We start from the raw sequence: 57,671 nt of genomic DNA, 5'->3' as shown, positions 1-57,671 counted from the left end.
GCAACACTGGTGAATAACCGGGAAGAAAAGGAAAAAATACATAATATTACAATCATCGGCGGCAGAAATAAACAAGGGGAAGCGGAGAATGTGACCCTTACGATAGCAGCCGGTGAGGTCGTTAGTATCGTTGGCCCTACGGGTTCAGGGAAAAGCCGTCTGCTGGGGGATATCGAATGTTTAGCTCAGTGCGATACACCGACCAAACGACAGATATTGATTAATGACCACGCGTTGACCGATGAGGAACGATTTGATATGGGTAACAAAATGGTGGCGCAGTTGTCGCAAAACATGAATTTCGTTATGGATCTGAATGTCGCGGAATTTCTGGCAATGCATGCAAAAAGCCGTCTTTGCGAGAGTGCCGAGCAGGTGATACAACAATGTTTTGTTTGTGCTAACGAGCTGGCCGGTGAAAAATTCACCATGGATACCAAAGTAACCCAGCTCTCTGGAGGACAATCCCGTGCACTGATGATTGCCGACACGGCGTATATGAGTTCTTCGCCTATTGTCCTGATTGACGAAATAGAAAATGCCGGCATTGACCGGAAACAGGCTATCAGCCTATTAACGGAAAACGAAAAGATTGTATTGATTTCAACCCATGATCCGCTGTTGGCTTTGAGTGCTGATAAGCGTATTGTGATTAAAAACGGTGGTATCCATAAAATCATGGAAACTTCAGACGAAGAAATCGAAAGCCTGAGTGACATTGAAAAACTTGATGCTGTCATGTTGGCCGTTCGGCAGCAGTTGAGGCATGGAGAAAGAGTCTCATCTCTGAAGTTGGATTTATCCGATGACTAACCCGCTCTAAGACTCCCACTTCTGCAAGTGGGAGTTAAGAGCGGCTAAGTCCCTGGATAAGGGCGACTAACCTTCAGGTGGGGTTAAAACCCCATCTGAAGCTAAGTCTACTTTATAGTGAGTGGGCCGGATATAATGGTTAAATTCCTTAAAGCAGGATAAGGAGAAGAGTGAAAAATGTGGGAATTATATGATGCTTTGATCGAAGGAATACCGGAAGAGTGCCTTGTTGATGAATTCATTTGCGGAACCTATGCTGTGTTAATCCGAAGTGGCAATGGGTGCGGCTTTAGTCATGTTTTGCCGGGAGATAGCCTGCCGGAAACGATGAAAAAATCACTGCATATGCCGCTGAAAAAATTGGCAGAATGCATTAAATCCTGGAATTTCATTGAAGCCTCTGTTGGCATGGCAGCAATAAATGCCTGGTATAATTCACCGGCGACGGCGGTTGGTAACGGAATTGCGCTTTCAAACAGTCTGTATAGTGAGGATCGCCTTAATGATCCTTTTATCGCCTATCAAAACGTAATAAAAAATAAAAAAGTTGCCGTTTTCGGTCATTTTCCTTATATTGAGCAATTGTTTCAGCCAGTATGCGATCTTACTATTATTGAACGTGAACCGAAGGACGGTGATTACCCTGAAGCAGCTGCTGAATACATCCTACCGGAAAGTGATTTTGTTATTCTCAGTTGTAGTAGCCTGATTTACAAAACATTACCGCGCATGCTGGAACTGGCCCAAAACGCTTATGTTGTAGTTGTCGGACCCTTCACTCCTTTGGCACCAAAGCTATTTTCTTTCGGTATTAACGACTTGTCAGGTTTTGTGGTTAAAGACAATGCTGATGCGGCACGTATCGTTTCAGGATTAGAACGAAGAGCGATCTACATAACAGGACAAAAAGTAGCTATAAAACCATAATATCTTCCATTAAGAATATAGGAATTTCAACAGGATGTTATTTAGAGAAAATATTAAGGAAAGAGGGATTTATCGTATGCGAAAAAGTTTTAAAAAAATGGCCATCCCACCAGCGGTTTGCGTTTTTCTGTTATGTACACTCAATCCTGCCATGGCGGAAGAGTCCAATGCGATTCCTGTTGAAGAAGTGGAAGTCCGTTCAACGGCGTTGGCAGACTATCTGGTGACAACAGAGGTCATTACGGCGGAAAAAATTAAAGAGATGGGCGCAACCAATCTGGCTGAGGCAATTAGTAGGGTACCAGGGATATATGTCGCTTATACCGATAAAAATGCCCGCTTGGCCCGCATCCGTGGTGCCGCCTCTGATCAGACGAAAGTCTACATCGACGGCATGCCGGCCTTCCCTTTGTCTGGTATTGCTTCAAATTCTGCATCAAATTTGGAAACCATACCTGCTGATAACATTGAGAAGATCGAAATCATCAAAGGGCCTGGTCCTGTACAATACGGGACAGACTACAAAGGCGGCATTATTTTAATTACTACAAAAACGGGAAAAGGCCCTGGTCAATTCAATCTTAATCTGTCGGCCGGTTCACATAATAGTTATGATAACTATATCTCATACAGCGGCAGTGACAGCGATGCTAGCTACTACGTAACCGCCGGCAAAAAACAAGGCAATAGGCACTTGAATAATTCTGAATTTGATACAGATTATTTTAATGGTAAAATCAAATGGAACCTCGGCCATGATTCAGCTCTGACACTGAGTGGCTACTATATGAATACCGACCGTGAAATATCTAATGGCATTGATCAAATCACTGGTCAGGAAACCACTGCTAATGTTAGCTGGTCCGGTGACCGGGGAGTTGGAACCGGGGTGTTCAAAAATGGCAAAGAAGTAAGATTATACTCCGTAAAAGACTGGAAATATACTGACTTTAAACAGACTAATATTGCCTTGCTGTTTGAACAGAAAACTAGTAACAAGTTTAAATATGATGTAAAATTATACCATGTAACGGATGGAAATGACCTATGGGCATATAATAAGACTAATGCTAGCAACCCTGCTCTTGTTGACTATGCACACCCGATCTGGTACCGTAGCGGCTGGTATTCAAAAGGAAACGGTTTGGAGTTTACCGGTGATTTACAGACTTCCTGGAATAATACTGTTACCTTTGGCACCAAATACACCCAAATCGACTGGAATACAGATGAGAACAACTCTAATCTCGATGAAAACGGTACCGATAAACGCAGCGGTTACTATATTCAGGATAATCTGAAGCTTGATGATAAAACTAACCTTACACTGGGAGTGCGTCATGACCGGGCAAAACAGTCATACTCGTATTACAAAACTGGCTCCACCAGCGTCCAGAACAGCAGCACGGAAGATGTTACTGATCCGGTCTTTAATATTACTCATCAACTGGATGAACAAAATACCTTGCGCTTTTCCGCCGGTAAGTCGCATATATTTGTTACAGCCAAACAAGTTTCTACCAATCTTACAAGTGGTGTGTCGATCCCTGACACTGAAAAGGCAACCAACTACGAAATAGGCTGGAAACACGATTTTGATGATAAGTCCTCGCTGGATGTTGCAGCCTTTAATAATAAAATAGATAATCGTATCGACAGAATTACTGATACTACCAGTCCGTTATATAAAACGTATCATAATATTTTTAAAACGGAGATACAAGGCGTGGAATTGGAATACAGCCGGTACTTTACCAAACGTCTGAAGGGCTTTGTCAACTATACATATCTGGATGCCAAAGATACCAATGAAGCAGGAGTTAAAACAAGAGCAATCGATTTGCCGGACAACATGGTTAATTACGGCTTAACCTATACTGTAGACAAGTTCCAGACGAGCGTTCTTGGTCATTACTTCGGCAACATTCTAACCAGCAACAATACCTATAAACAACTTGACAACTATCACACCGTAGATCTTAATTTTGACTACCAAGAAAATAAAAATATCGGATATTTTCTGCATGTAAATAATATTTTCGATACCAAGTATTGGGAGAAATATGACTACCCTGGTGATGGAATTAATTTTATGGCTGGTGTCAACATTAAAATGTAAATAAATATAAAAACTGTTATCAGTTAGAGCAAAAAAATGAACAGGCAATGGCACGTAAGTGCTGTTGCTTGTTCATTTTCTTGGGGACTTATTGAACCATTCCCAGTCGCGCTGGCGCTGATTTATCCAGGCGCCATTCGTCAATTAACTCCCCGTCTTGCTTCCAAGCCTTTACAGTCAGCGTAGCTCCATTCACCTGTACTGTTAGATAATTTGGCTGTCTACGGGGTTGTAAAAAAGAATCTTCGTTCTAGCACTGCTTTTTTCTCCCTTAAAAATATAAAAACGACACGGATATAACCGGTCGGCACTTCTTTGTGACTTGAAAGAATTATTTTTGCGTTATGTTATTTAAGTGCCCTCGCGGAATTTCAGAATTTCTGTTTGACCAATATGCTGATGTCCTGGCCGCAACGGGGGCAACGCGTTTCCAGGCAATGATAGCCGGTCAGACAGTTGCCGCCGATTCGTTCAATGACTAGCTGCTCGCAGCAGGGGCACTGAGTGTTAACCCAGTCTGAGTCAATAAAATTATGAAAATAAACATAGGGCAAGACTTTACGGTATTTGGTTAAGATAGCATGAGTGGAATCAATGCTGGAGGAAGCGATTTCTTTCGTCTTGTGCTCCGGCAGTAAACTGAAGACATGCCAGGGAATGTACCTATCGGTCGCTAATAGGAAAGCGGCTATTTCGTCTAGTTCGTGGTCGTTGACAGACTGGATAACAGGGGTGCTTACCTCTAGGTGGCAAAGATTAGCCAGGGCAGCAACGTTGCGCAAAATGGGAAGGGAATCGGGGATGCCCAGGGAGTTTCGGCAAAAACAAGAGGATAACCCTAATAGATTGATGTTTATGAAGGAGAACATAGAGGCAAAAAGTACAGTTGCTTCTTCCGTCATATAGGCATTGGTTAGGCAACCTAGAGGAATGCCAGCTTTTTTAGCGTAATGAGATACCTCAAGTAGTGAGGGTAGCGATACTGTCGGCTCGTTGACATTGAATACTATGTTATGGCAGCCAAGTTTTTGTGCCATATGGATCAGTTCTGCAGGAGTGAAGTTATACATCCGTATCCGGCCCTGTAAAGAGGCGGGGTCTTCTTTAGTTATATAAGTATTGGTGTAGTAACTGCAGCCGATGTTACTACCTACAGTGCCTAGGGTCATTGATCGGCTTCCCGGATATGCATGGTAGAACGGCAAAGATTCAATTTGAGCAATATCATAGGTGCGCCACTTGTGAGGGAAACGTTCCTTTATGGCGCCCTCTGAAAGATGATACATTCGACATACGCCGAGGGTTTGCGGGCCAAGGTCGCAGCGCCATTCACAATAATTGCATTTCATATATAATGCTCCTTTGGTTGTTTTTGCATAGCATTTTGGGGGAAGAAGAGCTGCTTAGGCACAATGACAGACATACCCTGGCTGGTAGTATCGGTTTGGATGTTATCACCAAATGCAGTTTGCAGGTTGGTGTCGCATAAAGTTGTTCCTACCTGTCCGGAAGCGATCAGACGCCCTTCTTTCATTAAGACGGCTGAATCGCAGTAATTCAAGACAAGATTGGGATCATGGAGGGTGATAAGGGCGGTTGCGTTCTTGCGTTTTATCACATCGCGAACCAAGTTCATCATTTTGTGTTGATTGCAAAAATCCAAGTTTGATGTGGGTTCATCCAGAAGAAGGACAGGAGTTTCCTGAAATAGGGCTCGCGCCAGCATGACGAGTTGCTTCTGACCACCTGATAGTTGCTGAAAGGAATGAGTCGTTAGGTGATCGATGCCGATTTCCTCGCAGATTAAGTGGGCTTTCTGCTTATCCTGCTGGGTGGGCGCCGACCAAGCTTTGATGCGGGTTGCTCCACCCATCAGAACCATTTCTATCACAGTAAAAGCGAAGACGCTTTGAGTGCTCTGAGGAACAAAGCCGATGAGTCTGGCTGTCTGGCTTCTGGAAAGACGGGATACATCCTGATTATCGATCAGGATCTGCCCTTGGAAAGGGGTAAGAATAGCGTTGATGCAGCGCATTAGGGTTGTTTTGCCAGAGCCATTAGGGCCAACAAGGGCGCAAAATTGGCCGCTGGGTAATTCTACGCTAATATCTTTGAGTATAGGAACCTTCCCATAACCTGCTGTAATGTTATTAATTCGCACGGTCACTGCCGAGTTCACCTCCCTTGCGGCATTGAATCAGGTAGCCCAGAAAGGGTGCGCCGAATACTGATGTAACGATACTGATAGGGATTTCTGCTACCAGCAGGGAACGGGCCAGGGTATCCATTAATAACACAAAAATTCCACCCAGAAAACCTGTAACCGGGATCAATTGCCGGTGTTCTGTGCCGATCAGGTAGCGGGCGATATGGGGAACAATCAGACTGACCCAAAGAATGGCTCCTACAGTGGCTGTAGACGCAGCTGCAATTAATGTGCTTAAGAGAATGTAGAGCATTCGCCACCGGACAACGGGGATTCCTAAAGAAAGGGCTTCTTCATCGGTTAAGGTCATAACATTCAAACGCCAGCTGAAGAGGTAGATGAGCAGGGAGGAAACTGTGATTATGGGTAAAATGGTATTTACTTTGAGCCACGAAGCGGTATGAAAACTACCCATAAGCCAAAAGGTAATTTGGGATAATTGATCATAAGGGTCTGCCAAATAAATCAGAACCGATAAGGCGGCCTGGAATAAGGAAGAAACGACGATGCCTGCAATCACGAGGACAGATGCCGAGGGATCCTGGCTGCGCAGTGCCAGCAAGTAGGCTGAGAGTACAGCAGTCAGTCCAAAAGCAAAAGCAAAGCTGTAGACACCAAAGGGTATCTGAGTGAAAAAGATAATTGCCAGAGCTGCACCGAAAGCAGCCCCGAATTTCACTCCCAGAATGTCGGGGGCGGCCAGCGGGTTGCGGAAAACTCCCTGGAAAACAGCGCCTGCAATGGAAATGCCGCCGCCAATAATGAAACTCATAATAATTCTTGGCAAGCGGATATTCGTGAAAATCAGGTATGTTTCCGGCGTCACCGCCGGCAGCAGCCCATTTAAGCCTATAGCAGTCAGAAGAATACTGGCGATATCAACAGGGTAAATGGCATAGCGCCCCACGCCTAAAGCAACTGCCAAAGCACCAATAAATAATACAATCAATATCAACAAAATTTTTTTGTTCATAGTTTTCTACAACTTTCCACCTAATTCGGTAAATGAATGCCCGAGAAATTCAAAATAGAATTCATCAGCGACTTTTATCATATCAATATCGGAAAAATTTTCTGGATACAAAGTTTTTGCAGCCCATATTGTTCCCAGGATATGACGGGGCGCAGGGTAGTCCCACCAGCCAATAGTAGAAGGAAAAGAATAAACCCGCTTATCCTGTACAGCTTTGACAGTGGCAAAATGAGGATTGGTATACAATGCATCAGGGCTATAAGTATCGAGTGATGACCCGAGAAAAATTACATCAGGATTCCAGGTAGAGATTTGTTCTGGCGATACCGTAATCCAGTAGCCTTTTATTTCACTGGCTGCATTTTTTCCGCCTGCTGTTTCGATGATGGACGACTGCAGCATGTCTTTGGTAGCAACCGAAAAAACATCTCTTGGCCCTGTAAACAAGACGTTAAGTCGTTTGTCGACTGGAATACCGCTTGTCCGATCTTTAACAAGCTGCAGCAGTTTGTCACAGGCTGCAATATATTTTTCTCCTCTGTCTTCGCATCCGAGTACTTTGGCCATTAATCTCACAGCTTCATAACTGTCCGCTAAGGTTTCGCCTTTGAGGGCAATTACCTTCATGCCTGCGCTCTCGAATTGCAGTAATTGCGTTTTATCAAAGGAGGAGTTGATAAAGATGACTTGCGGATTTAGCGCTGCCAACGATTCGGTCGTAATCGTCTTTTGTTCTTGGCGTATTTGAGGTTTGGCTCGGAAGTTGGCATCTACTTTTATCATGGCCTGAGCGAGCTTCCCGTAAAGAGCCTGATGTACCAATTTGTCCTGTTGTCCTAGCGCAAAAGCGATATGGCCCTCGAAATGATCGAGTGCCGCAATTCTTTGAATATGGCGGGGAATTTCTACTTGCCGTCCTAACTGGTCGGTAAGTAGAACTGTTGCACTCTCGGCTGCTTTCTCTTTACCTTCGACTGCAACAGGAGATTTGCTGCAAGCAGTAAGTATGATCAATAAGAATAGCACGCTAAAAAACAGGATTAATTTTTTCATCGTAAACCTCCAACGGCTGATAGCGGACGGGTTGCTGTCAGCACCGCAACGATATCGGTTATGTTGGCAGTCTGTACATCTTGGAAGCCGTGCTCGGTTATCCAGTTTTTCCATTCAGCCAACTCATACATTTTCCGGTGGCCATTGAGGGCGCAAAACAGGCGGTTAATGCTGCCCGAAAGGGTGGGATGCGTGCCGCTGATATGGACACGCACAATCAGTGTTCCGCCTGGTATTAATGCGGAGCGTACTTTATTCAGCACCGTTTCCAGGGTAGGAGGGGACAAGATAAGTGAGCATAGAATGACATCGTAACCAGACCCGATGTCCTCCTCTAAAAAATTACCTGACAGGGTATGCATGCGAGAACTTAAGCCGTAATCGTGGATGGATGCTGAGGCAAGAGCAGCGATGGCGGGAACATCAAATAACGTGACAGTCAGATTAGGATATCTTTGAGCAAAAGCAATGCTGTAAAAACCATGGCCCCCGCCTAAATCCAATAAGTGTTCCTTCTGGTCAAGGTTTACTGACTGGACAGTGGTCTGGACAAATTCGCTGGCCACGGCGCGAGCGCCAATGCCACGCAGACGCTCTGTGTGGGTTGGGGCTTCTTCATGACAACAGGGGGTAAAGGCATTGTTGTTAAGAGCTTGAAGCGCTCTGTGGGCAAAAGAGCCGATGGGAAACTCGGGCAGCAGGGAATCGGCAAGAAACCATGGGCTGCCTTTGTGCAGATATTGTCCCACTGCTTCGATAGCCAAATAGTACCCTTTGGAGCAAACCAAATATCCTGATTGGACAAGCACCTCTAGCACAAGCTCAGTTATTGTTTCATCCCAAGTCAATTCACTGGCCAGCCTGGACGCCGTCTTTTCAACAGTCAGAGCGGTAAACACACCTTCTTTAGCGGCAAGGGCAGCTAATTCGTAAACGATTCCCTGAGTGATCAGGTTTTGGACGGGTGAAGGATCGACAGGCAGTTTTTCACATAAATTGACGTTAATCATGATAGGAGCCTCCTATGTAGTTTCTAATGAGATGCTGAATTTCAGCAAGAACGATCAAAACAAACATAAACTAATAAAACTGAACTTAATAGTATGATAAACCGATAATATTAAAAGTGCAATAAGTTTTTGTTAGTTTTTAGTAATTTTGGATAATACTTAAGCCCAAACCTTTAACTATTAAGGCTTGGGCTCTTCAACCATTTTCTTTAGCAAATTACCATTTTGTATGCCAGGATATGATAAAAATGCTGCCGCCCCGTACATTGTTTTAAAAACATGTAAAAATAGGGCCTAAGCATTGACTTTGCTAACTTATCAGTATAATATAAGTCCCGTCGATAACAAATGGTTTTTAAATAATGGACATATGAATGAGGGGTAGTATTACTAATGAGTAGAGAAAAAATGCTAAATAGAGAAAAAATTGTTTCTACTACTAAAAGGTTCTGTTCTGAAAATTATAAAGAATTTACCGTTTCAGACTTGATTCATAAAGGTGGACACCGCCATAGAGTAGAAATAGAAGCCGATGGTTCAGGCTTTTTTGTGGATTTCCATTTCAGGGCAAATGGAAGCACTTCGATTGATATATCTAGTGGACACCACATTGATAAAAAGAAGCAAATTAAGGATGCTATACTAAGTGATTCCACATGCTTGATCGTAGATAGCGAAAAGAAGGTGCCCCATTAAGCGGCAAAACATCAAGCCGGACAAAGAAAAAAGCACCGAGTGCATTAACGGTGCTGTGGCACGTATTAGGCATTGAGGCAGGCAAGTAGGAAAGAGGCCCGGAGCCGATCATCACTTTTTATCATATTGCATTTAAAAGGTTGATTACAGATTTTCCGGTAGTTAAGTCGATGGTAACCGTGTTATCAGCCAGATAGCTGTCAGCGCCAAGCGACAGTAAGAACTCGCCAAGTACTTGACAGTTTGGATCGGTAGAAGAAGCTAGGGTTTGATAAATGGCTCGTGTCGGCGCGTCCGGTTTTTCATCGCCTTGATAATGAGCTAGCATAGCATTGACAAACAAATCACTGACAGTAATTTTGTTAATTTGTTGTGCTGCCAGTGAAGCGGCAAATTCCAAAGCTTGTGCTAATGTAAGATCAGGTTGTGCTTGCATCAGGATTACAGCGAATTGCTGAACAAATTGTTCCTTGATCTTTTGCGCGGTGAATTCGCTTGCATAAGTTTGAAAATCTAGGACACCTGTATTGCAATTAGCGTTAAGTATCTTTGCGGATGTAATTTCTAACTTCTTAAAGTCAGAAGTCATTTCAACCATTCGGTAAGGAACAGGATAAGTAACTAAGGAGCCTGTTTCAATATCGATCAGGTAATTGTTGTTGACACTGATTATTTTCTCAGCAATATTTTGTGCGTGGAAGTGACCAGTGAATACCACTTTCATTCCCAAACTACTGAGCTCTTTCGCTGCTTGCTCATAGTTAGTCAAAAGGTATTCAGAGAAGTAAGTTGGTTTTAATGAAAAGTGAGGTACAATACCATGATGCATTATGCCCAAAACCGTCTTTCCTTTGGAAGCGGCATCTTTAAGCTGTTTTTTTATCCAATGTAGCCGATCTGCTATGAGAGTGCCTTCTGTTAAGGGAACAGTGTTGTTGCTGTCATAGATACAGGAATCCATGGCGATGATGCGGAGACCTTCGACTGGCTCCACAACGTAACTCAAGGAATTTGGATCTACTGCAATTGCCTGACCATAGCCATATGGCCGGTAGATACTTTTAAAATCGCTGGGTGAAGTATTTTGTATTCGGGTTTGGGTAGAGCCACTGTAGCTATAAGCGTACGGATTATAAATATCATGATTACCGTTAATTACATATACCTTTTTCCCTATACTGGTTAATTCACTCATGTAATTGGCAAAGCGTTGATGGCAAATGTATTCCCCGTCTTTAGTGAGATCGCCGCAAACCAATACAAATTGGGCATCACTTCTCTTGAGCGCTTCCAAAGTACTGATTAATATGGCTTCACTTTCTATCAGCATTTTCCTGTCACTGGCAAGGTGAGCTTGAAATGCCTCACCAGTTGTACCGAGTTGCGGATAATAATAGTGCGTATCTGATAAAACAGCAAATTTAATATTCTTGATAGGCTTACTCACCAGAAGAGCTGTCAAATTAGTCACAAAATCACCTCTAATCAAATTAAATTTGAAACATTTAAGAATGATACTCAAGAATAATTTTAATATAAATTAATAACTAATAGATTAAGGGCTGGTTAATTTTGTATTAATTCGCCAAAATTCTCTCCGGAGCAAAAGACTAAGAAACCCACTGCAAAAGCCTTGAAATAGGCCTGAGGCAGTGGGTTTCTTTTTTACTCCAAAAGAGTGGTCTTGAACCATCTATCTGTTTCGCTTCTAATGCTCCATAAAAACCTCATCCTCTGCCCTGGATTCATAGCAGGCAGCAGCTCCTTGTTTATGTCCCTCTTTTGCGGCACACATTTTTCCTATTCGGTATACTGCTGGGATTCCGAGTGCGTGAATGAGCAAGAAGGCTCCCCAGCCAATGGCGGGACGCATGAGCAACCAATGCATAGTAGTCACCTCCATGGTTGCAGTTTCTCAAAATGAAAAAGTACTTGTTTTAGAATTACCACAGCCAGAGTTCTACATACCTGGAAAATTCATGATAATATTTATTGGTTTTAGCATTGGATAGAAGCCGAGTGAATGGGAAAATTAAAAAAAACGATGGGAGGGCTAAACATGGCGAAGAAAGATACAAGCCCTAACGGTCTCAATATTCTCGGCAGAGCCTGGAATGAATTGAAGAGAATCAATTGGCATGAGATAAATAGACTCTGTCAACAAAACTTACATATTGGCCTTATCGGTTCTGAAAGGGATGTAGCGGCAATGAAAAAATGGCTGAGTTCCTTTCCGGGCCAGGCGAGTTCAGATCAATCTCCGATGCAAGTAAAATGCAATACCCGGCTGTTGACAAGATATATAACGTCTATTTATATTGGGAATCTGAATGAAAAGCTTGATGAGAAACTCATCAAATCGACGACGTTTTGTATTGTGAGCCCAGAATACGTCAATCAAGTCCGGCGTTTTAAAACAGAGGTATATATATTTGACAATAGCGGCAATAAGCATTTACCAACCCAAGTATTAGCTGCTCATAACGACCTGCGCTTTGCACTTGCCTATCACTTCGCAGTATTTCGGCGGGAGCATGCAACCATTGTTATTCAGGATACAGCGTTCCAGAATACAGCCTGGGCGGTCATTACTTCAGTGCCAAATACAGTTCCAGGTCCACATCAGATGGTTTCTATACCCTTTGAAGGCATTTCAGATTTCATCATTCTTTCTCTTAATGAAATGAAGATGCTATTTGAATTAGTAGGCCTATCGGGGTACACTGTCGTACCATATCGTCAACTACCTGAAATTGGAATACTGACTGGCATGGCTTTATTGGCTCAAAGTACAGCTACCAGTATTATTGGGAAGCTGCCCGCGCGGGCAGGGATGGTGGCCAAAGGGGCGCTGGCCTATGCTTTTACATATGCCATCGGCGAGGCAATTTTTACGTCTATTAGTTATCGGCAAAAAGTAAATGGGTGCTTCTTCCGTGACAGTATTCGTGAGCATTACGCGGAAGGGGTAAAAGTAGTAAACAATATGATAAATCAGAGAACGGAAGGTTTTCATGAGCACCCTTAACTAAGGTGCTTCTTTTATTGTTGGTACATGGTTTCTTAGTTTTCAAAAGTCGCCGGTATATACCTGGTACATTTTGGACAATATAACGAATGCAATTGAAATTTGGGGGGAAGGGACACAATGCAAAACATGGACGGACAGCCGAAAGCTGAACGCCAGGAACAACCACCGTCAAGCAGAAGCAAACGGCTAAAAGAGAGAGTCGTCCAGTCTTCAAACGAAGAGACGATTGCCGGTTTGGAACAGGTATTTGAGGCCAAATTGGCAGCTGTACAGAGCTATGAGCGGCGGATGTCTACGATAACTGACCCATACGCCCTCAAGGCCTTGCGGCAGATGATAGAGCAAGAGCGAAGAGAATTGATGAGTTTGGCGGAACTTATTGAATTGGTAGAGGTCAGCCCCGATATGGGTGGGGTCGGACGTCTAAACCGGCAATTTAATCATCGCGTCAAGTCAAGTACTGGACGAACCCCCGGTTTCTGGCTGGCGGCAGCGTTGGTAGGAGCTGTGCTGGTTCCGAGTGTCCGAGAGACTCTGCGACCATTAGTGTTAAAGACTGTCCAGGGCGTAATGGAACTAGGAGAACAAGCCCAAGGACTGTTTAGCGGCGTCAAAGAGGATCTGGAAGACTTGATGGCAGAGGCCCAATTTGATAAGTTCAAACAGTCCATCGAAGCTTCCTTTGATGAGTTGCCGGTTGACGGTGGCATTGATAATCCGGATTTAACTCAATGAGGTGAGATAGAATGTCAATAGGGAGCGAGCAGCAACTTCGAATTGAACGTTTAGCCGAAAAATTGAGCGGACTCAGTCGTGAGTTGAAAGAGGCTGTAGACTTAAGTATCCAGTTGAGGGCGCAGTCGGCGCAGAATAAGAATGAGGTTGCGCGGCTGTGGGAGGACTTTCTGGGCCAGTTATTCGGATACATCAAACAGCGAAGTAAAGAATCGCGTGATAATCTTTTAGCTGGTATTTCATGGACAAGAATGAAATTGTTCTAGAACAACCAGAATATATAACAGCAAGGGTTCATGCCGTGCTGTTATTTTTTTTTTTCAAAAAGAAGGGGGGCGACCAATGCAGTGTCTGGCAATCAAGCTGGATGAGTATCATTTGTTACCAGGGAGACTGCGCATAATGGTACCTGGCATGAGGAACAATAAGCAAATGGCAGACTATCTGGCCGATTACCTACGGCGACAAGTTGGGGTCACTAGTGTTGAGGCCAATCCGCTATCAGGTCGTGTATTGATTGGATTTGATTCGACACGTATTAATCTGGCCGAAATACAAACCTTCATTAGAAGAGGTGTGGGCAAACGTTATGAGGCCCCTAGCTATAAGAGCATAAAACCGGTAGTTGCAACTCACGCTAGGGATAAGTTGTCTTCGTATTTACGCTCCGGGCCGGTGATATACACCATTGCAACAGGTGTGGCTCTCTCTGGTTTGATCATCAAACGTGTGTTAGTAGGACGATCCCCGTTCGCATCTTCCCGGTATATATGTAATCTTGGTGCGCTTGTAACCATTGTTGCAGGTTACCCCCTGCTGCGTAGTGGTGTGAAGGCACTGGCGGAAAAAAGACGGCTAAATAGCGATTTACTATTGTTTAGTGCTACTTTGCTATTACTTACGTTACGTGAGAGTCTTACCGGTTTAACAGTTCTATGGATGGTGTATCTCAGCAATCTATTTCAATTTGTTATGCAGGCCCGCTCGCGCCGCGCGATTAGGGAGGTTTTCCGTAAGATACCCCAGTCGGAAATAATGGACGCAACTCCGGTCTGCAAGCCGGAGGTGGTACACCTGCCTAACAGGAGGCTGATGCCACGATCTGAGTTATATGAACGACGTTTACTGATCGGTACAGCCGCGATTAGTACAGCATTGTTACTTGTGACCCGTGATATTCACCGGAGCATCGCAGTACTCCTAGCAGGTTGCCCGGTTGCAGTTGCGCTAGCCCGTAATACTGCCCAGGGAGCTGCCGTTGCAGCTAGTCTGCGGCAAGGGATTTTAGTAAAGGATGCACGCTATTTGGAAATGGCGGCGCAGATCGATACGGTAATCTTTGATAAAACGGCCGCTATTATTGAAACGGCCCGCAATGACAATCATAAGATTCTGCTCGTGGCAGGTAGGGAAACCGATGTGTCGTCATTAGCTGCAAGCCATCTTGGTGTAGTGCTGGGGGGCCAAGGTTCATCAGCAACGCTGGCGGCAGCCGATGTAATTATAACCGAAAATGACCCAAGTAAGGTTGACCACCTAATCCAGTTAGGCCGAGCAACAGAGCAAGTATCCCGTCAAAACTTACTCTTGGCGACAGGCCTGAATCTGCTTGGTGTTGCCTTGGCCTCATCGAGCATCATCACCCCTCTAAGCGCCGGTTTGTTACTCAATGTCAGTACCGCAGCAGTGGTACTTAACTCGGCGAGGCTATTGTCACCATTGTGCCCAGGTGAACTGCACTATACTGATGCAAGAAACCACAAGGAGGAAACGGCTTGTTCTTATCTGTAGATCAACGACAAACTTACCGCTTATTACCCGGGCGCTTACGTGTCAGTGTACCGGGATTATGCCACAACAAACAATTTGCAAGATTTTTAACAGAACAGCTGGCATCTGATCACAACATTATCTCAATCAGTGCAAATTACCTCACTGGTCGGGCCTTAATTCATTTCGACCAGAATAGACTTGGTGTAAAGGAGATACAACAAGTCTTAACACAGGCATGGGGGCGATTTTGTCGGGGAGGCAACAGTCTGGAGATAAACCTACAGCAGTTTGCCGACGGCAGCCCTAGCCTGGTAGCTTTACCGGTATCTAACCCCCAGATAGAAGGCATTTCATACACCGGTTCCAGTAAGCTGTGGCATTCTGAAAGCACACAAAGTGTCTGTGATTTTCTTAAAACCTCAGATAACTTTGGTTTGAGTGACCGCGAGGCTGCCGTCCGCCTTAAGGAATGGGGTTCTAATAAGCTGGTCGAAGGCAAGCGGGCATCTTTTTGGGAACTATTGGGCAATCAATTCAAAGATTTTATGGTGCAAGTGCTGCTTGGGACTGCCGGTATTTCTTTTGTCTTGGGGAAACGTAGTAACGCCCTCCTGACGGGATCTATTGTAGTGGCTAATGCCGTATTAGGCGTTATTCAAGAACGCAAAGCCGAACAGTCCATCGAAAGCTTGCAGAAACTGGCAGCACCACAGGCGCGTGTGATTCGGGCGGGGCGGGTCCAGAAGGTGACGGCTGAGAACTTGATTCCGGGCGACTTGATCATCCTTGAAGCAGGTGATCGGGTACCTGCTGATGCCCGGCTGATAACTGCAGTTCAATTTGCTACCGAGGAAGCGTCACTCACCGGTGAGACAGTACCGGCGAAAAAAGATCCGAGATATCGAGGCAATGAAGCCACTACCCTCGGAGATCGTAAGAACATGGTGTTTATGGGCACCGGTGTAACGCGGGGACGAGCTACGGCGATCGTAGTTGCGACCGGTATGAAAACAGAGATGGGAAGAATTGCTTCACTTATCCAGCATCAAACTGAAGCGGCTACGCCGCTGCAGTGCAAGCTAGAGCAACTTGGAAAATCCCTTGTCTACGGTTGTTTGGCGGTATCTGGATTTGTCATGGTATCGGGAATAATACGGGGTCAAGGATTCGTGAATATGCTGCAAACTGCGGCCAGTCTTGCTGTAGCAGCCATACCGGAGGGCTTAACGGCCATTGTTATCATTGCCTTAGCCATGGGCGTACAACGTATGAGTAAGCGCAATATAATCATCCGCCAATTGTCATCGGTTGAAACTCTGGGCTGTGCTACTGTAATTTGTTCAGACAAAACAGGAACTCTTACAAAAAACGAGATGACGGCTCGCATGGTATATACACACGGACGAAAATGGCAGGTGGCCGGTGAGGGGTATACGCCTGTAGGGGACTTCTTTATCGATGGAGGAGCCCCTGTTAACGTCTATGAGAATGCCGAACTATATCAAACGCTGCTCACTGGTGCATTATGTAATAATGCACGATTGAATCAAAGTAGGGCGTCTAAAGAAGGCAAGGTTTTGTCGATGAGTGAACATCGTAATGGACTTTGGACGGTGGAGGGTGATCCTACCGAAGGTGCCATCCTGGTAGCAGCCGCCAAAGCTGGTTTATGGCGGGACGAGCTAGAAAAATCATTTATAAGAGTCTACGAGTATCCATTTGAATCAGAACGCCGCATCATGTCAACTGTGTATAAAACCCAAGTGGGCGATATGCTCCTGAATGTTAAAGGCGCAGCAGATCGCGTATTAGCCGCATGTACCCACTATCTTCGCGACGGTGAGGTGCGCCAGTTGAACGATGCGGTTCGTGCTGAAATCATGTGCGCTAATGATGAGATGGCCAATAAGGCTCTTCGCGTTTTGGCTTGTGCATATCGGCTGATCGAGGAGTTTGACGAAAATAGCGAGGAAGAACCAGAACAAGAATTAATCTTCTGCGGTCTGCTGGGTATGATTGACCCGCCCCGTCCGGAAGTTCCTCCGGCCATTGCTAAATGCCGGCAGGCAGGGGTGAAAGTTCTCATGATTACTGGCGATCACCAAAGAACTGCCAGTGCTGTCGCAAGAGAAATCGGCCTGTTACAAGCCGGGGACGGAGTTTTACTGGGTAGCGAAATCGATCGTATGTCTGATAAACAGCTAACCGATGCAGTTGAAACCAACACGGTGTTTGCCCGCACTTCGCCGCATCATAAACTACGGATAGTAAAAGCGTTAAAGCAGCGAGGTTACGTGGTGGCGATGACCGGCGATGGCGTCAATGATGCACCGGCGGTAAAAGCGGCCGATATCGGGATCGCTATGGGAATTATGGGAACAGACGTGACCAAAGAAGCTGCTAGTATGACACTGGCAGATGATAATTTTGCTACTATAGTACACGCCATGGAGGAGGGGCGGTCTATTTATGCTAACATTCGCAAGGCCATTCGCTATCTGCTAGCGACCAATATTGGCGAGGTCGTATTGATGCTGTTGGCTGCGCTGATGGGGTTACCGCTTCCACTCATCCCGATTCAACTCTTGTGGATCAACTTGGTCGGAGACGGGCTTCCGGCCGTGGCGCTAGTGAATGATCCGCCTGCCCAGGATATTATGCGCCAGCCGCCAAGAACGGCTAGCGATAGTGTGTTCGCCGGTGGTCTGGGGACGAAAGTACTCGCCAGGGGCTTCATTATCGGCCTTACTAGTCTGTTGTTGTATATGTGGAAATTGCGGTCAACCGGTAACCTGGTTTTGGCCCGGACCCTCGTATTGGTTCAACTTGCAATCAGCCAATTTGTGCATATATTTGATTGCCGCGGCGAAAAACAGACAGGAAGCGTTGGTTTGTTCAGCAATCTGTGGCTTGTTGCGGCAGTAGCCCTGTCGCTGGGTATGGTTGCTGCCAGTGTACATCTTCCCTTACTTCAGTCAATTTTTGGTACGGTTCCTTTATCTGCCGGCGACTGGGGTGTAGCCACTGCTATGGCAGTTGCAACTGGGATAATAGATGCCGGAATTTCGCGTGTACGCGCTATTTCGAGCTTAGAAGATACTACTTGTAGTGCCAAAATATAGAAAATAGTTAATAAAGAGTAAGTAAATTAAAAAACAAGAAACGCACTGGCATTGTGCGCTTCTTGTTTTTTTTACGTCCTGATAGAAAGTATAACTTTCTCCTGGATAAGGGCAACATCGGCTTCCGCTTTCGCCAAAGGTCGGCGCAAGCCGTGTTTTCTTTATTGCAGGTGGAGTGATCTTATTGGCTTCTGAGGGTCAATTAAACTGGATCGGTTACTAAGGAATCTATTTCATGTTGTTGTGTCCCATGGGTATGTGATGAGTGATCACCTTGGGGTCGCTTACTCTTGACTTCGTCAATTGCGTCGCGCAACTCGTGTTTAAGTTCCTTAGCTTTATCCGATATAGCTACAACACCGGTAGCGGTAGCAGCCATAAGGCGACGGCGATGTCTCCGTGCATGATGCCTTACTTGATCCAATTCTTCAGCGATTTCACTGGCTGTATTCTGCTGCGTCGTGCGTGCTTCAGCCATAAAATCCTCGGCATCTTCCTTGAATCTGGCGATAACACCTTTTGTCTGGTCTGTTATCGCCAGAACTCCTTTAGTAGCCAGAAGCGCTGTAGAACGTAGTCCCCGGCGTACTATTGGCAATGCTATGGCAAGTGTTGCCCCAGTTAGAATAAGGCCTGTGGGCGTAGTCCGCGCCAGCATCTGCGATCCCCAACGCAAAACGTTCATAGATAAACCCTCCTTATTGCAATTATTAATACAAGCATTCCCTGTTACTGATTGCCTTATGTAATACTCTGCTGGTTGATGTAGGAGCTCACTTTATCTACTTAGATTGTTTAATTTTACAAAGGTTTAACAGGCTTTTAACTTCTAGGTAACAAAAATAGCATATGCTATATGTAGAAAATTGCCGCGAATAGGGAGTAATACTTATGCCAATGTCAGTCGCCGTAGGCACTAAGAATCGCTTACCGTCTACTACGTACCCATTACCCGCTAACCGCCTATTTCTGCGAGTTCAACTGCACAGTCGTCTGGACGTAAAATCTTTTATTCTGCAGAATAGCTTATATCGTCGCGAAGTTGAGGTATGTCAGCTAGTCGAAGAATGTCAGAATACTATTCGTCAGTATATAGCGGTTTACTTTAAACAATGTACCTTACGAGTAGCACCGTTTATTGATCAAGTTTTTTTAGGTAGAAAAAAGCTTGATCTAGAGTCTTTTGATGCTAACATCTTCTCGCCATATGACATGACTGTATTAGAGAAAAAATTAAGTGAGATAATTGAAAAATCAGCAGAACAATGTTTCCGGATAAAACCGTTTACACATCTACAACAGGTAGAACCGATCAACCTGGCAGATTTTGTCTATATTACTTGCCTATTTAGAGAGTACCGCCGCACAATGACAGTAACTGAGGTTGCTGCCATGGCAGGTAATAAGCTTTTTAGAGAGTGTGTTTCCTGTTTAAATGTGCCGATGGTGATTAGTCAGGTTGCTGAACAAATTCAATTAGGAGATGTAATTCTCCGTATCGTAGGCTGCAGTCCACCTGCAAGGCGGGAGAGTTACCAACAGATTATGATAAACCAGGTTGCCGGGTTGCTTGAATCAACACGGCGTAAGCTAGTGACAGACACCTGCTTGACGGCTGCGAAAAGAATCTATGAGTTATACGACTTAGTTGGGAAATTAAACCATGAGAAGAACGTGCTACAATTGAAAAACAAGTTGCACGCCACTGGTTCTAACCATGCACCATCACATCGTAAGGTGGTTTGATCAATGTATCTCATCATGGCTAATCATACTATTACCCACAAGACTCAAAATTATTTGCGACATTAAATAACAACATGCTTAGTTGTAGGAGGAATCGGGTGGTGGCTTCAACAATTACAGCAAAGGCCTGTTTGCAATTTCCGGGGAGGTTGCGTATCTCTGTTGAGGGACTTTTAAGAAACCGTAGCTATGCCCAATACCTTTCAATGCGTTTAAGCGAGAGAAATGGAATAAGGAGTGCGACAGCCAATCACTTGACTGGAAAACTATTGGTTTTTTTCAAGCCAAATCGTATCATGGTATCGGAAATTTTGCAGGAGATTTGCTTATGCCGAACGCAGTATAGTAAGCTCTTGGATAGGACTGCAGAATCACCTAATACGTTGGCTTCTAGCAAGACTGAGACTAATAAGAAGGTTACTTCTACTACCGAACTAGCTCTCTGGAGCATTGGTATTGCTGCTCTGACCTTCTTGTTGACAAGGGACGTTAGGCGGAGTATGGCGGTATTGATTGCAGGCTGCCCTGTCGCTGTGGCTCTTTCACGTCATGCAGCGTTAGGCTTGGCAGTAGTTGTTGCAAGACGCGGTGGTGTGTTTGTTAAAGATGCGAATATGATTGAAATAATAGGGAAGGCCGATACCGTGGTGTTCGATGAAAGCAGCATCATAGCAGGCGCAACTGCTGAACTCCATGATATCGTGGGTATCGATAAGAACCACACTGCAGCGGAAGTTTTGCGATTAGCTGCATCAACGGTAGCGGGAACAACGCACCCGCTAACAGGCATGCTATTGGGACATGTGAAAAGTGATGGTAGAGAATTATCTTCAGCTAGTGATGTCGAAGTTCGTGCCTTTGGCGTAATGGCTGTAGTCGATTCTGACCGAATTATTGTAGGTAATGTCAAATTTTTGGCACAGGAAAACATAATGGTTGAACGAGCTTTTCCGAGAATACGGCGTATGGAGCATCTTGGACTTAGTTTGCTTTGCATTGCCATTAATGGGAAGTTGGCTGGGATTGTTGGCTATAGCTACCAACTTCGGCCGGAAAGCCATGAAGCTGTTGGCAGGTTACGGGCACTGGGTGTAAACTATATTGGTTTGGTTATAGGAGAAACTTCGAATTCGATACAGGATATAATCGATAGGTTGGGTGTGCCGGAATACTGGACTGCTGATTCGTCAGAGAGCAAGAAGGCTATAATCGATCAGCTGCAACAGAACGGTAGGCGAGTAATTATGGTGGGCAACGGGGGCAATGACGCCCAGGCTCTGAAAGCTGCAACTGTTGGAATGGCGATAGACTGCAACATCGCAGAGGGTACGGCGCAATCGGCAGATGTGATAATCAAGGGAGACGACATAAGGGAAATTCCTAATCTTATCCATCTCGGTAAGTTTACCGATGAGGTCATCTGGCAAAATCGAGCTTTGTCGGCTGGCTTGAGCGCAGTAGGTGTTTCGCTTGCTGCGGTACAGAGTATTTCACCAATGGCTATTATGTGGATACTAGGTATCATTACAGTTTTAGCTAATTCAGCACGCATCCTTACATGTGTGAATCGAAGCAATGATACCTCAGTTAAGGGATGGTAGCATATAAGCGACTACCTCTTGATGTTTAAAGTTCTTTAAAGGTGTTAAAAAAGCTAACCTCCATTTTTAACAAATACTTAACATTTGTAATCTTGTATTTTCGACTAAGCAGATATATCATATAGATGAATATAAATATATAAATATATAAATATATTTATATGGGCCTAGGGGATTCCCGCTCATATACAAGGGGGTATAGCGATGGAAACGAAAAAGAAAAAGGTTCTTTTTTTGTGTACTCATAACTCGGCGCGTTCCCAAATCGCAGAAGGGCTGCTAAGGACTCTATACGGAGACAGATATGAGGCTTTTAGCGCAGGCGCAGAACCAACAACGCTTAACCCTTATGTAGTGAAAGTTATGTTAGAAATCGGTATAGACCTCTCTGGTCATCATTCAAAATCAATTAATGAGTTCAGGAAAATATCTTTTGATTATGTTGTAACAGTATGTGATAAGGCAAAGGACCTTGAATGCCCTTTCTATTATGGACTGAAAGTTGATGATGTGAGTTTTCCTGACCCGTCAGATTTTAAAGGTTCAGATGAAGATATACTCTGCAAAGTAAGAGACGTAAGGGATGAAATCAAGAATTATATTATAAAGACCTTTGGCGAGCAGAAATGAGGATGTTTTGTGGAAAACTTGGTGACTATATTCAAGGTTTTAGGTGATGAATCGCGGCTTAAAATAGTGAAGATGCTTCTAGGCAAGGAACTGTGTGTATGCGATATTCTTGACGCATTTGAAACTGAAAAAACCCAACCTGTAATCTCCCATCATCTAAAAACGTTAAAAAATGCAGGATTAGTTAGCGATTCACGGGATGGAAAGTGGATATATTACAGCCTTACCCCGAAAGCCTTTGAGGTTGTTGGCAACTTTATTAGTGAGATTAAACCTGAATTGTACTCGAAGGAGCGGGTGGCTCCTTGCTCGTCAAACCGTATAGTTGGAGGAGAGTTTAAATGATAAAAATGAAGGTGCTATTTCTATGCACACACAATTCCGCTCGTTCTCAAATCGCTGAAGGTCTTTTGAGGGCAATGTATGGTGACAGGTTTGAGTCACTTAGTGCAGGAACTGAAGTCACTAAGGTAAACCCTTATGTTACTAAGTCGATGGCAGAAATCGGTATAGACCTAAGTTCCCATCGTTCTAAGCACTTGAATGAATTCATAAATGAACACTTTGACTATGTAGTAACTGTTTGTGATAACGCTAAAGAAGCCTGCCCCTATTTCCCGAATGCTAAAAAGCGGCTTCACCATAGCTTCTCAGACCCATCCAAATTTACTGGTACGGAAGAAGAAATCCTTTTGGGAGTAGCCAAGGTCCGGGAAGAAATTAAACTCTGGATTGAAGAAAACTTTGGCGACAAGCCATAAAGTATAGCAGTATTTAAAATCTTGTCCGTGAATGAAAATATTCTTGATTCTGATATGGCAAAAGTGCTTGAAGCTACTCTCCGTTAGTAGCGGACAATTTAAAGGAGTGTAAGTTCACATCAAAAGCGCCGTTAGAAAATTTGCTAACGGCGCTTTGTGATCTAGGTCTGTCAATGGAGAAAAAATGTTTATAAAAAGTAGAAATTTGTCAGTTTTTACAGATACTTAACATAAAGATAATATTCATAGCAAGCTGATAGAGTAAGATTATTATACAAGGCTATATTTACCCAGAGAGCATAGCGATGACAGCTTTAGACATTATTCTTGAAACTACTATGACGGAGGTAAGCGGGGAAGATGAAAATTACCTTTGTTGATAGGCTTGGCTTCAAGAAGGGGGTGATTTTTTGGATTTAAATGCGATTAACCCAATATTGACAGCCTTCGCGAGTGTGCTTCCTAAGATAGGATTTCAAACAGTTGGAAAGAAATCAGTTAGTTTGGAAGGCTCACTTTTACTGAACAATGGACTTATGATAAACATCGGCGTTATGGGTCCTCTAACAGGGGGCATAGTAATTGGAATGGATGTGGATTCTGCTAAACGATTTGCTTCCACGATGATGATGGGTATGGATGTGGCAGAATTGGACGCATTAGCGCAAAGTGCCATTTCTGAAATGGGTAACATGGTTTGTGCAAATGCCTGTACGAATTTTGCTCAAGCGGGTGTTGATGGACTTGATATATCGCCTCCCACCTTGTTACTTGGAAAAGATGGGCAGGTAAGGCTGTCTGTGCCGCAAACAATAGCAGTTAAATTTTCGGTTGATGATATTGACGTAGACGTATATGTGGGATTGGGCAGGCACTAAAGCAAATCAGGAGCAATAATCAAGTGCAGGAGGATTGTAAATGATACACTTGCGAAGTATAAGGACTATTTTTATTGCGGGCATGCTGTTAGTCATTGCTTTTGTCATGAGTATTCAGGCGGGACTTAGTCTATACTCTTTCAAAAACACTATGGAAACAAAGGTTTACGAAAGCCTAAACAATCAGGCAGGACAAATACAAAATAAACTGAATGGGCGCTTTGAGCAGATTGGCAAATATAGCGAACTTATGGCGTACAATATTGGAGCAATGCCTCGTTATGACTCTGATATGCTTTTAGGAGTTATAGAAAAGTACATAGAATCTGACTCTTTAATTATTGGGGCTGGTTTTTGGTTTGAGCCGAATGCTTACCAGCCTAACCTTAAATATTATGGGCCATATAAGTACAAGGATGACAAAGGTAAGATTGTTATGACCTGGGATTATAGTAATGCAGAATACGACTATTTTAAATACGACTGGTATAAAGATGGCCTTGCGACCAAAGAGAAAATTGTATGGAGTGCCCCTTACGAAGACGCTGTTACTAAAATGGCTATGATTACTTCAAGTAGTCCGATTACGAAAGCAGGTAAAATAGTTGGCGTTACTACGACTGACATTGGCCTTAACGAGTTTTCAGATTATATAAAGGAGATTAAGATTGGTCAGGCAGGCTATGCCTTTATCGTCAGTCAGGATGGAACTTACCTTGCTCACAAACAACAAGAAAAGAACCTGAAAGAAAAAATAACCGATGATAAGGATGTAAAAGTCAAGCAACTAGGCACTGAAATTATCAATAACAAAAATAAAGAAATCAAAGTATCCAGAGACCAACTATTTGGTGCAGAGAACTTTGTCGCTTATGTGCCAGTTGGTTCTACTGGCTTACATCTCGTTGTTGTCTATCCGGCAGAGGAAGCCTATCGAGATTTAAATAAGGTAATTATGCTGAATATAGGCACCTTTGTAGCTGCTGTCGTTATCTTGGTACTTGTATTGGCGTGGTTGTTTAATGCGAAAATTAGCCGTCCAATTGAAGCCTTGATGTTGGGAACAGAAAAAATTGCGACAGGCGATTTGTCGGTGAATTTTGCTGTGAACTCAAAAGATGAAATGGGTCGATTGGCAGATAGCTTAAATAAAATGATAGATAACATACAGGAAATTATATCTAGGGTATCGCAATCGGCAGAACAGCTTGCTGCTTCAGGTGAACAACTCAGTGCTAGTGCTGAGCAGTCATCGCAGGCGGCGAATCAGGTTGCAGGTTCTATTACAGAAATTGCGCAAGGTGCGGAAAAACAAATGAATTATGTTAATGAGACAGCCGGTGTGGTTGAGGAACTTGCCACAAGTCTGCAGCAAGTAGCCTCAAATAGTGCACATGTGGCTGAACAATCAGCCCAAGCTGCTGAAACGGCAAAAGAGGGTGGCAAGACTGTCAGTAAGGCTGTTAGCCAAATGACTAAGATTGAAAATACAGTCAACAATTCTGCTCAAGTTGTGGCCAGACTGGGTGAGCGGTCCAAGGAAATCGGACAGATTGTAGAAACTATATCAGGAATAGCCGGGCAGACAAATCTCTTAGCGCTCAATGCCGCGATTGAGGCTGCAAGAGCTGGCGAACAAGGGCGCGGATTTGCCGTTGTAGCGGATGAAGTCCGCAAGCTAGCCGAACAATCCCAAGATGCGGCAAAACAAATAGCAGTGTTAATCAGCGGAATTCAAAAAGATACAGAAGAGGCCGTGGGCGCAATGAATGATGGCACGAGGGAGGTTAAGGTTGGAGCAGAAGCTGTAAATACGGCAGGATTGGCCTTCGAGGATATATCTAATCTGGTAATGCAGGTATCCGACCAGGTGAAAGAGATTTCAGTCACAATTCGTCAGATGGAGTATGGAAGCCAGAGAATTGTAGCATCAGTGAAGGATATTGATAAACTGAGCAAAAATGCCACAGGAGAAGCGCAGACGGTGTCGGCGGCCACAGAAGAGCAATCAGCATCCATGGAAGAAATAGCCTCATCCAGTCATAGCCTTGCACAAATGGCCGAGGAGCTTCAGGGCTTGATTCGCAAGTTTCGCGTTTAGGGAATCAGGGGTGTAAACTGTTGTAAAATCAAACAACCCAGGTGTGCTTAGTAAAATAGCCACTTGGGTTGTTTGATTTATTATTTACACTGAATTAATATAGCGTTAACAAAACATCCTTTATGCTGGCCTATAATGAACATAACAATGAAAACCTGTGGCAGTCTGATTGGAGATAGTATATTGATAAAAATGCTGATGAAATTTGCAGTGGTCGGGTTGTCGGGTGTTGGTGTCAACATGGCAGTCTATACATTTCTTACTTCTTTTGGGACGAATTTTTTGATTGCCGCAGGATTCGCGTTTGGCGTGGCTGTTACAAATAATTTCGTATGGAATGTATTGTGGACTTTTAAGGGCCGTGCAAAGGATAGAAATGTAAAGATAAAATTCGTGAGTTTTTTGGCGATCAGTGTGATAAATTTAGGCGTGAATCTCATGATCCTTCGTTCGCTGGTTGAATTCATGCAGGTCAACGAGATACTGGCTCAGCTAACGGCTATTGCTGTGGCAAGCAGTTTGAATTTTGGCTTGAACTTCCTGATTACTTTTAGAGAAAAACGACAAAAGCAAAGAAAAGAAGAAACGGGGACAGCGGTACATTATGAAGATTATTATCCTGCCGACTTACAATGAACGAAATAATCTGGCGGAATTGCTGGCACTGATTTATAACCAAGTGGAGGATATCCATGTCCTGGTTGTTGATGACAATTCGCCAGATGGCACAGGAGAATTGGTTCGCGAACTTATGCAGCAATATAATGATCGCCTATTCTTGCTGGCACGGCCAGGAAAATTAGGGCTTGGAACAGCCTACATTGCTGGTTTTAAATGGGCGCTTGCGCGTGATTACCAATACATCTTTGAAATGGATGCTGACTTTTCCCATAACCCCAGGTATTTAACCACATTTATGACTGAAGCCGAAACCGCTGATCTGGTGCTAGGCAGTCGATATATTGCCGGCGGGGGTGTAACAAACTGGAATATGTTCCGCCGCCTGATTAGCCGAGGGGGCAATGTATATGCCCGCCTTATCTTGGGGCTTCCGTTTAAAGATGTGACTGGTGGTTATAAATGTTTTCGGCGTGAAGTATTGGAGCAAATTGAACTGGAAGATGTTAAATCAAATGGGTATTCTTTTCAAATTGAGTTGACATATCGTGCTTTTCTCAAAGCTTATTCGATAAAAGAAGTGCCCATCATTTTCGAAGAGCGGGCTGCGGGACAGTCAAAAATGTCAAAGGAAATCTTCAGGGAAGCAATCATAATGGTGTGGAAGCTGCGAGCAGCTAAAAACCGTCTGAAGGCTGCACCTTTCAAAGAGATTCATAGCGCTGGAACGTCATTGGCTCAGCCATAATCTACATTGCTGGAAGGAGTCAAGGGATGTATTTAAGCACTCATCAATGGAATGTAATGATAATTATCATCAGCGGTATGCTGCTAAGGATAACCTTGGCAGGCATGATTGGTCTTGGAGTCGACGAGTCTTATGTAGTATCAGTTGCACGATCGTTCAGTTTAAGTTATTTTGATCATCCGCCACTGCACTTTTGGATAATTTGGCTGACCACACATCTAACTGGCAGTGAGAGCAGCATGGTGTTACGTTTACCCTTTATTGCGATGTTTGCTGCCACTACCTGGCTGATGTATTGCTTTGCTGCCAGGATGTTTGGTGAACGAGCCGGGGTTTACTCTGCCTTGATCTTAAATATTTCTCCTGTTTTTAGCCTAAGCAGCGGTAGCTGGATTCTGCCTGACGGACCCCTAATGTTGTTGATGATGGCAAGTGTGATGGTATTACATAAAATATTCTTTGATCCTGCAGCAAAATTGTCTTGGCTATGGTGGATGGCAGCAGGTTTGCTGGTCGGACTGGGAATGCTGGCAAAATATCATGCTCTCTTTTTAGTTATCGGCAGTTTGATCTTTATTCTTACTGCCAGAGAACGCCGCACCTTGCTATTTACTGCAGGCCCTTATCTTGCTGTCGGCGTTCTTTGTGTGGTTTTTTTGCCTGTGGTGATCTGGAATATGGAACATAATTGGATCTCATTTCTGTTTCAAGGCGGCAGAGGTTCGGCTACTGGGATCTATCCGCTAAAAATGCTGGGCAATATCGCTGGTCAGGCATTCTGGGTATTGCCATGGATCTGGGTACCTTTGACCTGGGTGCTGGCCAAAGGTGTGTTGGCTGGTCCTGGCGCTGGCCTAAAGAGCCCCTGTCAGGATAAACAGTGGTTTTTATGTTGTATGGCTGTAGGGCCTATTTTCCTGTTTACAATCGCTACTTTGTGGGGCGCTCAGGGACTTTTTCATTGGCAAGCCCCTGGCTATCTTATGGCTATCCCCTTACTTGGCCTGGCCATTGACGGCTGGATGCAACGCGATATGCGCATAACCCGGGTTTGGCTTACATTTTCAGTGACAACCTTTCTATTGATTGTCATGTTACTTGGAACTCATACGGCAAATGGCTGGCTGCGGCAGGTTGAGCCACAGTGGTTTAAACAAGGCGATCCGTCAACAGAGGCACTTGACTGGCGAGATCTGCCACAGTATCTTGAAAAACAGGGACTGCCTGGTTCTCAAGCCGGTTTTGTTGTTACGGCAGATTGGATTGATGCCGGGAAAACTGATTATATCCTAGGCGGTAAGCTGCCAGTACTTTGCTTAAATAACGAGCCTCATCATTTTGTCTTTATGCACAATCTGGCTGATTTTCAGGGTGAAAATGCTTTAATTATCGGGCGCGAAAGAATAATAACAGAGGCACTGCCGATGTACCAAATGTATTTCACTACTATAGAGCCAGTAGGGAAAGTACCGATCAAACGGGCTGGAATCCCGGAATTCGACGTGGTTGTATTTTATGCCAAGGATTTCACAGGGTCATTTCCGTTACCATATAAATGATAAAGTCGGGAGGATGACTGATGAAGGCAGGGTACCCAGCGTTAAATCATAAGGGCAGCTTCAGTAAAGCCTTGGAAATAGCAATAGTTGTAGGCGTAATTACAAGTATCGTGGTTCTTACCATGCAACGTTCCCAAAATGATACTATCTGGTTGGTGGGAGAATTTTTGAGCAGCACGGGGAATGACTTGTTTTTAGTATTCTCCAATTTATTAATTATCGGCTGGGCTTGGCGTAAAAAGCTCATGAGTGTGATTAAACTAACCTTGCTGCTGGATCTATCTGTCTGGATTTTCGTCCAGGGAATAAAGCTAATTCAGATAGATCCGTGGTATCTTAGACCTAACGGGGGAACTGGCGGTTTCCCCAGTGGGCATGCTACGCATGCGTTTGCGATGGCATTTCTGTTGACACTGTATTTCCCACGTCTTGCCTGGTTGTGGTATGCCTGCGCTGCCGGGATTTCCTGGTCTAGAGTTGAGACAGAATGGCATACCGGTTTTCAAGTCATTGCGGGCATTGCACTGGGAACCGGTCTTGTCTGGGTGCTTGTCACTAGATGGCTGACCCATCCTGACGCTGCAATGATCAAACTGCACAGCCCTGAGATTCAGCAAAGCCGGAAAATCCAGGGGCAGCAAGCTTATGTAGCCGAATAAACAAAAGACTAAAACACAACAAAAATAGTCTGCGATTTTTGCAGGCTATTTTTGTTTAACCAAATCACGCACTCGGCATGAGGCTTGTATTTAATCTTCAGCTAGTATGAGCGTGGTATTTGTTTTCTTAAAATTGTTAACGATAGTTCGGCTTAGTTGTGAGTCGGTAATAATATAATCGATTTTGCCAAGGGTTGCGATATTGATGGTAACATCTCTGTGGAATTTACTGCTATCTGCGGCCACGAACACTTCTTTTGAGCGTTCAATGATAATTTTTCTTGTCACTGCTTCTTGCATATTAAAATCCGAAACACCATTCTCTACGGTAATACCACTGGCACAAATAAAGCTCTTTTGAATGTTTAACTCGGAAAAATTAAAAATGTAGTCATAGGTAACCACCGACCGCTCGTTGTGCCTGATCCGGCCGCCAATAATAATGATCTCAAAATCAGTACTGATTAACTCATTCACAACCGGAATTGAGTTAGTAATGATGGTGAGATTTTTTTTATTTGTAAGCTGTTTGGCAATATGAAACGTAGTAGAGCCACTGTCAATAAAAATGCAATCACCATCATTAATAAACTCACTACATTTTTTTCCAATGGCTTCTTTTTGTGAGAGTCTGTCCATTAATCTATTTTCCAACGTGGGCTCACCAAAGCTGATATCTTTAAGTTTTGCTCCGCCATATACCTTTTGAATACTACCTTGCTTTTCGAGCAGGGTTAAATCCCGGCGCACCGTTTCTATTGAAATATCAAAGATTGTCATCAACTCTGAAATAGTTAGTATATCTTTTGTTGCTAACAGGTCTACTATCTTCTTTTGCCGTTCGCTTGGTAACATCAAATCATCCTATCAATTATATATTTTTTACTATATACAAAGAGTTTATCTTAAAAGATGACAATGTTCAAGGAAATGCAAAGAAAATGTCTTAAAATATGCAATTAAAATAGCAATATTGTCATTGTGATGTCAACATATTATAAAAATATTGTAAAGAGAGATTCATTCACGACAATGTCTTAACCGAATCTTAACTATTTCATAACAAAACTGTGTTTGCGGAAATGTATACTGGAAGAGTAATAAAGAGTAGTTCAAAACCTTGTGGGGAGGTGATTGTTTTGCTGGAATTAAAAAATATCAGTAAGAAGTTTGATGGGAAAGTTGTGCTTGATGGAATCAATCTTGAAATTCATAATGGTGAGATTGTTTCGATGTTAGGAACGAGTGGCAGCGGTAAAACGACATTGCTTAATATTATTTTAGGGCTGACGGCAATGGACAGTGGGTCCATTATTTTTGAGGGAACTGACATAAGTAAGGTTTCGATGAAAGATCGCGGTTTTAATATTGTTTTTCAGGATTATGCGCTTTTCCCTAATCTTAATGCGTATAAAAATATCGTCTATGGTTTGAAAAATAAGCCAGATGTAGTGAGTGCAGGAGAGCTTGACGAGTTGATCGACTTCTTAGAATTAAGGCTACATTTGACAAAAAGGATTGATCAGTTATCAGGCGGACAAAAGCAGCGAGTGGCACTTGCCCGAACGCTGGCAACCAAACCCAAGATTCTCCTCCTGGATGAGCCGTTAAGTGCTCTTGATGGTGTAATCAAAGAGACAATCAAGGAGCGAATCAAAGCCATTACAAAAAAATATAAGCTGACCACTATTATTGTAACTCATGATCCGGAGGAAGCCCTGACAATGTCAGACAAGGTGTTAATTATTGATAAAGGTACTATCTCGCAATATGGCACTCCCAAACAGGTCATTCATGAACCGAATAATAATTTTGTTGAGGAGTTTATCTTACGCCAACTGCAAATTAAAAGGGATAATATTTACCAGTTATTCAAAGAGTGTCATGCATAAAAACAGGCCGGAAGCACAAATGATTTTTTTGGTAGTTGCCATATTTTTTATTGCTTTTCTTGCAGCTCCTTTGCTTATTTTGCTGGCTAACTCCTTTGTAACTGGGCAGGGAAGCGGATTGTCTAATTATATTGAGGTACTTGGTGATAAGAGTGTTGCTGCAGCAATCAGCAATAGCATCCAAGTGTCCGCAACTGCTGCTGTGATCACTACACTGTTAGCCTTTATGCTGGCATATGCGGTGAATTGCACCAAAATGTGTAATGGTTTAAAAATGCTGATAAAAATTGGAATTTCCATCCCAATGCTGCTGCCTACTATAACTTACGGTTTTGCGATTATCTACTCGTTTGGTAAACAGGGGTTATTGACAAAGTTCTTTGGGATGGAGTTATTTCAAATCTATGGATTTAATGGACTCCTAATGGGTTATGTGATTTATACCTTGCCGTCAGCGTTTTTGCTGTTAAACAATTCTTTTGGCTATATTGATAAAAAATTTATCATTGTTTCAACGCTGATGGGTGATGACTTTTTTCGAAGTTTTATCAATACCATTCTTCGGCCCTTGATCGGTACCATAGGAGGAGCCTTAGTCCTGTCATTTATTCTGAGCTTTACTGATTTTGGCATACCTGCTTCTGTGGGTGGGACATATAATGTGATCGCAACTCAGTTATATCAGGTTATGTTAGGTTCAATCCCCAACTTTCAGAGTGGCTCAGTGATTGCTGTCCTAATGCTGTTACCTGCGATCCTTGGCGTCTTATTCTTGAATTATCTTGAGAGATTTAACTTCCATTATGATGGATTTTCGGTAACCGAATTACCGGACAACAAGCTGCGTGATTTGGCATTTGCCTTTGTATCTGTTGTTACAGTAACTGGAATTATCTCGGTTTTTTTGGTCATGTTTATCGCACCGCTGGTTAAAAATTATCCCTATGATCTGACATTTACTACCCAGTTCATTCAGCAGGCCCTTTTCTCCAGCGCGCTGTTAGACGTATATGAGAACTCAGTTTTTGTGGCCATTATTTCGGCAGTGCTGGGAACCCTGATTGCCTATAGTGCCGCAATCATCAATGTTCGCACCCTGATGAGTAAAAGGGCGAAAATAAGCATTGATCTCTTCTCGATGATAACCAATAGTGTGCCAGGCATGGTGTTAGGGCTAGCCTATCTGCTGCTCTTCAATGCAAGTGATTTAAAGGGAACATTTATGATTATCATCCTCTGCAACATTGTTCATTTTTTTACAACGCCGTATCTGATGGCGAAAAATTCTCTTTCCAAGTTAAACCCAGCCTGGGAAACAACCGGAGAGTTAATGGGGGATACGTGGATCAAAACAATTATTCGGGTAATTATCCCCAATTCTGTCGCGACGATCGTAGAGATGTTTGGCTACTATTTTATCAATACCATGGTGACCATCAGTGCTATTATTTTTCTTGTCACGGCCAGAACTTCAGTAGTAACAAGCAAGATAAAAGAGCTTCAGCATTTTGCGAATTTTAATGAGATTTTTGTCTTATCCATATTGATTTTTGTTACAAATATCAGTATAAAAATCTGCTGTGATCTTGTTAATCAAAAATTGACATCTGATTACAGATGAGAACATAAAAATATGATCAATAAAGGGAGCGATATTGTTGTGAAAAAAATAGTAAGAAATCTAATGCTTTGTTTTTTATTATTGTCCATGCTAGTTGCAGCAGCGGGCTGCTCTGAAAAAAGTGCCCAGAAGGTAGTTATTTATACCAATGCCGATAAGGAAGCGGTAGAGGCCATGCAAAATAGCCTGAATACTGCAGGGTTTGAGGGGAAATACGTGCTGCAAACAATGGGTACCTCCGAACTAGGCGGCAAGCTAATGGCTGAAGGTGACAAAATTGAGGCGAATTTAGTTACAATGAGTTCTTACTTTATTGACAGTGCGCAAAAGAAAAACAATATGTTTGCAGATTTGAATTTTGAAACCAAGGCACTGGCTCAGTATCCGGCTTATTATGCACCGATATTGGCCAATACCGGGGCAATATTTGTGAATACCCAGGTGATCAAAGAAAAGAATCTGCCAATGCCTAAATCAGTAAAAGATTTAACTAAAGATGAATATAAGGGGTTAGTTTCTATACCCAATATCATGAATTCATCAACCGCTTGGCTGCTTGTGCAGTCCATCATCAGCGAATACGGCGAGACTGAAGGTAAGGTTGTCCTGAATAAACTGATTCAAAATTGTGGGCCACATATTGAAAAATCAGGTTCAGGACCGATAAAAAAAGTGAGAGCAGGCGAAGTGGCGGTTGGGTTTGGCCTTCGTCATCAAGCTGTGGCAGATAAAGCGGCTGGCAAGTTAATTGATTATATTGATCCAGTTGAAGGCAATTATTCGCTTACCGAAGCCATTGCTGTGGTAAAAAAATCCGACGCAGCTACCACCAAGCTTGCCAGGGATATGGCAAAAGTGATCATTACCAAAGCAAGGCCTGAGTTAATCAAGTTTTATCCTGTAGCACTTTATCAAGGCGAGACAATTGGTGACGCAAACAAGCCGGGTAACCCTAAGGTATTTGCCAAACCTTTAACTGTGGAACTGCTGGAAGAACATCAGAACTTCTTTAAAGCTGCACAATAGTAAAGGCTGAAATGAAAGGTGCAAAAGCGTATATGAATAGATACAAACTGTTAACTCCAGGGCCGTTAACCACTAGCTGTACAGTGAAGGAAGAAATGCTCTTTGACCGGTGCACCTGGGATGATGAATATAAACAAATAACCCAAAAAATCAGAGGGCAACTGCTGGAGCTTGCAGCAGTTGCCCCTGATGAATATACAGCAGTGCTGCTTCAAGGCAGTGGCAGTTTTGGCGTGGAAGCAGTGCTCACGACTGCAATAAAACCGGAAGATAAGTGTCTCATTATTACCAACGGGGCATATGGGGAAAGAATCGTAACAATGGCAAACTATCTGGGAATTCGCCATGTTGTTCATAGTGTCCGGTATGATCAAGCCCCTGCTGCCGCCGACATAAGCAAGATTCTTGTGAATGATCAAGCAATTACTCATATTGTAATGGTTCACTGTGAAACAACAACCGGGATATTGAATCCTCTTGAGGAGATCGCTGCTCTTGCAAAAGAGTATGGGAAGACCCTGATTATTGATGCTATGAGCAGTTTTGGCGGAATTGAAATCAAGGTTCAACAATTAGGGATCGATTACCTGATCAGCAGCGCAAATAAATGCATTCAGGGTGTGCCAGGTTTTTGTTTTGTTGTGGCTAAGATTGAGCAGTTAGTACGTTCGCAAGGGAATTCAAGAAGTTTATCTTTTGATTTATATGATCAGTGGCAGCATATGGATAAGGATGGTAAATGGCGATTTACCTCGCCGACTCATGTTGTGGCAGCGTTTTCCAAGGCTCTTGACGAGCTGGGCGCAGAAGGCGGCGTAGCTGCAAGGTACAAGCGCTATCAAGCAACCAACCGCCTTTTACGCAATAAGCTTAAACAGATTGGGATTAATGCTTATATTGGCGAAGAACACCAATCCCCGATCATTACTACCTTTCTTTTTCCCTATGAGGGGTTCAATTTTGAAGATTTTTATCATTACGTTAAGGCAAGAGGTTTTGTTTTATATCCTGGTAAGTTAACAGATATCGATACCTTCCGAATTGGCAACATCGGTGAAATCTATGAAGCAGATATTCAAAAGTTATGCTCAATCGTTGAAGAATATATGAGGAGGCCGAAAAAATGAAACAAGTGGATGGAGTCATCTTAGACTGGGCCGGAACCACTGTTGATTTTGGCTGCTTCGCACCTGTACTGGTTTTTCTGCAGATATTTAAAACAGCCGGGATAGACGTAACCATGGCTGAGGCCAGAGCCCCCATGGGCCTGCTCAAAAAAGACCATATTAGAGCCATGCTCCAAATGCCAAGAATCGCCAAACTATGGGAAGAAAAAAAGGGTCGCAGCTTTTGTGAACAAGATATTGATGAATTGTATGCGAGCTTCGAGCCTGCGCTGCTTGCTTCCCTGACAGAATACACGCAGCCGCTGCCGGAAGTTATCGAAACAATGAAGATACTTAGGGAAAGCGGTCTGAAAATAGGTTCAACAACCGGCTATACAGACGTTATGATGACAATAGTTACAGCAGGCGCAAAGGATAAGGGGTATGAACCGGATTTCTGGATAACACCTGATTCTACTGCTGGTTATGGTCGCCCGTATCCATATATGATATTTAGAAATATAGAGGTTTTGCGACTTGCTGCACCTTGGACAGTAGTAAAAGTAGGTGATACGGCCGCCGATATAAAAGAAGGCATCCAGGCTGGCGTGTGGACTGTGGGAGTAGTTGTTGGCAGTTCGCAAATGGGTTTAAGCCAGGCTGAATTTGAAGGTTTATCAGCAGCAGAGAAAACCAGGGTTATTATGAATACCGAGCAAGCATTTTTAGACTATGGTGCGGATTTTACCATCAAAACAATGCAAGAGCTGCCAGAGCTAATTGAGAGAATTAATATGTTGATTAGACAAGGAAAAAGACCATGCCGACTAGAGCGGAATTAGCCCGTGAGGGAGATGTAAATTCCAGTCCGCACAGAGAGTTGTGGATGAATACCCTTGATGAGGAAAGTAGAGAGCGATTAAGCGCTGATGAAGCTGTATTTATGAAGCAGTCCATGTCAACCCCATGTATGAATGTGATTGTAGACGCTCAGGGGTGTTACATAACCGATAAGAACGGCAAAAAATATCTTGATTTTCATGGTAACAGCGTTCATCAGGTTGGCTATAAGAATCCATATGTGCTGGAAGCGGTTAAAAAGCAATTTGATGAGTTGCCGTTCATACCAAGAAGGTACACCGCAGATATCGCCATACAAGCAGCCAGGGCATTAATCAATAAAACATTATCCCAAGACTTTAAGGTTTTGTTTACGCCATCAGGTACTGCTGCTGTAGGAATTGCGCTTAAAATTGCCCGCAAAGCTACAGGCAGACATAAGGTAATTTCAATGTGGGAATCCTTCCATGGCGCAGGGCTTGATTCTATTTCAGTCGGTGGCGAATATGTCTTCAGCAAGGATATGGGGCCTCTGCTGCCAGGCTGTATCAAGGCAATACCCTACAATGGCTACCGGAATCTGATTCATAGTTCCTGTCCACACACTATTGCCGATTTTTGCTTGGACTATATTGAATACATCATAAAAAATGAAGGCGATATCGGGGCAATATTGCTGGAGCCCATACGGGCAACAGATACCCATATTCCACCGCAGGCTTACTTCCAAAGACTCCGGAAGATTTGTGATCAAGAGGGTATACTACTGATTTTTGATGAAATCCCCACAGCATTAGGGAGAAGTGGCGAGTTTTATGTACACCAGAACTTTGGTATTGAGCCAGATATCCTTGTGCTTGGCAAAGGGCTCGGCGGAGGCTTGATTCCTCAGGCCGCTGTTCTTACCAAATCTAAATATGATTATGCAGCAGATATCTCGCTTGGCCATTACACCCACGAGAAACCGGCAGCAGGCTGTGCTGCCATTTGTGCCGTCATTCGCTATATTGATGAAAATAATCTGTTGGAAAACTGTAGAGCACAGTCGGCTTTTGCAGCACAACGCTCTGCTGTTCTTTATAGCAAATATCAATGTATAGGCGACTTTCGCATAGCCGGTCTATTAATTTCTTTTGAAATTGTTAAAGATCGAACCTCAAAGGAAAAAGCTGATAACCTTGCAGAAAGAATACTCTACTATTGCCTGGAGCATGGCCTGTCATTTAAGATATCAGCGGGGAACTGTATTACCTGGCATCCTCCTCTAATTGTAACAAAAGAACAATTATCCTCCGCCTTTGATATATTTGAGAAAGCAATAAAAAGCTGTATAAAAAACCATTAAACAAGTTCGAAATTTTGAGCAATAGAAACCGCTCTTCTTGGCTTGTTGCCTATAGTTTAGCGCTTCTTGTTTTTCTGTTGAAAGCAAAGGACTTCTTCCTTTTTAAGCTAGAATTAACACTGCTTTAACTTATTTTTTTGCACACATGCTACTATAAAATAGTAGTATAGTTTTAGATTAAGGTAGTAGGCAGGAAAGGAGTGATGCTCTATGCAAAATAGGTTGAGTGCAGGTTTGTTAATGTATAGGATTAAGAACAGGCAGTTAGAAGTATTGTTAGCACATCCGGGTGGGCCATATTATTGCGATAAAGATGATCGATACTGGGGGATTCCGAAAGGGCACGTCGAAGCTGGAGAAACCATCCTAGCAGGAGCTTTTCGTGAATTTAGAGAAGAAACAGGCTTTGCTCCTCCTGTAGCCAATTTGATCTACCTTGGAAGTACGAAAGGTCATCATGGAAGAACTATTCACGCCTGGGCTTTTGAGGGTGATTGTGACACCACGTTGCCAGTGCAAAGCAATATGTTTAAGTTGGAATGGCCACCTAATTCGGGACAAGAGGAGCTATTCCCAGAGATTGACAAGATTAGTTTTTTTTCTATACCTGAGTTGAAGAAAAAAATCGAGCTTAATCAGCTAATCTTTATTTTACGGCTAGAGAGTATGCTAGTAAACAATAAGTCTCGTCAATTCTGGAAACAGAGATGTTGCCTAGAGAAAAGTGAAAAAACAAAGATCTCGTTGTAAGGTAAACGAGATCTTTGTTTTTTGCTTATGCGGTATTTGAGTATTGGTTTAAGAAATGTAGTAACTCGCTTGTGGACCATCGTTCAGCTTGAACCTTACTAATAACTTCGTCAGTATCTTTAGTAATTGTTGCATCAATCATATGTATATTTCCCGGGGAGTCTTTAAAGATAAGTCTCTGTCCCTGTTCCACAGACCAGCTTTCTTTGAGGATCCAGCGATGTTTATTCATTGTCATCCTCCCTTATATGGTTTTTAAATATATTCTACGACAATATATGGCAATCCTCCTTAAAATTGTTATCAATAATTACAATTTACACGAGTTTTTGAATATCTTGCAGCTCACTTCCGTGTCAAAATTTAGTGAGACCGGATAAACAGTAATAAGTTAATTAATACTTAACAAAAGAGCTGCAACTCTTTTGGTACAATAAATACGAACACGATTTTATTGTGAATTGGAGGACGGACAATGAGATGAACTATAAACATCTAACCGTTTTCTTGGTGATTTTATTAACTGCTGCGATTATCATTTTAGGAGCTTATGGATTTCATGAATCTAGCAAAGCCAATATCGCTGATTTGCGTCCTGTTTTACGGATTGGAGCAGTGCCTGTCGAAAGTGTTGCAAAGACCCGAGATCAATTTGATAAGCTAATAACCTATTTAGAGAAAAAGACTAATTGGAAAGTAGAACTTTTCGTTTCTCATGATTACAATGGCATTATAAATGAAATGGCTAAAGGAAATTTAGATATTGCCTGGTTTGGCCCTTTTTCATACGTACTTGCACACGATAGAGCCATGGCAAGAGCTTTCGCAGTCGAGGACAATATTCGTACAGGAACAGTCTATCATAGTGTAATTATTGTTCATCCGGAAAGTCCAATCAGCTCGGTAGAACAACTGATTGGTCGTCGCCTAGCATTTACTGACCGAAGTTCTACTTCCGGACATTTAATTCCCAAAGCGATATTAAGGCAACACGGGGTTGATGTCGAAAAGGATATGTCAGAGGTGATTTTTACCAATACGCATGACTCTGCGATATTGGCTGTAAAAAAAAGAACCGTGGATGCCTCTGCCGTATCTGATGCTGTTTTATTCAGCCTTAGAGAAAAGGGTATTATCGGGGAGAAAGATTATCGAATTATCTATACGTCGGCTAATATTCCTGGTTCTGTTTGGGCGTATAGAGAGGGAATAAACCCAACTCTGTTAGAAAAAATTAAACATTCCTTCCTAAACGTGGCTAAAGAAGACAAGGAAGCGTTAGGGATATATGGTCAAGATCTTGTTAAAGGATTTGTACCTGCCGATGATCGCGACTATGATATTATACGAGAAACTGCAAAACAGCTAGAATTAGTAGCTATTCCCCGCTAGTAACCCGGAGGATGCAGAGAGTGGAACGGTTTCGAAAGGTATATGCTAAATAGCTGGCAGGAGCCAGCTATTTTACTTTGATGTAGACGCAGCAACTCGTTGAAATTGAGATAAAAAATCGATGACTTCTTGTTCACTAACTGGTTTGCAGAAAAGGTAACCCTGGGCTCGATCGCAGAGAACATTACATAAAAAACTGACATGTTCGGGTACTTCCACGCCTTCGGCAACAACCTTGATGTTAAGAATATGGGCTAACCTAATGATGGCTTCAACGATAGAAAAATTCTCGGTATGGAGTTCTTGTAAAAAGTCTTTGTCCATTTTCAGGGTATCAATCGGGAGGTGTCGCAAATAGGTTAATGAGGAATAACCGGTTCCAAAATCATCCAATGCCAGCCTTAATCCCATAGCTTTTAACTGATTAAACTTCTGAATACAGGCATCAAAAGAGTTCATGAACAATGATTCCGTGATTTCAAGCTCAAGCTGGTGAGGGTGTAAGCCTGTTTCGGCAAGAATATCTTCAACAGTTCTAATAAAGTTTGGCTGTTCTACTTGTTTGGTCGAAATGTTCACAGTAACGTATATATCCTCGAGTCCTAGACTGTGAAGATGACGGCAAAAATTGCAGGCTTGTATTAGCACCCAGGCACCAATGGGTATAATCAGTCCGCTTTCTTCAGCTATTGGGATAAAATCAGCTGGTTGGGTGTGTCCTTTACCCGGTCTTTGCCAGCGTAATAAGGCCTCAATACTTACTGGACGGTTACTTACCAGGTCAATTTGGGGTTGATAATAAACCTCTAGCTCATTACGGTCAATGGCTTTTGACAATAAGTTTTCTAGCCGGATCTTTTTGAGAGCCACTTCTTGCATGGAAGGGTGAAACCGGGAGTAGCCCTTGGACGGGGATTCTTTCACGTGATACATAGCTGTGTCAGCCTTAACTAACAATGTATCAGGATCACAACCATCTTCAGGATAGAGGGCGATACCGATGCTGACAGAGACGAAGAAGGTCTCATCTTGGTAGCTATAAGGATAGGTGCTCTCGTTAACAATTTCTTGAGCAAGAGCTTCAGCAGCAGCTCCTGAGAGGTTCGGAGCAAGGATAACAAACTCATCTCCGCCGAGCCGTAAGAGTAACCCACGGTCTCCTAGTACAGACCCCAATCGATTGGCCACATGTACTAATAATTGGTCACCACGGGAGTGACCAAATAGATCATTTACTCTTTTAAACTCATTTAGATCGAGGAACATAAGTGCACCAGCCACATCTCCCATTGCGGAGGCCTCCAGCTCGGCCGAAAGTCGTTCAGTAAGGTAAGACCTATTTGGCAGATTAGTTAGTGAATCATAATAGGCTAGATGGTAAATTTGCTCATCACGAAGCTTAGGTTCAGTTATATCAGTCAATGTGCCAACTATGCGTACTAGCACTCCCTCGCTGTTCTGTACGGATTTGCCTTTAGCTAGCAGCCAGCGTCTTTCGCTTGTAAATGGTATGATTATACGATATTCGCAAAGATAGAATTCACTTTTTTCGGTAAAATGCTCTAAAAGCGCTAGACGGCGGCGTTGGCGATCATCGGCATGAATCCAATCCTCAATTATTTCGAAATGCGCATTTTTTCCATCTGGATAATGACCCAAGATGTCTCTCATCTTATCAGACCACGAGGTTTCTCTCTTGTCTGCATCCCAATCCCATATTACATCATTTGCAGACTGGGCGGCTAACCTAAATTTTTCTTCACTTTTTTCGATGTTTTTCCGATGTATCAGTAACTCATTGGTTAGTTCAAGAAAACTATTTATAAGAACATCCGCTTCGGTTCCGTTGGCGTACGACTGCCGACTAATAATAGGTTGAGATTTGGGATTTGCCCGAAAGTCACCAAACGCCCTTAGCAGAGTGTTAAATCCGTAGAGAAGCGGGCGCATGAAATAATATTGAAGGAAGCCTATTATAACTAAGATTATGATCCCTGAGAAAAGCAATTTTTCTAAAAGAGCGTTGTAGGTACGGTCGATATCCCCGACATACATACCTGTTCCCAGATAGCATTCAATCTCTGGCAGGCCGATAACAAAAGATAGCTTTTTTTGCGGAATTTCACCTGGGGTTCGGGATTCGTAATAGAGGACAAATCCTCCGCCTGACTTAGCTGTTTGGAGCAGTTCTTTCGTGATCATTAAACCGTCAAGGTCTTGGCGCTGCATCTCGTAAGTACCCACAGTATCAGGTTCAAGTGGATTTACGAGGGTGTAGCCTTCATAGGAGGCAAGAAAGACATAATTGGGGCCCATTTCATCAAAGTAAATAAAACGGTTAATAATCTCTGCTGCTTGCAGACGTGCATCACCGAGGCTTATTTCTCCAAGGTGTTTCCGGGCAAGAATGGGCTTGATGGCGTTTTGGGCTAAGGACACTATATGTTGCAGCTCGGTTTTTCTAATTTCGTACATATCATTCGTAAAAGTATTCAAATAGATAGAAGCTGCAAGGGTAAATCCTATCAGAAGAACGATAAGTACCAGGGCAGATCGAATCGAGGTATTCGATAACATTTTGTGCTTTTTGGTGTGTATTAGCATAACTACTTAACCTCTCCAAGTGTCTTAGCGTTTCTATGTTAAGTATAATAAAGTCACGGTACTTAATCTGTTAATTCTTTGTTAATTCGGCCATAACCGGAGAATATGGCCCCCTTAAAAAATAATAGTCCATCGCTTGGCGATGGGCATAAAGAAAAGCGCCCTGGAGGACGCTTCAACTAAGCTCTTAGTTTCTTATCAAATGATAAATAAATATCCAAGTAACAAATCAAATCATCACACTCATGAATATTCAACTCATCAATTGACTTATGTCCAATTATGTTATGGGTAAACGACGCTACTTCCTCTTCCGTGTATCCCCGTTTAGCCATTGTGGTTTTAAGCAGACAAATCTGATTAATCGCATCGTTCATTGTCTGTAGTTCTATTACCATCCTCCATCCTCCTATACTCTTCTTATAAATCATATCGTATAATAAATGAATTGAATACATAGGACAATAGTCCTAGCTTTGCTTATTGACTCGCTTATGCGGTTATAATATTTTTGAATGCCGACAGACTCCAAGAAGACTACTGATAATTCCCAAAGTAGTGGAAAGAATACTTGATGACCCTGTTACCAAATTCTTGATAATATCTATAGACATTTGCCATATTATGCGGTATACTCAAATGCGAAAACAGATATTTTGATTTTAATTTGTACTTGAATACTGGCTCGTATAATCCTGGAGATATGGTCTGGGAGTTTCTACAAGGGAACCGTAAATGCCCTTACTATGAGTGGAAGAATCCTATTCTATGGGAAACCGTGGAAAAGCCCGGCAGGAGGTCCGCTCTCAAGGTTGAGTGCTGACTTGTCTTGCCTGGTTTTTTGTATTTTTGGGGGCTGCTCTGGGTTAATCCTTTACATAGAGCGAGTGGCAATCGTATTTTAACAGGAGGAGATATGGTGACAATGCAGGGAAAACGGAAGACTGGACTGTTGTTGCTGGTTGCGCTATTGGTCTTAGCCATCCTGATCGCAGGGTGTGGTGGACAAAAGCCGACGGAAAACCAGCCCGCAAAAGCGGAAAAGGTGAAGGTAGCATTTATTTATGTTGGGCCGGTTGGCGATGCGGGATGGTCATATGCTCATGATCAAGGGCGTAAGCAATTAGAAAAAGACATGCCCAATATTGAGACCACGTTTGTTGAGTCAGTTCCCGAAGGGGCTGATGCAGAGCGGGTACTCACAGAACTTGCAATGAAGGGCAATAAAATCATTTTTGCTACTAGCTTCGGTTACATGGATTATGTGCAAAAAGTAGCTCAGAAATTCCCCGATGTTACATTCTTACACTGCTCCGGCTTTAAAACAGCCAATAACGTAGGAACATATTTCGGTAGAATGTATCAGGCCCGCTACTTATCGGGTATTGCCGCCGGCAAACAAACCAAAAGCAATACCATCGGTTACGTAGCCGCCTTCCCGATCCCCGAAGTTGTGCGTGGTATCAACGCGTTTACCCTGGGCGTACAAGCCGTCAACCCTGATGCCAAGGTAAAAGTAGTCTGGACCAATACCTGGTACAATCCAGCTACTGAAAAGGATGCCGCTAAGAGCCTGCTTGATACAGGGGCTGACGTGATCACTATGCATCAAGACACTCCTGCTCCGATGCAAGCAGCAGAAGAAAAAGGTAAATTTGCAGTATCGTATAACACCGATATGCGCAACTTTGCTCCCAAAGCTATTTTGACTGGTCCGGTGTGGAACTGGGGACCCTATTACGTGAAGACAGTTAAATCCGTCCTGGATAAAACCTGGAAGTCTGAGCAATATTGGGGACCTATGTCTGATAACATCGTTGACCTTGGACCTTATGGGCCAATGGTTGCCGAAGATACCAAAACTATGATCGCCAAGAAGAAAGACGAAATCGTTAAGGGACAGTGGGATGTATTTACAGGCCCTATTAAAGACCAGCAAGGTAATGTAAAAGTTCAAGCCAATCAAAAAATGGCTGATAAGGAAATGCTTGAGTTTAACTGGTTTGTACAAGGTGTAGAAGGAACCATTTCGAAATAGAGAGCTGTGGAGGCCGTTTTGTAATAGAAACGGCCTTCTCTGATGTTAAGAGCACAAGTACTGAACAAATACAGGCTCTATGGAGAAGCTGGATGATTGGCGGTGGGCATTTGACTAAAGTGCCCGCCGCCAAGGATCAAGTTAATCCAGAAGGGTGGTTAGTGTAGTGGCAATTCCAATGGTGGAAATGATAAATGTAACTAAACGGTTTCCAGGAGTAATTGCAAATGATAGCGTCAGCTTAACTATTAATAAAGGCGAAATTCATGCGCTGCTTGGAGAGAATGGGGCAGGGAAAAGCACGCTCATGAGCATTTTGACTGGTCTATACCAACCAGATGAAGGGGATATTTATCTTTACGGAAAAAAGGTCGACCTTCGTTCTCCGAAAGGTGCTGTCGCCTATGGCATCGGCATGGTTCACCAACATTTTAAACTGATTAAATCCTTTACAGTAGCTGAAAACATTACACTTGGCCTTCGGGGCCAGGGAGGAATCTTCAACAAGAACAATGTTGAGAAACAAGTCGGAGAATTTTGTCAGAAATATGGTTTGCATATTGACCCTGCTGCCAAGGTATGGCAATTAACCGTGGGAGAACAGCAACGTGTAGAGATTCTCAAGGCTTTGTTCCGCGGGGCCGAGATCTTGATCTTGGATGAACCGACAGCGGTATTGACTCCGCAGGAAGCAAGCGACCTGTACCGGACACTCAGGCTGATGGCTAGACAAGGGAAGGCCATTATTGTTATTTCGCATAAGCTGAGTGAGGTGCTGGAAGGAACTGATGCCATCACCGTTCTCCGCGGTGGCAAGTCGGTAGGCCAAACCAGAACTGAAATGGCCAATGAACAGTTGTTAACCCGAATGATGGTTGGAAAGAGCGTGACTGTTGACTATACCAAGAATCCGGTCGTACTAGGCGAGAAATTATTAGAACTGGACCAAATTTCCTGTTTAAATAATCGGGGTCAGTTAGCTATCAAGGAACTATCGCTCGACATTCATGAAGGAGAAATTTTGGGGATCGCCGGCGTAGCCGGAAATGGCCAAAGTGAACTGGCAGAGGTGGCGACCGGGCTACGAAACCTGGAGGCAGGCAGGCGGCTGGTTAAGGGAATTGACCTTTCGGCAGGCGGTCCTAAAGAGTTCATAGAAGCCGGTGTTAGCTATGTGCCAGAAGATCGACTGGGAACTGGGTTGGTTCCTGGCCTAGATGCGGTAGACAACTATGTACTAAAGAGCTATGCAAAAAACGGCTGGCTTATTAACTGGAAAGCAGCCCTTGCAGAGACTCAGCAGGCCATTCAAAGTTTTGAAATAAAAATTGCAAACATAGCTAATCCTGTCAGGATGATGTCAGGAGGAAACCTGCAGAAGCTATTGTTAGCCCGGGAAATTACGGCAGATCCTCGCCTGCTGGTAGTTGTGTATCCAATGCGTGGGCTGGATGTGGGAGCCATGGATACGGTACGTCAGTTACTGCTTAAAGAGCGGGCTGCCGGTAAAGCAATTTTACTTATTTCAGAGGAACTTGATGAATTGTTTGCTTTGTCAGACCGGTTAGCGGTGCTTCACCGGGGCGTTTTAATGGGAGTTGTCAATCCCCATGAGGTATCGGTTGAAGATGTGGGACTGATGATGGCTGGGGAGAAGAGGGTGACGAATAATGCGGTTTGAAAAACGGGACACAGTCTCGAAACATATGATAGTGGCAGTGCCTCTCTTGTCGATCGTTATCGGTCTGGCGTTTGCCGGTGTATTTATTGCACTGACAGGTAAAGATCCGCTTCAGGTGTACCAGTTGATGTTTACAGGGGCTTTTGGGTCAGTTTATGGACTTTCTGAGACAGTTGTAAAGGCAGTGCCGCTCATTTTTGCCAGTTTAGCCGTTTCGCTGGCATTTCGCATGCAGCTGTGGAACATCGGCGCAGAAGGACAACTCTATATGGGAGCCTTTGGTGCGACTTGGGTAGCCCTGACCTATCCCCAGTGGCCGGCTTGGCTGCTAATACCTGCTATGCTTTTGGCAGGGTTTCTCATGGGAGGATTATGGGGACTATTACCGGCTATTCCCCGGGCCTATTTTAAAGTCAATGAGACAATAACGACGTTACTGCTCAACTATATTGGTATACTCTGGGTGGATTACCTGGTTTATGGTCCATGGAAAGATCCGAAGGGGCTCGGTTTTCCCATTACCGCGCCTTTTTCCGAGGGCGCAATTCTACCTGCTTTCGGGGTTACCCGTATTCATTGGGGAATCGTATTGGCATTGCTGGCGGTATTTGTAGTCTATATTGTATTGCGGTACACCCGTTGGGGGTTTGAGATTCGGGTGAGCGGGGAGAGTGCTGCCGCGGCCCAGTACGCGGGAATGAATCATGTAAGAAATATCCTGTTGGTCATGTTTGTTAGCGGTGGTTTGGCTGGCCTAGCGGGTATGACTGAGGTTTCAGGTATTACTCAACGACTCCAACATGGAATTTCACCAGGGTATGGTTATTCTGCTATTATCATTGCGTGGCTGGCCCGACTTCATCCCTTTGCCATTGTTCTAGTATCCTTTGTTTTTGGCGGGCTGTTGGTCGGCGGCTTTAGTATTCAAACTAGCGGGTTTCCGGCTGCGACGGTAGCCATGCTGCAGGGAGCTATCTTGTTCTTTGTGGTTGGCGGAGAAATCTTTGTACAGTATCGGTTAACCGGGCCTAAGAAAGGGAGGAGTTCATGATGGAGCAATCAGTCTGGGTCGCTATATTGGCTACAGGAATCATTGCTGGCACGCCCATTCTCCTCGCCGCTTTAGGGGAAATGGTTACCGAGCTTGCCGGTGTATTGAACCTTGGTGTCGAGGGAATGATGTTGGTGGGGGCGGTTACCGGCTTTATGGTTGCTATGCACACCGCTGATCCCTGGCTAGGTTTGCTGGCCGCCGTAGTTGCCGGGGGGGTAATGGCCCTCATCCACGCCTTTTTAACTATTACTCTTCGGGCGAACCAGGTTGTTAGCGGTCTGGCGTTGACCATTTTTGGAACCGGCTTAAGTGGTTATATCGGTAAATCCCTGATTGGTGTTCCTTTGACCAACACCTTTAAAACTTTTGCCTTACCAGGGCTCGGCCAGATTCCGGTCATTGGCACAATCCTATTTCAACACGACGCGCTTGTTTATCTTAGCTATGGTTTGGTAGCCTTCCTGTGGTTTTTCTTATTCCGTACACGAAAAGGGCTTGAGCTGAGAGCCGTAGGTGAGAATCCGGGGGCAGCCGACACTGCCGGGATTAACGTGTTTGCAGTACGTTATCTTTTCGTTGTTATCGGCGGGATGCTTGCCGGCATGGCAGGAGCGTATTTGTCCTTAGCTTATGCACCCTCCTGGCTTGAGAACATGACAGCAGGCCGTGGCTGGATTGCTGTGGCCCTCGTGATATTTGCCACCTGGCATCCGATCAAAGCCTTTCTTGGTAGTTTTTTATTTGGTACAATCGACGTACTGGGTTTTCATATGCAAAACTTTGGGATTCTCATACCGTCTTTTTTTCTTAAGATGCTGCCTTACGCCATTACCATCATTGTTTTAATTGTTGTTACCCGGGAGACAAAAAAGCGGCGGGTGGCTGCACCAGAAGCGCTGGGTATTCCTTATAACCGGGAAGAGCGGTAGTTAAACATATAATTATGCCCTGCAGTTTATAACCGAATAAACTGCAGGGCATTTTTTATCCTGTTACATTGACTTCCAACATTGCCAAAGGCTCGCAAGCTGTGACTTGTTTATGCTATTGTTCGAGCTGTTGAGCTTCGCAATAGCATAAAGACTTAAGCCGCTCAATCGCAAAGTTTGAGTTTGTCAGAACCACAGGCCAGTATTTAACATTTTCAATAAGCTTGTTTTGGAATACGGTAGTTAAACTGTCCCAGGGGATCAAGAAAGGATGCAATTTTTTCTGCTCATCCAGTGTGTCGCAATATTTCCAGCCGGCTTCCTTCTTTTCCAGAGACCAGCGTTTATGCTCATATTCTGCCAATATCTGCAATTCCCTCTCCGTAAACTCAATTGCTTCCGGCTTATCCTTTACAGAGACAACGTCATAGTTTATTTTACGCAAGGCGCTAGGGATATGCTTTATCAGATTGCGGGCAGAATTTTTGCGGTCTTCATTCAGCTCATCCCAGGGCTGGATGCAGCATACATTCGGGTTGTGAGGTTCTTCGCGCAGGAGAACATATTTATTATGAAGATCCATGGCCAGCTGTTCGATTTTTTCACTATAAAATGCATCTTGCATTAGATGACGTGAAAACTGCTCTTCATCTACATGGAGTTTTAACTGCTCCTTGGGGGGCAGATGGGATTGCTCCCATTTTCTCGCATTTGACAGCCTGCTCATCTCTAAGATGGCTTCCATTGATCTTGATTCATGCTTATATCTTGGTGCTTTAAGAAGGGCACGCAGCACCCCGTCATCGATTTGAGCTTGCCTGCGTTCATTGATAAGATGCGGTGTTTTGCGTTCTAACAGTGAACGGAGTAACATGGCTCTGCGAATGATAAATAAGTGATCCCCATGCTCATCTGTTTGGTTTGGCCCTAAAATATTGACATAGCCGCGCAGGCGGCTGACAAAGTCCGGCCCTTTGGCACTTTGAAACTGCTTAAAAAATTGTTTGTACTCTGACTCATCGTGAAGCGTTTCGCCGCAAAACTCAGTAAAGGTATTGCTCGTGCCTCCGGCAAAAACGAAAATAGCTCTACCAAGCGGATGCAGGGAATCTCCTTCACGGAATACTCCGTCCTGCATCGGTGCCAGAAAATATTTTAACCAGCCCAGATGTCCGTTAAAGGATGAATCAAACTCGTCAAAGAAGACAAGGGGAAGTTTACCCTCAAGGGAAAGATCCCGCACTTTGTGAAAGGCGGCAATTAAGTCAGGCAGGCTTTGCAGCTGTGAAAGATTAAAGTTCAGTTTTTGAATCAAATTGGGAGCAATACTGGAAGCAACCTCTGTAACGCCAAACGACTTTCCGGAGCCCGGGGTTCCAAACACAGCGATGGATAGTGGGCGGACAATGTTTTTGGCAGAAATATATTCCAGGATTAAGTTTTTAATGCTGCGATAGCTCTCAATTTCTGTTCTGTCTACTGTGATTAAATTACCGAACTTGGCAATTGGAATGAATTTAAGCGCGCTTTTTTCTCCATTTTTTACGATGTCATATGCAATCTCGGACAAACCAGTGGAGCTTTTATCCTTAATTATGTACCAGCAGGCCTGGCATTTTGGGTTATTTGAATTGCGAATCGGCACATCCTGTATCTGCTCTTTATAGATAAAATCATTCTCGCCTTCAACAAAGAGTAAGGGATTGGGAAATTCGCTTTTCTCGACATTTGCGCCAAAACCGTAAGTATAGTATTTTTGGGCAGCAACAATCCCTTCGCGAATTCCTTCCGCAATTGACTTGCCTAGCTCTTCCTGGACGTGCATTCCGGCAACAATACTATGAGCGAGGCCGGCTACAAAACAGGACGCAAGCCCGTACATTTTGCCTTGGGATTCTTTGATGAAACTGCCCTCAAATTCATTTGTCATAAAGAATAACCGGGATTCGGCTGCTGCTCCGTCATTTTGATAATATATAGCACCTTCCAGCCCAAGCGGTACGACGAGATGACAGGCTTTGGCGAGAAAGGTGAGATTGGGGTTATTATTAATCTGCCAGACAAAGTCCAACGCAGTTTTTTCCCAGGAAAGACCTTTACTTATATTAACTCCTTTGGCCCGTAAGTCATTGCCATAGATAACCACAATTGTATTATTCAGATGGAAGTTCTCTATTTGCTTCCAAAGGGGATTTGAGCTGGTGGGATTATTTGTTTTATAAATAACAATCGGTGATGTATCAGGTGACTTTAAGGCGAGAGGCCAGTATTCTTCGTGTAAATTAAAACCGTCATTGTTATCATCCAGTATAACCAGCCCGGCATTTACAGCATCATCGACAATCGGGAGCAATGCCGGTAAGCCGGAAACCGGTCCGGTAAAGCCAAGAAAATTGGCTATTCGATATACTTTACTGGTATCTTTTTCAAGATTGGTTACAGGAAAAAGCTCTAGTTCCAAAGTGGAACGCAGAATTTCCGGCGGCAAGCTCTCGCCGTTAATTTGGATGCGGGGTGAACAGATGGCCGCTCCTGTTGCTAAGGAGACAAACTTTGCCAGCAACAATGCGGCGCCACTCTTTACATTGTGGTGCAATTGCGGAAAATACTGCCAGTTAAACCCGGACTTGCATTGGTATCTTGTTGTCCATTGATGTACATTTACGCATATATCGCCAGAGACTACAATCTTTATGTCTTTTTGCTTCACAGGTATATGCCCCTCCCTAGACTGTAACTATAATATGGTTATAATTAATATTAAGTAAGAATGTATCAATTATAACCAATTATGTCAAACAAAATATTAAATAAAAAAGGTCGCTAGCTGCCGCCAAAAATGATATACTGACCTCAAGGTTCAGGTTATGTTCAATTAAGAGTAAGATACTGGCTTATTTACCTGGAATTATGAGTTCCAGTGTATTTCAAAAATTGCAAGTGACAATAGGTGATGATGAATGAATAATGTTGTGGATGTAACAGGTGGCCAAGGCGGCATCTCCTTTTTAATAGTGGGGGAAGAAAAAACAGCATTAATTGATTGTGGTATGGGATATTGTGCAGCAAATTTAATCAGCAATATCAAGCAGGCCCTCAATAATAGGGCACTAAATTATATTCTTATCAGCCATTCCCACTATGACCACATCGGTGCTATCCCTTATTTGAAAGAGGAGTGGCCTAATAGTAAGGTTTATGGAGCCGAACATGCCAAAAGAATTTTGACCAGGCAAAATGCATTAAAGACGATTAAAGAGCTTGGCAGGCAGGCTGCCACGATTTATGGTTCTGGTGTCTTAACGGAATATGACGATGAGCTGCTGAAGGTGGATGAATGCATCCGTGATGGAGATATACTGGATTTAGGCGGATCAAGTATTAGGGTGCTAGAAACCCCCGGTCACACTAAATGCTCATTGTCATTTTTAATTGACAATGAGACGTTATTTCCATGCGAAACGACAGGCTGCATGAGTAAATCAGGAAAGATTTATTCTGCCTTTATAACCAGTTATTCTGAGGCCATTGCTTCCGCTTATAAATGTCAGGCAACAAATCCCCGTCACATCATTTCGCCGCACTTTGGTCAGGTAAGTAAAGAGGATATGTTAGGCTACTGGGAAAACTGTATCTCGGCGATAGAAGAAACAAAAGCTTTTATTCTTCATTTATCTGAACAAGGATATACTGAAGCCAAGATTTTAGCCGAATATGAAAAGGCCTTTCGCGATGAACAAAGCAGGCTGGAGCAGCCGGTCAATGCCTTTCGATTAAATGCGCAGGCAATGATAAAAACGGTATTAAGAGAAAAATCCTTAGACGTCCGGGTCCCGCAAAAAAAAATGACTCAGGGAAAGGCGGAGAGAGTAGATGTATAAAAATGTAATCAAAGTGACCAGTGCACTGCTGATTTGTCTGCTGCTAAGCTGGGGCGGCGTTGTTTCTGCGAAAAGCGGAGCTTATGATTATTCTGGCAATTTTTCGAAACAGATGGCGCAAAATTTCCTTGACAGAGACTACCTGATTGAACAGAAAGCGGCTTACACTACGATGGACTATGCCGAGTTGGAAGGAAAGTACGTAAAACTATGGGACAAAGAACTAAACGCTGTGTATCAAAAACTACTATCTAAGCTTGACCGTCAGCAGAAAGACATGCTTGTAGATGCCCAGGTCGGCTGGCTGCAGTGGCATATTAATGAAACAGAATTTGTACGTGCTAGCTTGCTAAATGACCGGAAACTGGGTACATTAGGCGGTATCCAGGAGCTTCGCGCTCAGAAAGACCGCTTGCGGGAGCGGACATTGGAGTTAATGGAGTACTATTACCATTTGGGTGGTACGCCAGAGTTTGAATATCAGGGGCAGCAGCAGCCCTGATCAGGCTGCCAGCAACATTTATCCATAGCCACACGCCCGTCGGCGGTAAACTCCACGCCCTCTGACTCAAGCAATTGTCGTTGTACATCCTTACCGCCAAATACAAAGCCTGTTGCGAGTCTGCCATCTTTAAAAACCACTCTGTGGCAAGGGACTTTCCCTTGGTAGGGATTGCGGTGCAGCGCATAACCCACCGCGCGGGAGGCTCGCCAGCTCCCAGTCATGAAAGCAATCTGACCATAAGAAGCAACCTTTCCTTCAGGAATTTGACGGACAAATTCATAGACCTTATCATTAAAGCTCATAAAATCACCCTATATGTATATTATATTTCTTTTATTATATACTACTGCAGCATCTAGGCAACTTTTTTATCCGATGACTAACCTGCTCTAAGGCTCCCGTAGTAGCCTTGAGGACGGTGGTACTGTCGTCAACAAAAGCACAAAGTTAAGAGGTGGCAACCATGGATCAGTTCAGTCCGGACACTCATAAGGAAGGGTTTATTAATATTACTGCCAAAGTATGGGCACTTGTCCGGCACAGCCGAGTGCAGGTTATGGGTGTGTGACAGTATGTTGCATAAAGCTCAGCAATATATTCGCAGTGTTCAGCTATTGCGGGATAAGGTCGCACGATTTGATGAGTATCCGTTTTGTTTGCCAGCCCTTTGTGATTTACATGAACTGGAATTTCATCCGCGGGTAACATTTATTGTAGGAGAAAATGGGACAGGCAAGTCTACCTTGCTGGAGGCGGTCGCAGTTGCCTGGGGTTTTAATGCCGAAGGCGGAACCGCTAATTTTACCTTTACTACGCAGGCCTCCCACTCCGAGCTTAATGAATATGTAAGGTTAGTTAAAGGAATAAAGCGCCCGCGTGACGGATTTTTTCTCCGGGCAGAGAGTTTTTATAATCTGGCAACAACGATTGAGCAACTTGATGCGACTGGCGGCCCGGGCAATCAAATTATTACATCATATGGCGGCAAATCTCTGCATCAGATGTCTCATGGAGAATCTTTTTTTGCTGTGTTTCAAAACAGATTGGGTGGCAATGGGCTGTATATTCTGGATGAACCAGAAGCGGCTTTATCACCTGTACGGCAAATGGCACTGATTACTCGTATTCACGAATTGGTTCAACAAAACTCGCAACTTATTATTGCGACACATTCCCCGATAATTATGGCGTATCCAGACAGCATGATCATACAACTTACCCAGTCCGGCATGAGACAGCTGGATTACGAGCAAACAGAGCATTATTTGATTATGAAAGAGTTTACTAACCATCGCGATAAAATGTTAAAAATTCTACTGGACGACTAAATGAGATAATAAATGTAATAAAGAGGCATTATGAAAATTGCTATACTAGTCAGGGAAGAAACCATGCAGCGTTGCACAGGCAAAGGCTGCCTTAACGCTTTTTTTCAGCGGAAGGACGCTTTTGCGAGATATGGGGATAATATAGAGCTTGTCACTTTTTCTCACGCTGGCGGCGATATTGAACATAAAATTGAGATGATGCTCAAAAATGGTGTGGATGTGGTGCATTTGTCTTCCTGCATGCGCGGGAAAGCAGCAAACTATGAAACCTTGGCCAAACATCTTGGCGAACACTTTGATGTTGTGGGCTATACTCATGGGGGCGCAGAAGGCAAGGAGCAAGCTACAATAATTATTAAAAAGGCTATTGAGTAAAAGATTCTTGACGAAAAGGGTTTACGATATGGAATTCATACCAGCAAAATCAATTATTTCCGGCTATGAGACGGGTAACGCGTGGTTTGGCAAGAACTATAACATGAACATTTACAAAGGCTGTTGTCATGGTTGTATCTACTGTGACAGCCGCAGTGAATGCTATCGGGTAGAGAATTTCGATGAGGTAAGGGCAAAGGAGAATGCTCTTACCTTAATTGCACGTGAGCTTGCATCAAAACGTCGGACTGGGGTCATCGGAACAGGGGCTATGAGCGACCCATATAACCCTTTTGAAAAGGAATATCGTTTAACCAGAGGTGCATTAGAGCTAATAAATGCCCATCGTTTTGGGATATCCATTGCTACCAAAAGTGATCTGATAACAAGAGACATTGATGTGCTGAAGGCGATAAGCAGCCATTCACCTGTGCTTATAAAAATCACAATCACTACTGCTGAGGATGAACTTTGTAAAAAGATAGAGCCTTATGCGGCAGAATCATCAAGGCGATTTGCGGCCATTAAGGAGCTTGCATCAAATGGAATTTTTACTGGGATACTGCTTATGCCAGTGCTGCCGTTTCTAGAGGATAATGATAAAAATATAAGTGAAATTATTTATCTTGCATATAAAAATGGAGCAAAGTTTATCTATCCAGCTTTTGGAGTAACCTTGCGACAAAACCAGAGAGAGTGGTATTATAAAAGGCTTGATGAGAACTTTCCAGGGCTTAAACAAAAGTACGTAAAGCAGTTTGTCAATGCGTATGAGTGCCGATCGCCAAACGCAAAGGCGCTGTGGCAGTTATTCCAAAAAGAATGTGACAGGTTGGGCATTCTCTACAAAATGGAAGATATTATTAAAGGCTATAAGCAAGGGTATGGTGATAATCAGCTTTCCTTGTTTTAGATGAAGAAAACCATCTCCAGTGATAGAAATAATCATAGGAGATGGTTTTTTTGTTTTCAAATTGATTTATAAAACCTTATATATAGATAATATATTGTGATTATATTGACTAAATTGATATATGAATATAAAATATGAAAGTAGTAAAAATGATTTTTCCTTTGATAATAAATACAACTTTTCATACAGGGAGTTACAGTATGATTGAAATAAAGGGGCTTACTAAAGCCTTTGGTGATTTGCCGGTTCTCCAGGGCATTAATCTCAATATTCCTCAAGGAACGATCTACGGCTTGGTGGGACGCAGCGGCGCCGGTAAATCAACTTTGCTTAGATGTATCAATGGTTTAGAAACATATGATGAAGGAAGCTTGCGTGTTGACGGCGTGGAGGTAAAATCCCTGTCAGGAAAAGACATAAGAGAGTTTCGCAAGAACATTGGCATGATTTTTCAGCAGTTTTCACTGCTAACCAGGCTTTCGGTGTATGAAAATATTGCACTGCCGTTACGCTGCTGGAAATACAGTAGCTCTTACATTGACCACAAAGTAAAAGAACTCTTAGAGTTGATTGATATTCCTGATAAAATTAATGCTATGCCCAAAGAGCTGTCCGGAGGACAAAAACAAAGGGTCGCCATTGCCCGGGCGCTGACCATGAATCCCAAACTCTTGCTGTGTGATGAAGCGACCTCTGCCTTGGATCCGAAAACAGCAAAATCCATAACCACTCTTTTAAATCAAATTAATCATGATCTGGGAATTACCATTGTTGTTGTCACTCATCAAATGTCAGTTTTGCGCAGCACCTGTGAAGAGATAGCCATTCTGGAAAGTGGAAAATTAGCAGTAAACGGCCCTGTAGAACAGATGTTCTTACAGCAGCCGGAGGCCCTTAAGAATCTTATTGGTGAAAAAGACTTGTTGTTATTGTCAGAGGGCATCAATATTAAGATACTTCTTTCACATGAAACGTCTTCCAAGCCGGTCATTACCAAGATGGCGAGAGAGCTTTCCATCGATTTTATGATTTTAGGCGGCGAAATGGAGAGTTATAAGAATAGTACCTTGGGATCACTAATTATCAATATTCCGAATGAGCATTTTCATACAGTAAAGAAATATTTCGCCGATAACAATGTTGCTTGGGAGTTTATTGAAAATAACAATCAAGCCTTAACTGAGGTGGAGGAGTAATGCCTGACAGTGAATTGTGGATAGAATTACTTAAATATTTTGATAAGATCATCGCTCCTGCTATTTTTTCGACAATACGGATGGTTACCGCCACCATGATCATTGCTTCTATTCTCGGTTTTGGTTTGGCTATACTGCTTACGCTATATGGGCCTCAAGGATTGCGTCCGAGGGAGAGGATTTACAAGGTGCTTGATTTCATTGTAAATTCCATCCGTTCGTTTCCGGCGCTAATTCTGATTGTGGCTATATCCCCAATAACCCGGCTGGTAGTGGGGACAACAATCGGGGAAAAGGCGGCTATCTTACCACTGACCTTAGCGGCAACCCCCTTTATTGCCCGCTTAATTGAAAATAGTTTTAAAGAAGTGGACAAGCAGTTGATAGAGGCTGCCAGATCGTTTGGCGCTTCTGATATGCAAATCATATTTAAGGTAATGGTCAAGGAATCTGTTCCATCATTAATTTCCATTACTACCCTAACCGCCATTACCTACCTTGCAGCAAGTACTATGGCAGGAGCCGTTGGTGCGGGTGGTTTGGGAGCGGTAGCTCTCAATTACGGGTATCAAAGCTTTAATAACTCTATTCTCTACACTTCGGTATTCATACTATTTATCATGGTGCAAATTATTCAAAGTGTCGGGAATTGGTTATATAAAAAATTATTATAATTATTTTTGGAGGGTAAGGCATGAAAAGAAGTCTGAAAAGCTTAATCTGTATTTTGGTTGTTGCCGTGTTGGCGATGTCACTGGCAGGGTGTTCAAGTAACACAGCCGAGCAGGAAAAAAACACCAGCGGGCAAGGAGCACCAGCCGAAAAGAAAGTGCTCAAAATAGCCTGTGTTTCAACAATTGAACCCATTGTTGGCTGGCTGCAAGAAGGACTCGCGCCTATGGGGTATGAAGTGAAAATAGTCATGTTTGATGCCAATCAGCTGCCGGCAACCGCACTTAAAGACGGTGATGTAGATGGACTGATTACTAATCACCTGCCATGGATCAAGACCTTTAATAAAGAAAACAATTCTAACCTGCAAATGCCTGAGCCATATACTTACTATGCACGTACAGCCGTCTATTCTACCAAACATAAAACCATTGAGGAACTCCCTCAAAATGCCAAAATTGCAGTTCCAGGAGATCCTTCAAATATGGATAGAAGTTTAAAAACCTTGAAAAGCATGGGATTAATCACGCTTGGAGAAAAAAAGGGGAACTTTTTCACGATACTTGATATTAAGGACAACCCTAAAAACATACAAATTATTGAAACTGAGATTACCCAGACTATCAGAAGCATTAATGATGTTGATGCCGTAATTACTATGGCTAACAGAGTGAGACTGGCTGGCTTTGATCCAAATAAATTCCTCTATGATGACATAACTAACAAGGATTATCCGATTGGGCTTGTGGTAAATGCAAAAGATA

55 protein-coding genes and 1 riboswitch (2 of these 56 cut by a window edge) are annotated in these 57,671 nt (G+C 43.4%); of the genes, 41 read left to right on the top strand and 14 right to left on the bottom strand.

Going from position 1 to position 57,671, the window contains the following annotated elements; all coding sequences use genetic code 11:
• From B9A22_RS17670 to B9A22_RS25550, 4 genes are all read left to right on the top strand, one after another.
• Positions 1-813, top strand: the 3' portion of a protein-coding gene (locus B9A22_RS17670) for an ATP-binding cassette domain-containing protein (RefSeq protein ID WP_245824038.1). It extends 222 nt beyond the left edge of the window; the window shows 813 of its 1,035 coding nt (coding positions 223-1,035); its start codon lies off the left edge, out of view; its stop codon occupies positions 811-813.
• Between the two features lie 177 nt (positions 814-990).
• Positions 991-1,740, top strand: coding sequence for a DUF364 domain-containing protein (locus B9A22_RS17665; protein WP_084577266.1), 750 nt, complete (start codon positions 991-993; stop codon positions 1,738-1,740).
• A 76-nt stretch (positions 1,741-1,816) separates the two neighbouring features.
• The gene (locus B9A22_RS17660) at positions 1,817-3,859 is read left to right on the top strand and encodes a TonB-dependent receptor (RefSeq protein WP_176215579.1); all 2,043 of its coding nucleotides are present in this window, start codon (positions 1,817-1,819) and stop codon (positions 3,857-3,859) included.
• Between the two features lie 36 nt (positions 3,860-3,895).
• The gene (locus B9A22_RS25550) at positions 3,896-4,045 is read left to right on the top strand and encodes a hypothetical protein (protein WP_176215578.1); all 150 of its coding nucleotides are present in this window, start codon (positions 3,896-3,898) and stop codon (positions 4,043-4,045) included.
• Positions 4,046-4,230: 185 nt separating this feature from the next.
• Here B9A22_RS25550 and B9A22_RS17655 read toward each other — a convergent pair whose 3' ends face one another.
• From B9A22_RS17655 to B9A22_RS17635, 5 genes are read right to left on the bottom strand one after another with little or no spacing between them, the layout of a single operon-like run.
• On the bottom strand, positions 4,231-5,208 hold the full coding sequence (locus B9A22_RS17655) for a radical SAM protein (RefSeq protein WP_084577264.1): 978 nt from the start codon (positions 5,206-5,208) through the stop codon (positions 4,231-4,233).
• Entirely contained in the window at positions 5,205-6,026 is an 822-nt protein-coding gene (locus tag B9A22_RS17650; RefSeq protein ID WP_084577263.1) for an ABC transporter ATP-binding protein, read from the bottom strand. The genes B9A22_RS17655 and B9A22_RS17650 overlap by 4 nt, the downstream gene beginning before the upstream one ends.
• The gene (locus B9A22_RS17645) at positions 6,010-7,038 is read right to left on the bottom strand and encodes a FecCD family ABC transporter permease (protein ID WP_084577262.1); all 1,029 of its coding nucleotides are present in this window, start codon (positions 7,036-7,038) and stop codon (positions 6,010-6,012) included. The genes B9A22_RS17650 and B9A22_RS17645 overlap by 17 nt, the downstream gene beginning before the upstream one ends.
• 6 nt (positions 7,039-7,044) lie before the next feature.
• A complete protein-coding gene (locus B9A22_RS17640) occupies positions 7,045-8,091 on the bottom strand; it encodes an ABC transporter substrate-binding protein (protein WP_176215577.1) in 1,047 nt (348 codons plus the stop codon).
• Positions 8,088-9,101 (bottom strand): class I SAM-dependent methyltransferase, encoded by a 1,014-nt coding sequence (locus B9A22_RS17635; protein ID WP_084577281.1) that lies wholly within the window; start codon positions 9,099-9,101, stop codon positions 8,088-8,090. The genes B9A22_RS17640 and B9A22_RS17635 overlap by 4 nt, the downstream gene beginning before the upstream one ends.
• 393 nt (positions 9,102-9,494) lie before the next feature.
• Between B9A22_RS17635 and B9A22_RS17630 the strand changes: the two genes are divergently transcribed.
• Positions 9,495-9,797 (top strand): hypothetical protein, encoded by a 303-nt coding sequence (locus B9A22_RS17630; RefSeq protein ID WP_084577260.1) that lies wholly within the window; start codon positions 9,495-9,497, stop codon positions 9,795-9,797.
• A gap of 121 nt (positions 9,798-9,918) precedes the next feature.
• On the opposite strand, the gene B9A22_RS17625 is transcribed toward B9A22_RS17630, so the two are convergent.
• Both B9A22_RS17625 and B9A22_RS17620 read right to left on the bottom strand, forming a co-directional pair.
• The gene (locus B9A22_RS17625; RefSeq protein ID WP_176215576.1) at positions 9,919-11,268 is read right to left on the bottom strand and encodes a metallophosphoesterase family protein; all 1,350 of its coding nucleotides are present in this window, start codon (positions 11,266-11,268) and stop codon (positions 9,919-9,921) included.
• A gap of 237 nt (positions 11,269-11,505) precedes the next feature.
• Positions 11,506-11,685: a hypothetical protein gene (locus B9A22_RS17620; protein ID WP_084577258.1), complete on the bottom strand. Its 180-nt coding sequence runs from the start codon at positions 11,683-11,685 to the stop codon at positions 11,506-11,508.
• A 171-nt stretch (positions 11,686-11,856) separates the two neighbouring features.
• Between B9A22_RS17620 and B9A22_RS17615 the strand changes: the two genes are divergently transcribed.
• The 5 genes from B9A22_RS17615 (at position 11,857) to B9A22_RS17595 (ending at position 18,458) form a co-directional block, all read left to right on the top strand.
• Positions 11,857-12,825 carry a hypothetical protein gene (locus B9A22_RS17615; protein WP_084577257.1) on the top strand — a complete coding sequence of 323 codons (969 nt, stop codon included), beginning with the start codon at positions 11,857-11,859 and terminating at the stop codon, positions 12,823-12,825.
• Between the two features lie 120 nt (positions 12,826-12,945).
• Positions 12,946-13,563 (top strand): hypothetical protein, encoded by a 618-nt coding sequence (locus B9A22_RS17610; protein ID WP_084577256.1) that lies wholly within the window; start codon positions 12,946-12,948, stop codon positions 13,561-13,563.
• 11 nt (positions 13,564-13,574) lie between these two features.
• Positions 13,575-13,829 carry a hypothetical protein gene (locus B9A22_RS17605; protein WP_084577255.1) on the top strand — a complete coding sequence of 85 codons (255 nt, stop codon included), beginning with the start codon at positions 13,575-13,577 and terminating at the stop codon, positions 13,827-13,829.
• Positions 13,830-13,905: 76 nt separating this feature from the next.
• Positions 13,906-15,354, top strand: a complete 1,449-nt coding sequence (locus B9A22_RS17600) for an HMA2 domain-containing protein (protein ID WP_084577254.1) — start codon at positions 13,906-13,908, stop codon at positions 15,352-15,354.
• Positions 15,339-18,458 carry a cation-translocating P-type ATPase gene (locus B9A22_RS17595; protein ID WP_084577253.1) on the top strand — a complete coding sequence of 1,040 codons (3,120 nt, stop codon included), beginning with the start codon at positions 15,339-15,341 and terminating at the stop codon, positions 18,456-18,458. The genes B9A22_RS17600 and B9A22_RS17595 overlap by 16 nt, the downstream gene beginning before the upstream one ends.
• A 202-nt stretch (positions 18,459-18,660) precedes the next feature.
• Here the strand turns inward: B9A22_RS17595 and B9A22_RS17590 are convergent, their stop codons facing one another.
• Positions 18,661-19,143, bottom strand: a complete 483-nt coding sequence (locus B9A22_RS17590) for a hypothetical protein (RefSeq protein WP_084577252.1) — start codon at positions 19,141-19,143, stop codon at positions 18,661-18,663.
• Between the two features lie 206 nt (positions 19,144-19,349).
• Here B9A22_RS17590 and B9A22_RS17585 point away from each other — a divergent pair, with 206 nt between their 5' ends.
• The 11 genes from B9A22_RS17585 (at position 19,350) to B9A22_RS17535 (ending at position 29,759) form a co-directional block, all read left to right on the top strand.
• Entirely contained in the window at positions 19,350-20,204 is an 855-nt protein-coding gene (locus tag B9A22_RS17585) for a hypothetical protein (RefSeq protein ID WP_084577251.1), read from the top strand.
• A gap of 353 nt (positions 20,205-20,557) precedes the next feature.
• A complete protein-coding gene (locus tag B9A22_RS17580; RefSeq protein WP_176215575.1) occupies positions 20,558-21,805 on the top strand; it encodes an HAD-IC family P-type ATPase in 1,248 nt (415 codons plus the stop codon).
• A gap of 204 nt (positions 21,806-22,009) precedes the next feature.
• The gene (locus B9A22_RS17575) at positions 22,010-22,435 is read left to right on the top strand and encodes an arsenate reductase ArsC (protein WP_084577249.1); all 426 of its coding nucleotides are present in this window, start codon (positions 22,010-22,012) and stop codon (positions 22,433-22,435) included.
• Positions 22,436-22,444: 9 nt separating this feature from the next.
• Positions 22,445-22,780 (top strand): ArsR/SmtB family transcription factor, encoded by a 336-nt coding sequence (locus tag B9A22_RS17570; protein WP_084577248.1) that lies wholly within the window; start codon positions 22,445-22,447, stop codon positions 22,778-22,780.
• Positions 22,777-23,196 carry an arsenate reductase ArsC gene (locus tag B9A22_RS17565; protein WP_084577247.1) on the top strand — a complete coding sequence of 140 codons (420 nt, stop codon included), beginning with the start codon at positions 22,777-22,779 and terminating at the stop codon, positions 23,194-23,196. The genes B9A22_RS17570 and B9A22_RS17565 overlap by 4 nt, the downstream gene beginning before the upstream one ends.
• Before the next feature lie 410 nt (positions 23,197-23,606).
• On the top strand, positions 23,607-24,074 hold the full coding sequence (locus B9A22_RS17560) for a chemotaxis protein CheX (RefSeq protein WP_084577246.1): 468 nt from the start codon (positions 23,607-23,609) through the stop codon (positions 24,072-24,074).
• Positions 24,075-24,114: 40 nt separating this feature from the next.
• Entirely contained in the window at positions 24,115-26,175 is a 2,061-nt protein-coding gene (locus B9A22_RS17555) for a methyl-accepting chemotaxis protein (RefSeq protein ID WP_084577245.1), read from the top strand.
• A 192-nt stretch (positions 26,176-26,367) separates the two neighbouring features.
• On the top strand, positions 26,368-26,811 hold the full coding sequence (locus tag B9A22_RS17550; RefSeq protein WP_245824039.1) for a GtrA family protein: 444 nt from the start codon (positions 26,368-26,370) through the stop codon (positions 26,809-26,811).
• Positions 26,780-27,541, top strand: a complete 762-nt coding sequence (locus B9A22_RS17545) for a polyprenol monophosphomannose synthase (RefSeq protein ID WP_084577244.1) — start codon at positions 26,780-26,782, stop codon at positions 27,539-27,541. Before B9A22_RS17550 ends, B9A22_RS17545 begins: the two co-directional genes overlap by 32 nt.
• A gap of 26 nt (positions 27,542-27,567) precedes the next feature.
• Positions 27,568-29,100 (top strand): ArnT family glycosyltransferase, encoded by a 1,533-nt coding sequence (locus tag B9A22_RS17540; RefSeq protein ID WP_084577243.1) that lies wholly within the window; start codon positions 27,568-27,570, stop codon positions 29,098-29,100.
• Positions 29,101-29,120: 20 nt separating this feature from the next.
• A complete protein-coding gene (locus B9A22_RS17535) occupies positions 29,121-29,759 on the top strand; it encodes a phosphatase PAP2 family protein (RefSeq protein ID WP_084577242.1) in 639 nt (212 codons plus the stop codon).
• A gap of 90 nt (positions 29,760-29,849) precedes the next feature.
• Here the strand turns inward: B9A22_RS17535 and B9A22_RS17530 are convergent, their stop codons facing one another.
• On the bottom strand, positions 29,850-30,614 hold the full coding sequence (locus B9A22_RS17530) for a DeoR/GlpR family DNA-binding transcription regulator (RefSeq protein WP_084577241.1): 765 nt from the start codon (positions 30,612-30,614) through the stop codon (positions 29,850-29,852).
• A gap of 284 nt (positions 30,615-30,898) precedes the next feature.
• Here B9A22_RS17530 and B9A22_RS17525 point away from each other — a divergent pair, with 284 nt between their 5' ends.
• The 7 genes from B9A22_RS17525 to B9A22_RS17500 all read left to right on the top strand — a co-directional run bounded on the left by B9A22_RS17525 (position 30,899) and on the right by B9A22_RS17500 (position 38,339).
• On the top strand, positions 30,899-31,651 hold the full coding sequence (locus tag B9A22_RS17525; RefSeq protein WP_084577240.1) for an ABC transporter ATP-binding protein: 753 nt from the start codon (positions 30,899-30,901) through the stop codon (positions 31,649-31,651).
• The gene (locus B9A22_RS25880) at positions 31,644-33,272 is read left to right on the top strand and encodes an ABC transporter permease subunit (protein ID WP_217805981.1); all 1,629 of its coding nucleotides are present in this window, start codon (positions 31,644-31,646) and stop codon (positions 33,270-33,272) included. Before B9A22_RS17525 ends, B9A22_RS25880 begins: the two co-directional genes overlap by 8 nt.
• A 39-nt stretch (positions 33,273-33,311) precedes the next feature.
• Complete coding sequence (locus B9A22_RS25875) at positions 33,312-34,298, top strand: extracellular solute-binding protein (protein ID WP_217805980.1); 987 nt, start codon at positions 33,312-33,314, stop codon at positions 34,296-34,298.
• A gap of 32 nt (positions 34,299-34,330) precedes the next feature.
• A complete protein-coding gene (gene phnW / locus B9A22_RS17515; protein ID WP_084577279.1) occupies positions 34,331-35,425 on the top strand; it encodes a 2-aminoethylphosphonate--pyruvate transaminase in 1,095 nt (364 codons plus the stop codon).
• Positions 35,422-36,246 carry a phosphonoacetaldehyde hydrolase gene (gene phnX, locus B9A22_RS17510; protein ID WP_084577239.1) on the top strand — a complete coding sequence of 275 codons (825 nt, stop codon included), beginning with the start codon at positions 35,422-35,424 and terminating at the stop codon, positions 36,244-36,246. The genes phnW and phnX overlap by 4 nt, the downstream gene beginning before the upstream one ends.
• Positions 36,225-37,589 (top strand): (R)-1-hydroxy-2-aminoethylphosphonate ammonia-lyase, encoded by a 1,365-nt coding sequence (gene pbfA / locus B9A22_RS17505; protein ID WP_084577238.1) that lies wholly within the window; start codon positions 36,225-36,227, stop codon positions 37,587-37,589. The genes phnX and pbfA overlap by 22 nt, the downstream gene beginning before the upstream one ends.
• 210 nt (positions 37,590-37,799) lie before the next feature.
• Positions 37,800-38,339, top strand: a complete 540-nt coding sequence (locus B9A22_RS17500) for an NUDIX hydrolase (protein WP_084577237.1) — start codon at positions 37,800-37,802, stop codon at positions 38,337-38,339.
• Between the two features lie 25 nt (positions 38,340-38,364).
• Here B9A22_RS17500 and B9A22_RS17495 read toward each other — a convergent pair whose 3' ends face one another.
• Positions 38,365-38,571 carry a hypothetical protein gene (locus B9A22_RS17495; protein ID WP_084577236.1) on the bottom strand — a complete coding sequence of 69 codons (207 nt, stop codon included), beginning with the start codon at positions 38,569-38,571 and terminating at the stop codon, positions 38,365-38,367.
• A gap of 248 nt (positions 38,572-38,819) precedes the next feature.
• Here B9A22_RS17495 and B9A22_RS17490 point away from each other — a divergent pair, with 248 nt between their 5' ends.
• Complete coding sequence (locus B9A22_RS17490) at positions 38,820-39,731, top strand: phosphate/phosphite/phosphonate ABC transporter substrate-binding protein (protein WP_084577235.1); 912 nt, start codon at positions 38,820-38,822, stop codon at positions 39,729-39,731.
• Between the two features lie 72 nt (positions 39,732-39,803).
• Here the strand turns inward: B9A22_RS17490 and B9A22_RS17485 are convergent, their stop codons facing one another.
• On the bottom strand, positions 39,804-42,227 hold the full coding sequence (locus B9A22_RS17485) for an EAL domain-containing protein (RefSeq protein ID WP_176215574.1): 2,424 nt from the start codon (positions 42,225-42,227) through the stop codon (positions 39,804-39,806).
• A gap of 287 nt (positions 42,228-42,514) precedes the next feature.
• Entirely contained in the window at positions 42,515-42,733 is a 219-nt protein-coding gene (locus B9A22_RS17480) for a hypothetical protein (RefSeq protein WP_084577233.1), read from the bottom strand.
• Between the two features lie 267 nt (positions 42,734-43,000).
• Positions 43,001-43,102: riboswitch (purine riboswitch) on the top strand.
• A 149-nt stretch (positions 43,103-43,251) separates the two neighbouring features.
• On the opposite strand from B9A22_RS17480, the gene B9A22_RS17475 reads away from it, so the two are divergent.
• From B9A22_RS17475 to B9A22_RS17460, 4 genes are all read left to right on the top strand, one after another.
• Positions 43,252-44,373: a BMP family ABC transporter substrate-binding protein gene (locus B9A22_RS17475; RefSeq protein WP_245824037.1), complete on the top strand. Its 1,122-nt coding sequence runs from the start codon at positions 43,252-43,254 to the stop codon at positions 44,371-44,373.
• A 166-nt stretch (positions 44,374-44,539) separates the two neighbouring features.
• Positions 44,540-46,054 carry an ABC transporter ATP-binding protein gene (locus B9A22_RS17470; RefSeq protein WP_217805979.1) on the top strand — a complete coding sequence of 505 codons (1,515 nt, stop codon included), beginning with the start codon at positions 44,540-44,542 and terminating at the stop codon, positions 46,052-46,054.
• The gene (locus B9A22_RS17465) at positions 46,044-47,105 is read left to right on the top strand and encodes an ABC transporter permease (RefSeq protein ID WP_084577232.1); all 1,062 of its coding nucleotides are present in this window, start codon (positions 46,044-46,046) and stop codon (positions 47,103-47,105) included. The genes B9A22_RS17470 and B9A22_RS17465 overlap by 11 nt, the downstream gene beginning before the upstream one ends.
• Positions 47,102-48,037 carry an ABC transporter permease gene (locus B9A22_RS17460; RefSeq protein WP_217805978.1) on the top strand — a complete coding sequence of 312 codons (936 nt, stop codon included), beginning with the start codon at positions 47,102-47,104 and terminating at the stop codon, positions 48,035-48,037. The genes B9A22_RS17465 and B9A22_RS17460 overlap by 4 nt, the downstream gene beginning before the upstream one ends.
• A gap of 115 nt (positions 48,038-48,152) precedes the next feature.
• Here the strand turns inward: B9A22_RS17460 and B9A22_RS17455 are convergent, their stop codons facing one another.
• Positions 48,153-50,747, bottom strand: a complete 2,595-nt coding sequence (locus B9A22_RS17455) for a RyR domain-containing protein (protein ID WP_084577230.1) — start codon at positions 50,745-50,747, stop codon at positions 48,153-48,155.
• Positions 50,748-50,997: 250 nt separating this feature from the next.
• Between B9A22_RS17455 and B9A22_RS17450 the strand changes: the two genes are divergently transcribed.
• Positions 50,998-51,918: an MBL fold metallo-hydrolase gene (locus B9A22_RS17450; RefSeq protein WP_084577229.1), complete on the top strand. Its 921-nt coding sequence runs from the start codon at positions 50,998-51,000 to the stop codon at positions 51,916-51,918.
• Complete coding sequence (locus B9A22_RS17445) at positions 51,911-52,420, top strand: lysozyme inhibitor LprI family protein (protein WP_084577228.1); 510 nt, start codon at positions 51,911-51,913, stop codon at positions 52,418-52,420. Before B9A22_RS17450 ends, B9A22_RS17445 begins: the two co-directional genes overlap by 8 nt.
• Here the strand turns inward: B9A22_RS17445 and B9A22_RS17440 are convergent.
• Positions 52,399-52,725: an MGMT family protein gene (locus B9A22_RS17440; RefSeq protein ID WP_084577227.1), complete on the bottom strand. Its 327-nt coding sequence runs from the start codon at positions 52,723-52,725 to the stop codon at positions 52,399-52,401. The genes B9A22_RS17445 and B9A22_RS17440 overlap by 22 nt on opposite strands.
• A gap of 270 nt (positions 52,726-52,995) precedes the next feature.
• On the opposite strand from B9A22_RS17440, the gene B9A22_RS17435 reads away from it, so the two are divergent.
• The 6 genes from B9A22_RS17435 to B9A22_RS17410 all read left to right on the top strand — a co-directional run.
• The gene (locus B9A22_RS17435; RefSeq protein WP_084577226.1) at positions 52,996-53,751 is read left to right on the top strand and encodes an AAA family ATPase; all 756 of its coding nucleotides are present in this window, start codon (positions 52,996-52,998) and stop codon (positions 53,749-53,751) included.
• A gap of 30 nt (positions 53,752-53,781) precedes the next feature.
• A complete protein-coding gene (locus tag B9A22_RS17430; protein WP_084577225.1) occupies positions 53,782-54,126 on the top strand; it encodes a CGGC domain-containing protein in 345 nt (114 codons plus the stop codon).
• Between the two features lie 28 nt (positions 54,127-54,154).
• Positions 54,155-55,039 carry an SPL family radical SAM protein gene (locus B9A22_RS17425; protein ID WP_084577224.1) on the top strand — a complete coding sequence of 295 codons (885 nt, stop codon included), beginning with the start codon at positions 54,155-54,157 and terminating at the stop codon, positions 55,037-55,039.
• A 200-nt stretch (positions 55,040-55,239) separates the two neighbouring features.
• The gene (locus B9A22_RS17420; protein WP_084577223.1) at positions 55,240-56,235 is read left to right on the top strand and encodes a methionine ABC transporter ATP-binding protein; all 996 of its coding nucleotides are present in this window, start codon (positions 55,240-55,242) and stop codon (positions 56,233-56,235) included.
• Entirely contained in the window at positions 56,235-56,909 is a 675-nt protein-coding gene (locus tag B9A22_RS17415) for a methionine ABC transporter permease (protein WP_084577222.1), read from the top strand. Before B9A22_RS17420 ends, B9A22_RS17415 begins: the two co-directional genes overlap by 1 nt.
• Positions 56,910-56,929: 20 nt before the next feature.
• Positions 56,930-57,671, top strand: partial view of a MetQ/NlpA family ABC transporter substrate-binding protein gene (locus B9A22_RS17410; protein WP_084577221.1) — the 5' portion only. The gene runs 110 nt beyond the window's last position; 742 of the gene's 852 nt are visible here — the first part of the coding sequence; it begins with the start codon at positions 56,930-56,932; its stop codon lies off the right edge, out of view.

Origin of the sequence: Sporomusa malonica (assembly GCF_900176355.1) — a bacterium.
GTDB classification, from domain to species: domain Bacteria; phylum Bacillota; class Negativicutes; order Sporomusales; family Sporomusaceae; genus Sporomusa; species Sporomusa malonica.
Note: the sequence above shows the minus strand (reverse complement) of the source record. Positions and strands in the feature narration are given on the sequence as shown.

What these genes read in the sequence shown, in the direction of transcription:
- B9A22_RS17585 (WP_084577251.1), top strand. Translation starts at nt 19,350, where the DNA reads ATGCCAATGTCAGTCGCCGTAGGCACTAAGAATCGCTTACCGTCTACT.
- B9A22_RS17565 (WP_084577247.1), top strand. Translation starts at nt 22,777, where the DNA reads ATGATAAAAATGAAGGTGCTATTTCTATGCACACACAATTCCGCTCGT.
- B9A22_RS17490 (WP_084577235.1), top strand. Translation starts at nt 38,820, where the DNA reads ATGAACTATAAACATCTAACCGTTTTCTTGGTGATTTTATTAACTGCT.
- B9A22_RS17540 (WP_084577243.1), top strand. Translation starts at nt 27,568, where the DNA reads ATGTATTTAAGCACTCATCAATGGAATGTAATGATAATTATCATCAGC.
- B9A22_RS17530 (WP_084577241.1), bottom strand. Translation starts at nt 30,614, where the DNA reads ATGTTACCAAGCGAACGGCAAAAGAAGATAGTAGACCTGTTAGCAACA.
- phnX (WP_084577239.1), top strand. Translation starts at nt 35,422, where the DNA reads ATGAAACAAGTGGATGGAGTCATCTTAGACTGGGCCGGAACCACTGTT.
- B9A22_RS17460 (WP_217805978.1), top strand. Translation starts at nt 47,102, where the DNA reads ATGATGGAGCAATCAGTCTGGGTCGCTATATTGGCTACAGGAATCATT.
- B9A22_RS17500 (WP_084577237.1), top strand. Translation starts at nt 37,800, where the DNA reads ATGCAAAATAGGTTGAGTGCAGGTTTGTTAATGTATAGGATTAAGAAC.
- B9A22_RS17590 (WP_084577252.1), bottom strand. Translation starts at nt 19,143, where the DNA reads ATGAACGTTTTGCGTTGGGGATCGCAGATGCTGGCGCGGACTACGCCC.
- B9A22_RS17645 (WP_084577262.1), bottom strand. Translation starts at nt 7,038, where the DNA reads ATGAACAAAAAAATTTTGTTGATATTGATTGTATTATTTATTGGTGCT.
- B9A22_RS17420 (WP_084577223.1), top strand. Translation starts at nt 55,240, where the DNA reads ATGATTGAAATAAAGGGGCTTACTAAAGCCTTTGGTGATTTGCCGGTT.
- B9A22_RS17435 (WP_084577226.1), top strand. Translation starts at nt 52,996, where the DNA reads ATGTTGCATAAAGCTCAGCAATATATTCGCAGTGTTCAGCTATTGCGG.
- B9A22_RS17415 (WP_084577222.1), top strand. Translation starts at nt 56,235, where the DNA reads ATGCCTGACAGTGAATTGTGGATAGAATTACTTAAATATTTTGATAAG.
- B9A22_RS17535 (WP_084577242.1), top strand. Translation starts at nt 29,121, where the DNA reads ATGAAGGCAGGGTACCCAGCGTTAAATCATAAGGGCAGCTTCAGTAAA.
- B9A22_RS17660 (WP_176215579.1), top strand. Translation starts at nt 1,817, where the DNA reads ATGCGAAAAAGTTTTAAAAAAATGGCCATCCCACCAGCGGTTTGCGTT.
- B9A22_RS25880 (WP_217805981.1), top strand. Translation starts at nt 31,644, where the DNA reads ATGCATAAAAACAGGCCGGAAGCACAAATGATTTTTTTGGTAGTTGCC.
- B9A22_RS17450 (WP_084577229.1), top strand. Translation starts at nt 50,998, where the DNA reads ATGAATAATGTTGTGGATGTAACAGGTGGCCAAGGCGGCATCTCCTTT.
- B9A22_RS17495 (WP_084577236.1), bottom strand. Translation starts at nt 38,571, where the DNA reads ATGAATAAACATCGCTGGATCCTCAAAGAAAGCTGGTCTGTGGAACAG.
- B9A22_RS17425 (WP_084577224.1), top strand. Translation starts at nt 54,155, where the DNA reads ATGGAATTCATACCAGCAAAATCAATTATTTCCGGCTATGAGACGGGT.
- B9A22_RS17630 (WP_084577260.1), top strand. Translation starts at nt 9,495, where the DNA reads ATGAGTAGAGAAAAAATGCTAAATAGAGAAAAAATTGTTTCTACTACT.
- B9A22_RS17640 (WP_176215577.1), bottom strand. Translation starts at nt 8,091, where the DNA reads ATGAAAAAATTAATCCTGTTTTTTAGCGTGCTATTCTTATTGATCATA.
- B9A22_RS17655 (WP_084577264.1), bottom strand. Translation starts at nt 5,208, where the DNA reads ATGAAATGCAATTATTGTGAATGGCGCTGCGACCTTGGCCCGCAAACC.
- B9A22_RS17475 (WP_245824037.1), top strand. Translation starts at nt 43,252, where the DNA reads ATGGTGACAATGCAGGGAAAACGGAAGACTGGACTGTTGTTGCTGGTT.
- B9A22_RS17430 (WP_084577225.1), top strand. Translation starts at nt 53,782, where the DNA reads ATGAAAATTGCTATACTAGTCAGGGAAGAAACCATGCAGCGTTGCACA.
- B9A22_RS17550 (WP_245824039.1), top strand. Translation starts at nt 26,368, where the DNA reads ATGCTGATGAAATTTGCAGTGGTCGGGTTGTCGGGTGTTGGTGTCAAC.
- B9A22_RS17545 (WP_084577244.1), top strand. Translation starts at nt 26,780, where the DNA reads ATGAAGATTATTATCCTGCCGACTTACAATGAACGAAATAATCTGGCG.
- pbfA (WP_084577238.1), top strand. Translation starts at nt 36,225, where the DNA reads ATGCCGACTAGAGCGGAATTAGCCCGTGAGGGAGATGTAAATTCCAGT.
- B9A22_RS17605 (WP_084577255.1), top strand. Translation starts at nt 13,575, where the DNA reads ATGTCAATAGGGAGCGAGCAGCAACTTCGAATTGAACGTTTAGCCGAA.
- B9A22_RS17635 (WP_084577281.1), bottom strand. Translation starts at nt 9,101, where the DNA reads ATGATTAACGTCAATTTATGTGAAAAACTGCCTGTCGATCCTTCACCC.
- phnW (WP_084577279.1), top strand. Translation starts at nt 34,331, where the DNA reads ATGAATAGATACAAACTGTTAACTCCAGGGCCGTTAACCACTAGCTGT.
- B9A22_RS17620 (WP_084577258.1), bottom strand. Translation starts at nt 11,685, where the DNA reads ATGCATTGGTTGCTCATGCGTCCCGCCATTGGCTGGGGAGCCTTCTTG.
- B9A22_RS17440 (WP_084577227.1), bottom strand. Translation starts at nt 52,725, where the DNA reads ATGAGCTTTAATGATAAGGTCTATGAATTTGTCCGTCAAATTCCTGAA.
- B9A22_RS17600 (WP_084577254.1), top strand. Translation starts at nt 13,906, where the DNA reads ATGCAGTGTCTGGCAATCAAGCTGGATGAGTATCATTTGTTACCAGGG.
- B9A22_RS17445 (WP_084577228.1), top strand. Translation starts at nt 51,911, where the DNA reads ATGTATAAAAATGTAATCAAAGTGACCAGTGCACTGCTGATTTGTCTG.
- B9A22_RS17665 (WP_084577266.1), top strand. Translation starts at nt 991, where the DNA reads ATGTGGGAATTATATGATGCTTTGATCGAAGGAATACCGGAAGAGTGC.
- B9A22_RS17615 (WP_084577257.1), top strand. Translation starts at nt 11,857, where the DNA reads ATGGCGAAGAAAGATACAAGCCCTAACGGTCTCAATATTCTCGGCAGA.
- B9A22_RS17575 (WP_084577249.1), top strand. Translation starts at nt 22,010, where the DNA reads ATGGAAACGAAAAAGAAAAAGGTTCTTTTTTTGTGTACTCATAACTCG.
- B9A22_RS17465 (WP_084577232.1), top strand. Translation starts at nt 46,044, where the DNA reads ATGCGGTTTGAAAAACGGGACACAGTCTCGAAACATATGATAGTGGCA.
- B9A22_RS17480 (WP_084577233.1), bottom strand. Translation starts at nt 42,733, where the DNA reads ATGGTAATAGAACTACAGACAATGAACGATGCGATTAATCAGATTTGT.
- B9A22_RS25550 (WP_176215578.1), top strand. Translation starts at nt 3,896, where the DNA reads ATGAACAGGCAATGGCACGTAAGTGCTGTTGCTTGTTCATTTTCTTGG.
- B9A22_RS17555 (WP_084577245.1), top strand. Translation starts at nt 24,115, where the DNA reads ATGATACACTTGCGAAGTATAAGGACTATTTTTATTGCGGGCATGCTG.
- B9A22_RS17610 (WP_084577256.1), top strand. Translation starts at nt 12,946, where the DNA reads ATGCAAAACATGGACGGACAGCCGAAAGCTGAACGCCAGGAACAACCA.